Genomic DNA, 57,311 nt, shown 5'->3' on the forward strand with positions numbered 1-57,311 from the left:
CAGCTGGCGAGCCTGCGCGTGACCCCGAACATGAGCACCTGGCGCCCGTGTGACCAGGTGGAATCGGCGGTGGCGTGGCAGTACGGCATCGAGCGCAACGACGGCCCGACCACGCTGGTGTTCTCGCGCCAGAACCTGACCCAGCAGCCGCGCACCGCAGAGCAGCTGGCGAACGTGTACCGCGGCGGCTACGTGCTGAAAGACTGCGCGGGCACGCCGGACGTCATCCTGATTGCCACCGGCTCCGAAGTGGGCATCACGGTGGAAGCGGCGGACAAGCTGACCGCAGCGGGCCGCAAGGTGCGCGTGGTGTCGATGCCGTCGACCGACGCGTTCGACAAGCAGGATGCGGCGTACCGCGAGTCGGTGCTGCCGGCGGCGGTAACGGCGCGCGTGGCGGTGGAAGCGGGTATCGCGGACTACTGGTACAAGTACGTGGGCCTGAACGGCGCCATCGTGGGCATGACCACCTTCGGTGAGTCGGCGCCGGCGGAGCAGCTGTTCGCCGAGTTCGGCTTCACCGTGGACAACGTGGTGGCCAAGGCGCAGGCGCTGCTGAAGTAAGCGGCCTGGCGCAAGCCGATAAAAAAGCCGGTCATCGTGACCTAATGCCGATCGTTTAAGAACACTTGAACGATCCACTCAGTAAGAGACAATCCGGATTCAGCCCTCTGATTCCGGATTTTTTATGTCTGAACACGATATGGATTTCGTTGTTGATGTTTGCCCTTCTGAGCTTGATGCCTTTTCTCGTTCGCTCGATTCTGCCTAGATACATCAGGCCCTTACCGCATGCAACAAGGCCAGTATCCGCCGACGTCGCCTTCCCGCTGAGCAGGCTGTCTGGCTCATTCTGATGATGGGCGTGCTGCGCGATTTGTCCATTAAAGATGTTTGCCACCATCTCGACATTGTTCTTCAACCCGATGACGGCTACCAGGCCCCGCCCCCAGTGTCCTTACGGCGGCGCGTCAGCGCCTAGGGGAAGCTCCCCTCCGGTATCTTTTTCATGCCTGTAATGAAGCATGGTTGCCTGCAGCACTGGGTAAGGAGGCGTTTCATGGATTACATGTGTTGAGCGTCGACGGAACGCTGTTTCGTGCTTCAGACTCTCCGGAGAACGCCGCGGCTACGATCGCTACGACCGCGGTGAGCATGTCGACGGTGGACGAATAGCGGCTGAGGTTGAGGAAGGTGAGGTGATCCACCTGACCGACGCCGACAAGGATTCTATTCCCATGTCACCGAATGCAGCAGCCGGCTATCACCGTTTTTTGCTGAAGCACTAACCTATGGCCACCGGTATGCCGGTGGCTTTTTTTCCCGTGGGGGGATCCCGCCCCGGTCCGCGACAGGGTAGCAAAAGCGCCGTACCAGGCACAGGAGCGCGGCCGCTAACGTGCCCGTGCGGTCAGTTTTCGCGCGTTTCGGTAGAATGGACGTTTTACCGAAGAGTCTGGAGTGTTGCGGTAAACTTTACTTCTTTGCGCTATAAAACGATAATGATAATCACTTGTATTACAGTTGGAGCAAGGTAACAATGACTTGGGGATATTACCTAAAAAAAATGGTTTGGGGTGTAATCCCCATATTGCTCGTTTATTTAGATTGGCAAATCAACCAAGAAAACCAAAAATTAACATACATGTTAATTTTCTCTATCACAAGTGGATTATTGTATCCATTTTCTAATAAAATAATGACGAAAATTGGTTTATTATTTGCCAGGAAGGAATTTTGGGAAAAAGATTTTTTTACAAGTGCCACAGGTGGAAGTTTACAGGCCATACTCTTTATATTTTGTTTCGTGTTCGCAATTCCAATGGTTTTGGGATTTTCAGCATATAAATTAGCAAAACACCTAGCCCGAATTGGCTAGGTGTTTGTTTATTCAGATTTTAAGTGCACTATTTATCTTCTCCACAAATTTTTCATCAACGAAGACACTGACCAGTGTCATCATGATGGCAAAACCGAAGATACCTAATGGTGTGCCAAGAATAATACTATATGCAAATGCAGTAATGGCAGTGGCGGCACGTCCAGCGGCTAAGGATTCCAATTTAACAAAAAATGGCCGCCAGTTATCTGTTTCTACAGCCTTTTTTAATTCCATGGCTGTATCATATACATCGATTGTATTTCCAATATATTTAAATGCTTTGCTGAACTTGGCGAAATTCCTCGCCATTTCATCACGTTTAAGCGACTCTAGCGCATGAGAGATAGCTTCTCGATCTTTAACACTGAATTTTTTATTCAACACATCCTTGTACTTCTCAAATGCTTTTAATGCTTCATCCGCGTTTTTGATGGTTTTGCCCTTTGCGGCATCAGCCAGTTCTTTGGCTACCTTGGCAGATTGTTCACCAAATTTTTCCGTTGTCTCTTTATAGAAATCAGCGGTGGCTTTTAATGCATCCTTAACCCGATCCTCTTCGGCTTTAGCTTCGGCATCTTTTTTAGCCTTTGCATTAGCCTCTTTTTTAGCCTGAACATCTGCAAGCGTTTTCCGCGCATTGTTAAGCGCATTCTCCGCATTGATCTTATCTCGCTCGGCCTGTTCAAGACGGCTGGCAGCCTTATTTGCTGAGTCTCTTGCCGCATTCATCGCATTTGTTGCTGTATTTCTTTCATTTTCCAAACTGGAGATCAGGTCACTTGCGCCATTAAATTCTTTCCACCATGCTTCTTTACCATAATCAACTTCTGTGTTCCATTTTACGAATTCATCAAGAAGATCTTGATGCTTTTTTCTCTTTGCTTCAGCTTGTGCCGCTTTGTTTTCGTTATCTCGTGCTACACTCTCCGCTGTTACCCTATCGTTGTTGGCCTGATTAATACGATTTTGCGCATCATTAATCGCTTGTTGTGCGTTACTTTCGTTTTGATGAGCTTCACTCTCAGCATGATTTAAACCGACTTCGGTAGACAAGTCTAAATCTTTAAGTCTATTTACCTCACTTTCCTTTTCACGCTGCTCATTTTCCAAACGTTCAACATTTTGTTTGGCCGTGTCAATTTCTGATTGGATTTTCTTCACTTCTTCCTGTTTTTTACCCATTTCATTTCTATTTAATGATTGTTGTTCCCTAACCCAGGACGTGGGTTTTTCTCTGGAGAAGAACCAATCTTCATTATTCAGCTTTAAATATTCTTGCTGCACTTTTCTTTTATTAGCTTCATTTCGCAGAACAGTGAGACGTTCTTTACTTACCTTTAACTTACTAATAATAGCATTGAGGTTTGCTTTTTCGAATTCAGTCTGTTGATTATTTTCGGATTTCTTGCTTAATGTATCAATATCCTTTTGCATTTCCTTGATTTGGTTATCAAGGTCATTTTCTTTTTTAGCAGAAAAATCGATGGCTTTATCTGAATCTTCACGAAAACTATTTTTGGCTTCATTACTGAATGGCGTGACATCATCATCTTCAGGATCAAAAGCACTTATCGGTTTATTAATATCGGAAATTTTTTGATCCCAAATATGGGTAATATTACTCAATTCCTTCTGTCTATCAGGCAAACCGTCACCAACCCATCCTTCAACAACCATGTTGCCATCTGAGAGATCAAAACCTCGCTGCCATCCATGCCCATTCCAATAGTACCCCATTGAAGTCATTACATCGCGTTCATATTGAGTTGTATCTTCATATCGAGCCACAGTACAGTTCCCCTTTAAATGATAGTTGAAATCAAAATAACTGTATATGCATACAGCTAGGCGTACTTTATGGTGTCCCTGCTTGCTCGTCAAGATAATGATTATCACTCTCATTTGTGTAAGGCATCACACACAACAAGCTATTGATGGTTATTTTCGTCTGTCTTTACTAAGGAAACGAGGCAAGCTAAATGAAGGCAACTCTTCCAACATAAGCACAACGTATTGTTTATACTGTGCTTTAATAGAAAATTCGGTGGAACGCTGATACTGGTTGGCTGATCAGCGTTTCTATGTTTACAGGCAGAGAGCTTGATTGGTTGACAAACGAGGCAAAATATTAATTGGTTCTCATTTCCCCCTGGATGGTGTCATCTCTAAGCGGCAATTCGGTAAAAAGGGATCCTGTACACCATTCTGTGTAAATGCCTTTGCTTAGAAGTGACCGTCCAGGCGGTCACCGAACTCGATAATAAAGCGGCTCATTGCCATACGCCAGTCCTTCAACGGCATGGTCCATTTTTGCGAGGCTGCCTGGATCGCCAGCCACACCACCTTTTTGACAGCGTCATCCGTCGGGAATACTTTGCGCTTTTTCAGCGCGTGTCTGATTACGCTATTTAGCGACTTGATGGCGTTCGTTGTGTATATAATCTTAATGATATCAGCTGGATATGTGAAAAGCGTGGCAAGGTTGGCCCAGTTTGCCTGCCAACTGCGGCTTATTTGTGGGTAACGGCTGTCCCAGGCGCTGGGGAACGCTTCCAACGCCTGCAAGCCAGCTTCTTCTGTCGCAGCCTGGTAGATGGCTTTCAGGTCGCGGGTGACGGCCTTATAGTCCTTGCAGGAGACGAACCGCAAGCTGTTGCGTACCATATGCACGATGCACAGCTGAATGCGTGTCTGCGGATACACCGCGTTGATGGCGTCCGGGAAGCCTTTCAGCCCATCAACACAGGCACTGAGAATGTCGTTCAGACCACGGTTTTTCAGCTCTGTCAGCACATTCAGCCAAAACTTTGCCCCCACGTTTTCAGCCAACCACATACCCAGAAACTCTTTATGGCCATCAATATTGATACCCAACGCCAGGAACACGGATTTGTTGATGACGCGACTATCTTGCTGAACTTTCAGAACGATACAATCAAGATAAACAGTGGGATAGACAGCATCCAGTGGCCGATTTTGCCATTCGACAACCTGCTCAATGACGGCATCCGTCACCTTTGAGATCAGAGCCGGCGAGACATCAGCATCATACAGCTCTTTAAACATGGCGGCGATCTCGCGGGTGGTCATTCCTTTGGCATATAAGGATAAAATCTGGTTATCCATCCCCGTGATCCGGGTCTGGTTCTTTTTAACCAGTTGAGGTTCGAAGGAGCTATCACGATCGCGTGGCGTACGTAGAGCTCCAGCGGACTATCGCCAGTGATAACGGTCTTTTGGGTATAGCCGTTGCGGGCGTTGGTCGCTGGTTTAGGCTGATTTTTATCGTAGCCGAGGTGATGGGTCATTCCGGCATTGAGCGCCGCCTCGACGCTGATTTTCTTCAGCAGGCGATCGAACTGGTTGAGATCCTCAGGGGTTTTAAGGTTTTTGGCCAGTTCGTTAGCCAGAGCCTGCAACTGTTTTCGTCCATAAATCAACCTTCTTTTGATGTTGAGTTGAACATATCAAAATCAGGCAATTACACAAATTATGTACAGGCTCAAGTTTAGGGTGTGTTTTGGCGAATACAAATCTAAACGTTCTGACTGCGGTTTTCTATTGGTTCACGCTAAAGCGCGATGAACCTTTTTTTATGGGCGCAACCTGCGCTTACGACGCGGCGTTGGCGCTTTCGACGCTGCGCAACCGGTCGTAAGCCGCCGCCAGCAACAGCACCAGCAGCGTAGGCTGCAGCCAGACCAGACCCTGTTCGGCCAGCGGCAGCTTATCGAACCAGGCGGGCAGCAGGCCGCTGAAGCTGGAGGCCTTCAGGCCGTCGGCGAGGCCAAACACCAGGCTGGTGGCGATCACCGGCGCGAAGACGCGCTTGGCGCTGCGCCAGCGGTTCTGGCTGAAGCTGAGCAACACCAGCGCGATGCAAGGTGGATAGATCGCCGTCAGCACCGGCAGCGAGACGCGGATCAGGTTGGCCAGCCCCATGTTGGAGACCAGCATGGCGAAGAGGGCGAGGATAACCACCAGCGTGCGGTAAGAGAGCGGCAGGTAGCGAGAGAAGAAGTCCGCGCAGGCGCAGGTCATGCCGACCGCCGTCACCAGACAGGCGATGAACATCAGCACCGCCATAAAGACGCTGCCCAGATCGCCGAAGGTGTGTTGCACATAAGCGTGCAGGATTGCCGCGCCATCCTGAGCGCCACTCTCGACCAGGCTGCCGCTGCCGGCGCCGAGTTTGAACATGCAGATATAGACCAGCGTCAGGCCGACGCCGGCGATCAGGCTGGCCCACAGGGTGTAGCGCAGCAGCAGGCCGCTGTCGCTGACGCCGCGCGAGCGGGCGGCGGTGACGATAATCGAGCCGAACATCAGCGCCGACAGCGTGTCCATGGTTTGATAACCCTGCACGAAGCCGGTGGAAAACGCCGATGCCTGATAGCTGCCGATGGCGGAGACCGGTTCACCGGCGGGCCAAACCAGGGCGGCGATGCCGAGCGCGGCCAGCGCCAGGATTTTCAGCGGCGCCAGAATATGGCCGACGTTATCGAGCAACCGGCCGGGATACAGCGAGACGATCATCGCCAGGGTAAAGAACAGCAGGCTGTAGATGAACTGCGGCAGGGCGCCGTCGCCGGTGAAGGGCGCGATGCCGAGGGCGAAAGAGACATTGGCGGTTCGCGGCGTGGCGAACAGCGGGCCGAGCGCCAGATAGCAGACGGTCGCCAACAGCAGGCCGGCGGTGCGGCCGATAGGGCCGGTCAGCAGGCTGATGCTGCCGCCGACGCGCGCCAGCGCGATCACGGCGATCACCGGCAAGGCTACGGCGGTCACCATAAACCCGAGGGCGGCCGGCCACAGATGTTCGCCGGACTGCAGCCCCACCAGCGGGGGGAAAATGATGTTGCCGGCGCCGACAAACAGGGCGAAGGTCATAAAGCCCAGGGCGATAATGTCTTTCGGGGATAAATTCTTGGTCATAACGGTATGGCACTGCCTGTATTCATGAAATAAACGGCCTGCTGCGGAATGGATAACTGCAGAGGGCAGGCGCAGAGGGCAGCGAGCGCCCGCAAAATTTTCGTCCGGCAGGATATAATAATTCGGCGACAAAAACCTGATTAATCCAGCGCTGTTTATCCTGGCGTGAACCGGCCGCACAGAGGGATCATGGCGGCCGGCCCGGCTGCGCGTTAGCTCGCGCGCGCCACCATGTCTATCGACAGCGGGATTTCGATATGCGGTTTGAAAGAGTCATACGCGAAAGAGACGTGGCCGTCTTCGACCGGTTTGCGGGTGAAAAAGATCAGCATATCGCGGGTCGAATGCCGGCGTTTGTCCTGCGCTTCCACCGGTGAGAGGCTGTGTTTGCGTTCATGATCGACAATCAGCAGGGTATCGAGGAAATGCCGATGCTGTATTTCGCCCAAAATCCATTCCGGCCGGGCCCGATCAAATTTGATCCCGCTGGTTTCGCGCATATCGTGAATAAAGGTCTTGGCGCTGTCGTCGGTCATGTTGTCGCAGCCAAGGAAGGTCGTCATGGTGTGGTCGACGCCGTCGCTGTGCACGCCTTCCAGAGCCGGTTCGCCCAGCATCTGCGGCGTGGTGACGGTGCGCAGGTTGAACACCGTGCAGACGAACTTGTTGATCTCCTGATTAAGCCGGGCGCGCGGCGTCACGCTCACGCCATCGATCACGTAGGCTTTGAATTTCATCAGCGCCTGGAATGCCGTATTCAACTGCAGATCGTCGTTGATGCCGCGGAAGTGGCGCACCTTTCCCGAATCGTAACGGATGAAGTCTTCCTCGACCGAGAGCACGAAGGGCTGGAACTCCAGCCGCTCAATCTGGGCGCGATCGAAGTCGAAACAGAAGCGGCCGTTTCTGGACTTGCGGAAAGGCAGCGTGGGATCGTCCGCCAGATTGCCGCTGACCTGCTGCAGCTTGGCGAAATCTTCCGGCCGCGCGCCCAGCGCCAGCAGGATCGCTTGCATGGTGGCACCGGGGATAAAGGCTGAACGGTGTTCCTGATACGCCTTCTTAACTTCATCAAGCAGGGATAACTGTCGCATTTCTCGGTGGCCTCACGAATGATGTGGCGATTATAAAATCTTGCTGCCGATCTCCACGTCGAAATCGGTTTTCAGCAAGACGGTGCCTTGATCCCGGGTGACCGCGGCAAGTACCAGCACTTCGGATTTAAATCCAGCAACCCGCCTGGCGGGGAAATTAACGACGGAGATGACTTTTTTGCCGAGCAGATCATCTTCCTGATAGTTTTCGCATAATTGCGCCGAGCTGTTTTTAATGCCAATTTCTTCGCCGAAATCAATGCGCAGCTTATAGGCGGGCTTTAACGCCTTGTCGTTATATTCCACGGAAATAATTTCGCCAATACGCATATCCAGTTTCATAAAATCAGTGATTTCGGCCATGAGTCAGTCCAGTTAATTAAGTGGCTTCAGGAAGGCTAGCAAAGGGGAATTATTCCGACAACGCCGCCAATAGGGGAATAGTTATACCTGATGTAGCAATTAATTTACATTGTCGTAACGTGGTGGAATTAATTATAAGCTTAGTGAATTATATAAAATTGAAACTTCGTCATTTCCCGCCATTGTGTTCATCACGCAGGCGTGGGTGCCGGCGTCGATGCTGTTAAGCTGGTGTTAAATTGGGTAGTATTATGCTCCGCATTAATTCATCAATCGCATTCTTCAGGTAGTGATATGGAAATAACCCAGCGCGAAAAACGCGATCGGCGAAAGGCATTTATCGCGCCGTTTTTCCTGATATTAATTTGGTCGACCGGTTTTATTGCCGCGCGGGCGGTGGCGGATCATGCCGATCCCAACCTTTTCCTGACTTTTCGCTTTTTGATCGCCGCTGCGGTATTCGCCCTGCTGGCGCTGCATTGCGCCTGGCCCAAGGGGCGACAGTTCGTGATGCACCTGCTGACCGGCATGCTGATGAACGGCGTTTACCTCGCCGCAAGCTGGTGGGCGGTGGCGAACGGCCTGGCGGCCGGGGTGATGTCGCTCATTGGCGGATTGCAGCCGCTGTTCACCGCGCTGATTTTCGCGCTGGTGCTGCGCAAATCGATAGGGTTGCGTTCCTGGGCCGGGCTGGCGGTCGGTTTTATCGGCGTTGCGCTGGTGCTCTCCCCTCGGCTGACCGGTATCGACGTCGGCAATATGGCGCTGTTGCCGATCCTGATGGGCTTTGGCAGCATCGTCGCGCTGACGATCGGCATCATGGTGCAGAAGTCTTCGCTGGCGGCGGCCGATCTGCGGGCGGCAGGCGCCATTCAGCACCTCGGCGCCGCGATCGTGACCGGCGTGCTGGCGGCCGTGATGGGCTCCGCTGCCTGGGACAATTCGCCGACGCTGTGGTTCTCTCTGCTGTGGTCGGCCGGCGTGTTGTCGCTGGGCGGCACCGCGCTGTTTATCTGGATGGTGCGCCACGGCGACTTGACTCGGATTACCGCGCTGATGCTGCTGGTGCCGCCGGCGGCGGCGCTGCAGGCTTACGCGCTGTTTGGCGAGGCGCTGTCGCTGCTGCAGCTGGCGGGGTTTGTGCTGACGCTGCTGGGAGTCGCCATCGTACAGCGAATTCGCCTGCTGCGGCGCTCTCGCCTGGCCGAATAGTCTGCAACAGGAAGTGCCGTAAAGCCCGCGCTGCCGGGCTTTTTTATTGGCTGAAAAACGGCCAACCTCACAAAACCGAAAGATAACAAAGCAACGCCGTTGCCTCGTCACACTTATTAACTATATGTTAATTTTTGGTTTATTAAATGTGATCAGGGGATGGATGATGATGAGAAAAATCAGCGCTACCGTAGCTGCAATCACCTTACTGGGCTCCGTTTCCGCCTATGCGGCCTTCCCGGCGGGCTACCCCGCCGACTATCAGAAACTGGTCGACGGCGCGAAGAAAGAAGGCAAGGTGGTGATTTACTCGACCACCGACACCAAGGCGGCGGCGCCGCTGATCCAGGGGTTCGAGGCGTTGTATCCGGGCATTAAGGTGGAATACAACGACATGAACAGTACCGAACTGTATAACCGCTTCATCAGCGAGCAGGCGGCCGGCGGCACCAGCGGCGACGTGGTGTGGAGCTCGTCGATGGACACCATTTTGAAACTGGCGGGCGATTACGCACAGGAATACACCTCCCCCGAACAGGCCCAGCTGCCGAAATGGGCGGTATGGCAAGATAAGGTGTATGGCACCACCTATGAGCCGGTGGTGTTTATCTATAACAAACGCCTGATCCCGCAAGGTGATGTGCCGGATTCGCACGCGGCGCTGGCTAAACTGATCGCCGGCCAGACGGACAAATTCAAGAAGAAAGTCACTACGTACGACATCGAAAAATCCGGCGTCGGTTTCATGCTGTCGGTGCAGGACTTCAAGGCCGATCCTAACTACTTCAAAACGCTGGCCGACGTGGCCAAGGGCGGGCTGGCGGTACAATCCTCCACCGGCACCATGATGGAGCGCGTCTCCTCCGGTGAAAACCTGATCGGCTTCAATATCCTCGGTTCGTACGCCGAGGCCCGCGCCAAGAGCGATCCGTCGCTCGGCATCGTCTATCCGAAAGACTATACCCTGGTGTTGTCGCGCGTGAGCTTCATCAGCAAAGAGGCCGGCAATCCTAACGCCGCCAAGCTGTGGTTCGACTACGTGCTGTCGGAAAAAGGGCAAAATATTCTCGCCAATCAGGCGGATATCCCCTCGATCCGCAACGACATCGAAGGCAAGAACGACATTGACGGCATGACCAAGCTGCTGGGCAACGCGCTCAAGCCGATTCCGGTCGACGATAGCCTGCTGGAATACCTGCAGCCGGCCAAACGCCTCGACTACATCAAACAGTGGCGCGCCGCTGCGGCGAAATAACAGGGACTGCATTCGGACGCGCGCCTGCCTTAGAGGCGCGCGCCCTTTGGTCGGCGTTTACAACCATAGGGAGCATTTATGCAAGCATGGCGCAGAAAGTGGCAGAGCCTGCCGCGCGGCCTGGTGGTGTTGATAACCGCACTGGTTATCTATGTCCCCCTGTCGTTTATCATCATTCAAAGCTTCCTCTCGGCACCATTCTTCTCTCCCTCCAAGGTCTTCAGCCTGGAGGCCTTCGAGTTCATCTTTACCGATCCGGATTTCTACAAGGCGCTGAAGAGCGGCTTTATTCTGGCATTCGGGCTGGTGATCATCGCCATCCCACTCGGCGGCATTTTGGCCTTCCTGATGGTGCGCACCGATCTGCCGGGGCGGCGGATCATCGAGCCGCTGATTCTGGTGCCGATCTTCGTGTCGCCGATGGTGCTGGGCTTCGGCTATGTGGTAGCGGCGGGGCCGGTGGGCTTCTTCTCGCTGTGGGCGGAGGCGCTGCTGGGCTTCGTGCCGTGGAATATCTATTCGATGGCCAGCATCGTGGTGATTGCCGGATTGACGCACGTGCCCCACGCGTATCTGTATATCTCCTCGGCGCTGCGCAGCGTGGGCTCCGACGTTGAAGAAGCGGCGCGCACCGCCGGCGCCACGCCGCTGCAGGTCATGACCGCCGTCAGTCTGCCGATGGTGCGGCCGTCTATCCTGTATGCCGGAGTGCTGCTGTTCTTCCTCGGGCTGGAAGTGTTCGGCCTGATGCTGGTGCTGGGGGATCCGGAGGGCAACCTGGTGCTGGCGACCTACCTTTACCAGTTGACCAACAAGCTGGGCACGCCGTCTTACCACCTGATGGCGGCGGTGGCGGTGGTGCTGATCTGCATCACCATTCCGCTGGTGATGCTGCAGCGCCGGCTGATGCGTACCGCCAACCGTTTCGTCACCGTCAAGGGCAAAGCCTCGCAGGCCCGCGCGTTGCCGCTGGGCAAATGGCGCTGGGTGGCCGGCGCGGTGGTGGTGTTCTGGCTGACCGTCACCATCGGCGTGCCGCTGATCGGCGTGGTGCTGCGCGCCTTTATCTCCAACTGGGGCGTGGGCGTGTCTGTTTGGGACGAGCTGTCGATCAACACCTTCCGCACCATCTGGGCACAGCCCAACCTGCTGCGCGCCATCGTCAACTCAATGGCGATCGGGGTGATCGGCGGGGCGTTGGCGGTGGCGTGCTACCTGTTTATCGGCATCGCCATGCACCGCAAGCCGGATGGCGCCACGCGCTTCCTCGACTACAGCGTGCTGGTGCCGCGTGCGGTGCCGGGGCTGCTGGCCGGTCTGGCATTCCTGTGGGTGTTTCTGTTCCTGCCGATGTGGCTGGACAAATCGCTCAAGGAGGGCTGGCTGTCGGCGTTGCCGATGGCCGAGTGGCTGCGTGCTAACTGGATTGTCTGGCTGCGTTCGCTGCGCAGCACCATCTTCAGCGTCTGGCTGGCGTACACCGTGGTGTGGATGGCTTACGGCCTGCGGCTGATCTCTTCCACGCTGCTGCAGGTGGGGCCGGAGCTGGAGGAGGCGGCGCGCAGCGCCGGCGCCAGCCGCGGCCAGATCACTCGCCACGTCACCATTCCGCTGTCGCGCTACGGCCTGATCGGCTCTTGGCTGCTGATGTTCTTGATCTTTGAGCGCGAATATTCTACCGGGGTGTATCTGCTGTCTCCGGGCACGGAAACCATCGGCTCAATGCTGGTTTCCCTGTGGGCCGCGGGCGCTATCGATATCGTCGCCGCGCTGTCGTTCATCAATATCCTGCTGGTGGTGCTGGGGTTGGGGATCGCCTTGCGCTTTGGAGTGAAACTACATGATTGAACTTTCGGTAGAGAATCTGCATTTGACCTATGGCGACAACCCGGTGCTGAAAGGGGTGTCGATGGAGCTGAAACGGGGCGAAGTGGTCTCGCTGCTGGGCCCGTCGGGCAGCGGCAAAACCACGCTGCTGCGGGCGGTGGCCGGGCTGGAGAAACCGAGCCAGGGGCGAATCGTTATCGGCAACAGCGCAGTGTACAACGGCAGCGCGCGCAGCGAAATTCCCGCCGAAGAGCGCAACCTGGGGCTGGTGTTTCAGTCCTACGCGCTGTGGCCGCATAAAACGGTGTTTGAGAACGTCGCTTACCCGCTGAAGCTGCGTAAGATCGCCTCGGCGGAAATCACCCAGCGGGTGCAGGCGGTGCTGGATCAGCTCGGGTTGGGGCATCTGGCCAAGCGCCATCCGCACCAGCTTTCCGGTGGCCAGCAGCAGCGCGTGGCGATTGGGCGTGCGCTGGTCTACAACCCGCCGGTGATCCTGCTGGACGAGCCGCTGTCCAACCTTGACGCCAAGCTGCGCGAAGAGGCGCGGGTATTCCTGCGCGAGTTGATCATCAAGCTCGGCCTGTCGGCGCTGATGGTGACCCACGATCAGAACGAGGCGATGGCCATCTCCGATCGCATCCTGCTGCTCAATAACGGCAAAATCGAGCAGCAGGGTACGCCGCAGGAGATGTACGGTTCACCCACCACGCTGTTCACCGCCGAGTTCATGGGCAGCAACAACCGCTTGCCGGGCAAGATCGTGGCGCTGGAAGGCGACCGGGCGCGCATCGAAGGCAAGGACTGGGCGCTGTGGGGCAAAGCGGGCGAAGGCGTGCAGGTTGGCCAGGAGGGCTCGGCGGTGATCCGCGTGGAGCGCGTGCGGTTGGGCGAAGATCCGCAGGGCAACCAGCTTGAGCTGCCGCTGTTGACCAGCATGTATCTCGGCGATCGCTGGGAGTACCTGTTCCGCACCGTGGCCGAGGATTTTGTAGTGCGCGCCTATGGTCACGAGGCGCGCGATCAGGCGCTGTGCCGGCTCTCCCTGCCGGCTGAGCATCTGTGGATATTCCCGAAAGCCTAATCAGGACGCCCGCGGGTGCGGGCGCTCCGTTTACAGATCCAACACCAGCCGGTTGCCTTTGGCGCGCGAGCAGCAGATCAACAGGGTTTGCTGCGCCGCGCGCTCTTCGTCACTGAGATACTGATCGCGGTGATCGGCTTCCCCCTCGACGATGCGGGTTTCGCAGGTGCCGCAGATGCCTTCGCGGCACAGGCACTCGACCTTGGCCGCCTTGCTGTTTTCCAGCGCCTGCAGGATGGTCATGTCTTCCGCCACTTCAAGCTCAATACCTGAGCGGGCCAGCACCAGCGTAAAGGCGCCGCCCGCCGTGTCTTCGGCGGCGAAGGCTTCGCTGTGCAAGCGACCGGGGGCGATGCCCAGTTCGGCGGCGGTCCGGTAAACCGCTTCATTCAGCGCCGCCGGGCCGCAGACGTAGATATGGGCGCCGGGCTCCACGTCGGCCAGCGTGCGCGCCAGATCCAACCGGCCGTTAAGGCTGGTGACATGGCAACTGACGTTGTCGGTGAACGGCGCTTGCGTCAGCTGCTGCTGGAAGGCGTTGTGTTCCTCGCTGTGGAAGCAGTAGTGCAGATGATAGCGTTGCCCGCTGCGCTGCAGCTCGTGCAGATGGGCCATAAACGGCGTGATGCCGATGCCGCCGGCGATCAGCACGTGATGCTGCGCCTCCGGCGCCAGTGCGAACAGGTTATTGGGGGGGCTGATGGTCAGCGTATCGCCGATTGCCAGCCGATCGTGCATGAAGTCGGAACCGCCTTTGGAAGGGGACTCACGGCGCACGGCGATCTGGTAACGGTCGAGCTCGAACGGTGAGCTCAGCAGCGAATAGGCGTTGCTGTAACGCTGCTCGCCGTCCTGCATTTGCACGATGATGTGGCTGCCGCCGCTGAAGGCGGGCAGCGGCCGGCCTTGCGGATCCGCCAGGGTAAAGCGCTTGACCTGTGCGGTGACGGGTTCGATGTCGACGACGCGAACATCAAGCATCTGATAGCTGGTCATTCATTGGCTCCAAAGCGCGGGCGTCCCCGCGCATGAAAAAGTTATACCGCCTGGCACAGGTATTTGAGCTCCAGATAGTCTTCGATGCCGTATTCGGAGCCTTCACGCCCCAGGCCCGACTGCTTCACCCCGCCGAATGGGGCTACCTCGTTGGAGATAAGGCCGGTATTGATGCCGACCATGCCGTACTCCAGCCGCTCCGAAACGCGCCAGATACGCGCCGCATCGCGGGTGTAGAAGTAGGCGGCCAAGCCGTAAATGGTGTCGTTGGCCTGGCGGATCGCCTCGGCTTCGTCATCGAACACCACCAGCGGCGCGACCGGGCCGAAGATCTCTTCTTCCAGCAGCAGCGAGCCGGGCTGCACGTCGCCCAGCACCGTCGGCGTGAAGAAATTGCCGCCCAGCGCGTGCGGCGTAGCGCCGGTCAGCACCTGAGCGCCTTTGCTCAGCGCGTCATCGAGCAGCTCCAGCACCTTGTCGCGCGCCTTGCGGTTGATCAGTGGGCCGATCTGTACGCCGGGTTCGAAGCCGTTGCCGACCTGCAGCGCCGCCACGCGGGCGACAAACTTCTCGGCGAACTGTGGGTAAACGCCGCGCTGCACGTAGAACCGATTGACGCAAACGCAGGTCTGCCCGGCGTTGCGGTATTTGGCGATCAGCGCGCCTTCTACTGCGGCATCGATGTCCGCATCGTCAAACACGATGAACGGCGCGTTGCCGCCCAGCTCCAGCGACACTTTCTTGATGGTGTCCGAGCTCTGGCGCATCAGCAGCCTGCCCACCGGCGTGGAGCCGGTAAAGCTCAGCTTGCGCACCTGCGGGTGGCGGGTTAGCTCGGCACCGATCGCCTGCGAGTTGCCGGTCACCACGTTGAACACCCCGGCGGGAATGCCGGCGCGCTCGGCCAACTCGGCCATCGCCAGCGCCGAGTAAGGGGTTTCGTTGGCGGGTTTGACCACCAGCGTGCAGCCGGCCGCCAGCGCCGGCGCGGCCTTGCGGGTGATCATCGCCGCCGGGAAGTTCCAGGGCGTGATCGCCGCGCACACGCCGATGCCTTGCTTCAGCACCATCAGGCGTTTATCGCCGCTCGGCGAGGGAATGATGTCGCCGTTGGTGCGCTTGGCCTGTTCGGCGAACCATTCGATAAAGGAGGCGGCGTAACGGATCTCGCCCAGCGACTCCGCCAGCGGCTTGCCTTGCTCCAGCGTCATCAGGCTGGCCAGATCCTGCTGGTGTTCCAGCATCAGTTCGAACCAGCGGCGCAGCAGCTGCGCGCGTTGCTGTGCCGGCAGCGCGCGCCAGCCTTCCAGCGCCTGCTGGGCGGCGTCGATCGCCCGTTGGGTTTCGGCCGTCGCCATGTTGGGCACGCTGCCGATGAGTTGGCCGGTGGCGGGATCGCTCACCGGCAGGGTTTCCTGGTTGTCGGCATCGCGCCATTGCCCGTTGATGTAGGCTTGTTGGCGGAATAGCGCCCGATCGGAAATATTCACAAAGAACCTCACAAGTCAGGGGGAGGGGGCCCGTGGGCCCCGTCGCATCAGGGTTGATAAACCTGCGCCAGCAGGTTGTGGAAGTGGGCGATGCCGTGTTCGCTGACGCCGCTGCCGGCGCCGTCGGCCATGATGCGCCCCTGGCCGCGATAGCCGCGCGATTTGAGGCCTTTTTGCACGCTCTCCACCAGCCGCAAATCTTCCGGGCGGAACACGTCGCGGTACCAGTCGATCAGTTTGAGCTGCTCGTCGCTCAAATCGGCGTTGGTGAAGTAGATGTCGTAGTGCTGCAGGGTGGTTTCTGCATCGACCGGGAACTCATAGATCACCGTCATCATGCCTTCCAGCGGCGGCATGTTGAACATGGTGCACGGCCACAGCCAGATGCCGTGGAAGCTGGCTTCTTTACCCTCTTCAAACTTGAACGACTGCTCGGAAGGGCGGGCGTAGCCGAACTGCAACGTCCAGTTGCCGTGCAGGGTGTGCCAGTAGCGGTCGACCTGCACCGAGTCGGCGAAGCCGGGGTGCGCCGGGCCGCAGTGGTAGCACTCGAGGTAGTTGTCGACGATGTTCTTCCAGTTGGCCGGGGTACGGGTGACGAAGCGCGCCGCCAGCTTGAGATCGTCGACCTGTGGGCAGGCTTCGCGCACTTTGGCGCCGAGACCCGGCAGCTGGTCTTCCACCGCGCCGGCCTGCGAGTCCAGATTGACGTAAATAAACCCGGCGTACTCTTCGACCCGCACCGGCATCAGGTGCGAGTTTTCCTTATCGAAGTTCTGCACGTTTTCGCAGTTGCGCGCGTGTGCCAGTTCGCCGTCCAGCTTGAACGCCCAGGCGTGATAAGGGCAGGTGATGACGTTTTTCGCCCGGCCGTCGCCCGCCAGCAGCTGGTGGCCGCGGTGCGGGCAGACGTTGTAAAAGGCGCGCAGCACTTTGTCGCGGCCACGCACCACCAGAATGTTTTCACCGATGATCTCGCGGGTGATGTAGTCGTTCGGTTCGGCGAGCTCGCTGCGGTGCGCCACGCAAATCCAGCTGGTGGCGAACACCTGCTCTTTTTCGTGCTCGAACGCCGCCTGGTGGGTATAGAACCGGGCCGGAATGGTGTAAGCCTCGCGGGCGTCGGCGCAGAAATCTTTCGGTAAGGTAAATTCAGGGATCAGAGTGCTCATAAGTTAACCTTCCTCTTTTCTTATTGTCATTTCGCCATAGGGCGCGGTTGATACGACGATGGAGCGGAGAGTTCGGCGGCCGGCGGCGCCTCGGGCAGCGCCGGCGCGCTGCTTTCGATCAGGTGAGCCGGAATGGCCGCGTAGTCCTGCTTCAGCCAGCGGGCGAAGCCGTAGGTTTTCACCAGCAGCACCAGCAGGAACGGCAGCGCGGTCAGGATCACCGTGGTTTTCATGGTGTCCAGCGAGGCGCCGGTGAACAGGATCGACAGCGGGATCAGGGTGATCACCACGCACCAGAACAGGCGCAGCATCGGGCTGGGATCTTGCCCCTCCTGCAGGTTGCGGGTGCTGGTGGCGGCCATGGTGTAGGCCACCGCGTCCATGTGCGAGGCCAGGAAAATGATCATGATGAACAGATAGGCGGCCAGGAACAGCTTGCCGAGCGGCAGCGCCGTCAGCAGCATCTGCACGGCGGTTTCGCCGCCCTGGGTGCTGAGGATCTCCGGCACGTTGAGCTGCCCGCTGATGAACTGGTGCATGGCGTAGCTTTCCAGCGAGCCGAAGAAGAACCAGCAGCCGAGGGTGCTGCCGAGCAGCAGCGCCCAGATCACCTCTTTAATCTTGCGGCCGCGCGAGACGCGGGTGACGAACATCGCCACGCCCGGGGTATAGGAGATCCACCACAGCCAGTAGAACACCGTCCAGCTGCGGCTGAAGCTGCCGTCGCCCATCGGATCGGTGAACAGACTCATCTGCAGGAAATTTTGCGCCGTCAGACCGATGGCGTTGATGGTGTTGTTGATGGTGAACTCGGTGGGGCCGACCAGCAGCACCAGCCCGGCGAAGACGAAAGCGCCCCAGCCGACCATTTTGCTCAGGCGCTGCATGCCACCGTCGATGCCGATGTAGGAGCTGAGGCAGAAAATCACCGCCGCCAGCAGGATCACCGTCGCCTGCACCACGAAATTGTCGGGGATGCCGGTCAGCGCCGTCAGCCCCCGGGTAAAGGTGGAGGCGGTCAGCACCAGCGAAATGGTGAGGGCGCCGACGGTGGCGACCAGGAAAATCAGATCCACTATCCGCCCGATCGGGCCGTTGGCGCGCACGCCGGTGATGGCGGAAATGATCCCCGACAGGCTGAGCCCTTTGTTCTTACGCACGTGGAAGTGGTAGGCCATGATCAGCGAGGCGAGGGCGTAGGTCGCCCAGGCGCTCAGGCCCCAGTGGAAGAAGGAGTAGCTGATGCTGTATTCCAGCGCCTTTGGGGTGCGCGGCGCGATGTTCAGCCCCGGCGTCTGGTAGTAATACGCCCACTCCATTACCCCCCAGTACAGGGTGGACGAGCCGAGGCCGGCGCAGATGAACATGAACAGCCAGGCCAGCGTGGAGTATTGCGGTTTGCCTTCGCCGAGGCGGATGTTGCCGTATTTGCTCAACGCCAGATACAGCACCACCAGCAGGGCGATCAGCACCAGGATTTGAATGGTTGAACCGAACAGCCGGGTGACGCCGTTGAAAATGGTGTTGGCGATAAGCGCGGATTGAGCCGGAAAGAGCATCAGGCACATGGCGATCAGCGCAATACTGCACAGGCTGATGGCGATGAGCGTGACATCCTTTTTAGGGTTGCTCTGCATGGGAGTGAACTCCTGTTATCGGTGGTGGGCCGGTGCGCGAAGCGTAGGGTGCGCCCGGGCCTTATTGGTTTGAACCCTTTGTTTTGTTACACCGCGAGGAGCAAACGCCCCGGCAGAACGCCGCCGAGAATATTTACTCTTCATTAACATTTTCGAGTGTGCACAAATTACAGGAGGGCCACAATTGGGGTATCTGTAAAAGGATAAAACACAGTATGTAAACAATTTGTTGTGATCTTGACCGGGGTATTGGCGTGCTTTCTGCGGTGGTTTTCAGCGGATTTGCGGCGGCGATCGAAGCGGAAAAACGGACGTGGCAAAGCAGGGCGCGAAAACGCGCCCTGCGCAGGAAAATCGGTGATGCTTAGCGTTGCAGCAGGGCGGCGATCGCCTGGCCAACTTGCTGGGTGGAGGCATCGCCGCGCATGTCCGGCGTGCGCGGCCCGTCGGCGATGATGCGCTCGATCGCCTGCAGGATGCCGTCATGCGCCTGGCGGTAACGGGCATCGCCGTCGCCGAGGAAGTCCAGCATCATCGCGCCGCTCCAGATCATGGCGATCGGGTTGGCGATGTTCTTGCCGAAAATGTCCGGTGCCGAGCCATGCACCGGTTCGAACAGCGACGGGAAGTTGCGCTCCGGGTTCAGGTTGGCCGACGGAGCAATGCCGATGGTGCCGGTGCAGGCCGGGCCGAGATCCGACAAAATATCGCCGAACAGGTTGGAGGCCACCACCACGTCGAAGCGTTCGGGGTTCAGCACGAAGCGCGCGCACAGAATATCGATGTGCTGTTTGTCCCAGGCGATATCGGGGTACTGGCGCGCCATCTCCGCCACGCGCTCATCCCAGTACGGCATGCTGATGGCCATGCCGTTGGACTTGGTGGCGGCGGTCAGGCGTTTGCGCGGGCGCTGCTGCGCCAGCTCGAAGGCGTATTTCAGAATTCGGTCCACGCCCTGACGGGTGAAGACCGATTCCTGGATCACCATCTCGCGTTCGGTGCCTTCGAACATCCGCCCGCCGAGCGAGGAGTATTCCCCTTCGGTATTTTCGCGCACCACGTAGAAATCGATGTCGCCCGGCTGTTTGTTCGCCAGCGGGCAGGGCACGCCGGGAAACAGCCGCACCGGGCGCAGGTTGACGTACTGCTCGAAGTCGCGGCGGAATTTCAGCAGCGAACCCCACAGCGAAATGTGATCGGGCACCGTATCCGGCCAGCCGACGGCACCGAAATAGATGGCGTCGAAGCCTTTGAGCTGCTCAAACCAATCATCGGGCATCATCTGGCCGTGGTGCTGGTAGTAGTCGCAGCTGGCCCACTCGAAGGTGTCGAATTCCAGCGACAGATCCCAGCGCGCCGCCGCCGCCTGCAATACCCGTATGCCTTCCGGCAACACTTCCCGCCCGATACCGTCCCCGGGGATAGCGGCAATCTTGTAAGTTTTGCTCATACAGAGGTCTCATTTGTAGGTAGGGGAGATTGACAACACTGTTATCCTATAATTGACTAACTGTTAATCAATCTCGAAAACGGTGAAACATAAAACACGAATCATGAACAATATGCCGATCCTGAGTGACCTGCGGGTGTTCGTGCTGGTGGCGCGCCGCGCCGGGTTTGCCGCCGCCGCCGAAGAGCTGGGCGTGTCGCCGGCCTTTATCAGCAAACGCATCGCGTTGCTGGAAAAGGCGCTGGACGTGTCGCTGCTGCACCGCACCACGCGGCGGGTGGCGATCACCGAGGACGGCGAGCGCATCTACGAATGGGCGCAGCGCATTCTCAACGATGTCGATCAGATGATGGACGAACTGTCCGAGGTGCGTCAGGCGCCGCAGGGCATGCTGCGCGTGGTCAGCAGCTTCGGCTTCGGCCGGCGCTTCGTGGCTCCGGCGCTGTCGGCGCTGGCGCGGGAGTATCCGCAGCTGGAGCTGCGGCTTGACGTGTCAGATCGGTTGGTGGATCTGGTCAGCGAAGGGTTCGATCTGGATATCCGCATCGGCGACGATATCGCCCCTAATCTGATCGCGCGCAAGCTGGCGGACAACCAGCGCATCCTGTGCGCTTCGCCGGCGTATCTGCAGCGCCACGGCGTGCCGAAAAGCGTGGCGGAGCTGGCGGGCCGCGCTTGCCTGGTGATCAAGGAGCGCGATCACCCGTTCGGGCTGTGGCGGTTGCAGGGGCCAGGCGGCGAAGAGACGGTGAAGGTGACGGGGGCGCTGGCGTCGAACCACGGTGAAATCGTGCACCAGTGGTGCCTGGACGGGCAGGGCGTTGCGCTGCGTTCCGCCTGGGACGTGAAAGAGAACATCGACAGCGGCAGGTTGGTGCACATTCTGCCGGAGTATTTTCAGCCGGCCAACATCTGGGCGGTGTACGTTTCCCGGCTGGCAACGTCGGCGAAAGTGCGGGTGACGGTCGAATTTTTGCGCGACTATTTCCGTGAGCACTACGGCGAAACGGGGGCGGCGAGTGAAAATCCGCCGCGGCCTTGAGGCCAAAAATGTGCGCCAGATCATCTTATGCTCGTAAAACTCCCCTCCGTTACTTGTGGAACTGTTGCACCTGTTCCTTTTGCCAAAACTTTGGTTTATGCTCAGCTGAAGCGTTTCAGTTGAAGCACTCTTCGACAGAAATGCCGATGTGACGGCGGCGAAAAGCCGCTGAAGCGCGGGAATAATGCAAACGCGGCGATTCACAGCGGGCGGTGCGATCCACTACTCTATGCGGGTTAGTGAGACAACCAGTCAGCGCCGGCCCGGCGCCGGTGAGTCAACCCGGCGGGGACGGCCCTTTTTCAGGAGCAGCATGACCATCCGCATAGCGATAAACGGCTTTGGCCGCATCGGCCGCAGCGTATTGCGCGCACTGTACGAATCGGGACGACGGGCGGAAATCTCCGTGGTGGCGATCAACGAGCTGGCGAATGCCGAGGGCATGGCCCATCTGCTGAAGTACGATTCCAGCCACGGTCGCTTCGCCTGGGATGTGCGGCAAGAGTGCGACACGCTGAGCGTTGGAGACGACGCAATTCGCCTGTTGCATCAGCCGGCGGTGGAGCAGTTGCCCTGGGGCGAGCTGGGCGTCGACGTGGTGCTGGACTGCAGCGGCGTGTACGGCAGCCGGGCGGATGGCGAAGCCCATCTGGCGGCGGGGGCGAAGAAAGTGCTGTTCGCCCATCCGGGCGGCAACGATCTGGACGCAACCATCGTGTTTGGCGTCAACCATCAGACGCTGTTGGCGGAACATCGCATCGTGTCCAACGCCTCGTGCACCACCAACTGCATTATTCCGGTGATCAAGCTGCTGGACGACGCCTACAGCATCGAATCCGGCACCGTGACCACCATTCACTCGGCGATGAACGATCAGCCGGTGATCGACGCGTATCACGCGGATTTGCGGCGCACCCGCGCGGCGAGCCAGTCGATCATTCCGGTCGATACCAAGCTGGCCGCGGGCATCACCCGTATCTTCCCGCAGTTTTGCGATCGCTTCGAGGCTATCTCGGTGCGCGTGCCGACCATCAACGTGACGGCTATCGATCTTAGCGTCAGCGTGAGCGCCGCGGTGAAGGTGGCGGAGGTCAACCAGCTGTTGCAAAAGGCCGCACGGGAGTCATTTCGTGGTATAGTTGACTACACGGAATTACCATTGGTCTCGATCGATTTTAACCATGACCCGCACAGCGCTATCGTCGACGGTACGCAGACCCGGGTCAGCGGGCAGCACCTGATAAAGACCTTGGTCTGGTGCGACAATGAATGGGGCTTTGCCAATCGGATGTTGGATACCACCCGGGCAATGGCCGCCAGCGGTTTCTAGTACGGCGGCGCCGGCGTGACGGGCGCGCTGCTCAGGCAATTTTATAGAGATTCAATAAAGAGGGTTCACCATGTCTGTAATTAAGATGACCGATCTGGATCTGGCGGGTAAACGCGTACTGATCCGCTCCGATCTGAACGTGCCGGTAAAAGACGGTAAAGTGACTTCCGACGCGCGTATCCGCGCTTCCCTGCCGACTATCGAAGCTGCGCTGAAGCAAGGCGCCCGCGTGATGGTGACCTCCCACCTGGGTCGTCCTACCGAAGGCGAGTACAACGAAGAATTCTCCCTGCTGCCTGTGGTCAACTACCTGAAAGATCATCTGAAATCCCCAGTGCGTCTGGCGAAGGATTATCTGGATGGCGTCGACGTCGCCGAAGGCGAACTGGTGGTGCTGGAAAACGTCCGTTTCAACAAGGGCGAGAAGAAAGACGACGAAACCCTGTCCAAGAAATACGCGGCGCTGTGCGACGTGTACGTGATGGACGCGTTCGGCACCGCGCACCGCGCGCAGGCTTCCACCCACGGCGTGGGCAAGTTCGCGCCTGTCGCCTGTGCCGGCCCGCTGCTGTCCGCCGAGCTGGAAGCGCTGGGCAAGGCCCTGGGCAACCCGGCCCGTCCGATGGTCGCCATCGTGGGCGGTTCTAAAGTGTCCACCAAACTGACCGTGCTGGATTCCCTGTCCAAAATCGCCGATCAGCTGATCGTCGGCGGCGGCATCGCCAACACCTTCGTGGCGGCGCAGGGCAACAACGTGGGCCAGTCCCTGTACGAACCTGACCTGATCCCGAACGCGCAGAAACTGCTGGAAACCTGCGACATCCCGGTTCCGACCGACGTGCGCGTCGCGACCGAGTTCTCCGAAACCGCGACCGCAACCGTGAAGCAGGCCAACGAGATCCAGGACAACGAGCAAATTCTGGATATGGGCGACGTCTCTGCCGAGCGTCTGGCCGTGATCCTGAAGAACGCCAAGACCATTCTGTGGAATGGCCCGGTTGGCGTATTCGAGTTCCCTAACTTCCGTAAGGGCACCGAAATTGTCGCCCGCGCGATCGCCGATAGCGACGCTTTCTCTATCGCTGGCGGCGGCGACACTCTGGCAGCCATCGATCTGTTCGGTATCGCTGACAAAATTTCCTACATCTCCACCGGCGGTGGCGCATTCCTGGAGTTCGTTGAAGGGAAACCGCTGCCTGCAGTCGTGATGCTGGAAGAGCGCGCTAAGCAGTAATTCAGACAACGGGAGGCGAAAGCCGCCCGTTTGTTTTATACCGCGCGGCTCACGCTGCGCGGCGTGAAAACATCGATTTACATCCATCTACGGCCGACGAAACAGGACAAAGTAACATGTCTAAAATTTTTGATTTCGTAAAACCGGGTGTCATCACGGGTGATGACGTTCAGAAAGTCTTCGCAGTTGCTAAAGAGAACAACTTTGCGCTGCCAGCGGTAAACTGCGTGGGTACCGACTCCATCAACGCAGTGCTGGAAGCCGCGGCTAAAGTGCGCGCGCCGGTCATCGTTCAGTTCTCCAACGGCGGCGCCGCGTTCATCGCCGGCAAAGGCGTGAAGACCGATGTGCCTCAGGGCGCAGCGATTCTGGGCGCCATCTCTGGCGCACACCACGTTCACCAGATGGCTGAACACTACGGCGTGCCGGTGATCCTGCACACCGACCACTGCGCGAAGAAACTGCTGCCATGGCTGGACGGCCTGCTAGACGCTGGCGAGAAGCACTTCGCCGCTACCGGCAAACCGCTGTTCTCTTCCCACATGATCGATCTGTCTGAAGAATCTCTGGAAGAAAACATCGAGATCTGCAGCGCCTACCTGAAGCGCATGGCCAAAATCGGCATGACGCTGGAAATCGAACTGGGCTGCACCGGCGGTGAAGAAGATGGCGTGGACAACAGTCATATGGACGCATCCGCTCTGTACACCCAGCCGGAAGACGTGGCTTACGCGTACGAAAAACTGAACGCCATCAGCCCGCGCTTCACCATCGCTGCCTCCTTCGGTAACGTGCACGGCGTGTACAAGCCAGGCAACGTCAAGCTGACCCCGACCATCCTGCGTGATTCTCAGGACTACGTGTCCAAGAAATTCAACCTGCCGCACAACAGCCTGAACTTCGTGTTCCACGGCGGTTCCGGTTCTACCGACGCAGAGATCAAAGAGTCTGTGGGTTACGGTGTGATCAAGATGAACATCGACACCGACACCCAATGGGCGACCTGGGACGGCATCCTGCAGTACTACAAAGCGAACGAAGCTTACCTGCAGGGCCAGCTGGGCAACCCGAAAGGCGCCGATCAGCCGAACAAGAAATACTACGATCCACGCGTATGGCTGCGCGCAGCGCAGACCAGCATGGTGACGCGTCTGGAGCAGGCCTTCAAAGATCTGAACGCGGTAGACGTTCTGTAATCTTCGGCACCTGTTGCACGATGCAAAAGGCTCCCTGCGGGGAGCCTTTTTGTTTATGACAAGCCTGATGGCGTTGCCTGGCTTGCCGTTGGCAAAATATAAAAAATAAGGAAAATCAAGATATTGATTTTCGGTTGATGACCACAAAGGAGGAAAAACCACGTTTTTTCCTCCTTTGTTGGTGAGTTAAAGGCTCCCTGCGGGGAGCCTTTTTCGTTTTCAGCCCAGCAGGCCAGCGCCGACGTTGATAGACAGGCCCAGGATCAGCATGTTGAACGCGAAGGAGATCACCGACTGCAGCAGGGTGACCTTACGCACCTCCGCTGCTCCGACCGCCACATCGGCGGTTTGCGACGCCACCGCAATGGTGAAGGAGAAGTAGGCGAAATCCAGATAGGTCGGCTCGGTGAGGTTGCCGGGGAACAGCAGCGGCAAAGGATCCTGCTGTGCACCCTGGCGATAAAACTGGTGGGCATAGTGCATGGTGAAGGCGGTCGGCAGCAGCAGCCAGGAGACCACCAGCGTGGCACCGGTCAGCAGCAAATGCAGCGTCTTCAGAGAGCCGGCCACCTGTTTGGCGCTGCTCAGTTCAAACAGGATCGCGAGTAAACTGACCAGGCAACCGAGGCTGACCAGCGTCAGCACCATACTGGCGCTTTCATCCTGCCGCCGTGCGATCTGGCGAATGTGCTGCGGCGTGCTGATCAGCATCAGCCGCCAGAGAAACAGCAGGTAGAGCCAGGCCAGCGTATTCCAGCCGATCATCAGGCGCTGCAGCAGCGAAAGTTGGGCGGGCAGCAGCAGAAAGCACAGCAGCCCGGCGCCGACGGAAAACAGCAGCCTGGGCCGCACTTGCCAATAGTGTTTGAGCGAAGAGCGAATGTGCATGATTAACGGATCCCTTGTCGTGAAATGGCCAACGCGCTGTTCTCAGCATAGAAGAAGCGGCGGGCGGTTTCGGCTATTTTTAACGCTGACGGTTGGCATGAGCCTTTAATGTTGGTTACCCTTAGGCGGTGGTTTCCTACTGGTCGCCGAGGCCAGTGTATTTTTGCGAGTTTCTCCCGTTAGGGACTGAGTTAGGACGACACGAATGAAAGATTTGAATGTAGTAGACGGCATCAACGGTGCCGGCGACTGGTTGGTGAAGAACCAGGATCTGTTGATCCAGTACGCGGTGAATATCGTCGCCGCCATCGTTATCCTGATCATCGGTTCGATCGTGGCCCGCGTGGTCGGTAATGCGCTGAACCGCGTGATGAAGCTGCGCGGCATCGACGCCACGGTGGCAGACTTTCTGTCGGCGATCGTGCGCTACGGCGTGCTGGCGTTCACCTTCATCGCGGTGCTGGGGCGCGTTGGCGTGCAGACCACCTCGGTGATCGCCGTGCTGGGTGCCGCCGGTTTGGCCGTCGGTCTGGCGCTGCAAGGGTCGCTGTCCAACTTCGCCGCCGGCGTGCTGCTGGTGATCTTCCGCCCGCTGCGCGTGGGTGAATATGTCGATCTGGGCGGCGTGGCCGGTACCGTCGATCAGGTGCAGATTTTCTCCACCACCCTGCGTACCGCAGACAACAAAACCATCGTGGTGCCGAACGGTAAAATCATCGCCGGCAACATCATCAACTACTCCCGTGAACCGAACCGCCGCGTGGATATCGTGGTAGGCGTGGCCTACAATGCCGATATCGACGTGGTGAAAAAGGTGCTGGGCGACGTGATCGCCGCCGACAAGCGAATCATGCATGCCAAAGGCGTGACTGTGCGTCTGAACGAGATGGCGCCGTCTTCCCTGAACTTCGTCACCCGCTCCTGGACCACCAACGCGGAATACTGGAACGTGTACTTCGATTTGATGGAAAACTTCAAGCGCGCGCTGGATGCCCACAACATCGGCATTCCGTTCCCGCAGATGGACGTGCACCTGTATCGCACCGAAGACGCTTCCGCCAAGGCGGAATAACAGAGAAGGGGGCCTTGGCCCCTTTTTTCATTACAGGCCGAGACGCCATCGATGGCGTCTCGGCCTTTTCTTTTCCGCGAGGTCAGGCGCCAGCGGCCGGTTCCGCGAGCGGCGCGCGACGATGCAGGCTGAGGCGATAGAGCAGGAAGATAGCGACCGCGCCCAGCAGCGCCGGCAGCGCTAGCCAGAGGAAGAACACTTCCGCCGATCCGGCGGCGGTCATCATCCAGGCGCCGAGCATCGAGCCGACGATCGAACCGAAGCGGCCATTGGCCATGGCCCAGCTGACGCCGGTCACGCGGGCAGCGGTCGGGTAAAGGGTGGCGGAGACCAGGTTCAGGCCGTTTTGCGCACCGGCCACGCCGAAGCCAATCAGGAACACGACGGCGGCCAGCGTATAGACGTCGCCCATCAGATACCCGGTCGCGCCGATCACCAGCGCGGCGCCTAGGTAGGAGAGGGCCAGCACGCGGTAGGGCCCGACCCGGTCCATCAGCAGCGCCATCAGGATGGCGCCCAGGGTGCCGCCGAGCGGCACCATCGCCCCGATGCGCGAGGCGTGGGCGATATCGTAACCGGCGTCTTTGAGGATCGTCGGCAGCCAGCTGGTGAGCAGGTAGAACACGAACAGCGAACAGAAGAACGCCGCCCACAGCAACAGGGTGCGCACGGCGCGCCCTTCGATAAACAGGTGCGAGATCGGCGACTTGGCCTGTGCCGGGCGTTCGTCATCGACGATGGTGATCCCCGTCCAACGCCGGCCGGTGATACGCTCGACCACCCGGCGCAGCCGATCGGCATGTTTGGCGTTGGCGGCCATAAAGCGTACCGACTCGGGCATCTGCCAGGCCAGCAGCGGCAGCAGCGCCAATGGCGCAATGCCGCCGACCAGCAGCACGCCGCGCCAGCCGAACGCCGGAATGATCTGCCCGGCCAGCAGGCCGCCCAGGGCCAATCCGGCGGTAAAGCCGCTCCAGCTCAGGGTGACCATCAGCATGCGGCGGCGCGCTGGAGAGTACTCCGAGCTGAGGGTGATGCAGGTCGGTATCGCGCCCCCGAGGCCAATGCCGGTGATGAAGCGCAGCAAGGTCAGGGATTCGATCGATTGCGTATAGGCCGAAGCCAGGGTGCAGCCGCCAAACACCAGCACCGCGACGAGCAGCACGCGTTTGCGGCCGATGGCGTCGGCGATCGGCCCGAACAGCAGGCTGCCGATCAGCAGGCCGAACAGCCCCGCGCCGAAGGCGGGAGAGAGCTGCGAGGGCTGTAGGCCCCACTCTTCACGCAGCGCCGGGGCGATATAGCCGATGATGGCGGTATCGAAGCCGTCCAGCAGGGCGATCAGGAAACACAGGGTAAGGATGAGGATTTGATAAGGCGAGATCCTGGCGCGATCGATGATTTCGCTGATGCGAGCGGTATTTGGGCTCATGAGGGTTCCACTGTTATTAAGCTGTTGTGGGCTGGCTGAGGGGCCGTTCAGGCCGCTGTGGCTGGCATCGCGTAGAAACCCGAGTATACACCAGAGGGGGGACGTTGCGGGGAGAGGGAGTCGATGATCATCGCCCACCGCAGGAGGCTCCTGCGGCAGGCGCTGGCGAGGTTATTTGGCCAGCAGTTCCCGGCGCACGATCTCGGCGCCCGCACTCAAGGCATTCAGCTTGCCGCTGGCGACCTGACGAGGCAGGGGAGCCATGCCGCAGTTGGTCGACGGGTAGAGCTTGTCGGCATCGACAAACTGCAGCGCTTTGCGCAGCGTAGCGGCCACTTCCTCCGGCGTCTCAATGGTATGATTCGCCACATCAATGGCGCCAACCATCACTTTCTTACCGCGAATCAGTTCAAGCAGATCCATCGGGACGTGCGAGTTATGGCACTCGAGCGAGATGATATCGATAGTAGACGTTTGCAGCTTGGGGAACGCCTCTTCGTATTGCCGCCACTCAGAGCCTAGCGTCTTTTTCCAGTCGGTGTTGGCCTTAATGCCGTATCCATAGCAGATATGCACCGCCGTTTCACATTTAAGCCCCTCAACGGCCCTTTCCAGGGCGGCGATGCCCCAGTCATTCACTTCGTCAAAGAACACGTTAAATGCGGGCTCATCAAACTGAATAATGTCGACGCCGGCGGCCTCGAGCTCTTTGGCTTCCTGATTGAGGATCTTGGCGAATTCCCAGGCCAATTTTTCGCGGCTTTTATAGTGGTTGTCATAGAGCGTGTCGATCATGGTCATCGGCCCCGGCAGGGCCCATTTAATCGGCTGCTTGGTCAGCTGGCGTAAAAATTTGGCGTCTTCAACGAATACGGGCTTTTGGCGCGCGACCGCACCCACGACGGTTGGCACGCTCGCCTCATAGCGATTGCGAATTTTAACCACTTCGCGTTTCTCGAAATCGACGCCGCTGAGGTGCTCGATAAACGTCGTGACGAAGTGCTGGCGCGTTTGCTCGCCATCGCTGACGATATCGATGCCGGCCTGTTGTTGTTCAGCCAGCGACAAACGCAGAGCGTCCTGTTTCCCTTCGATTAATTCTTCATTCTGCAATTTCCAGGGCGACCACAGGGTTTCCGGCTGGGCCAGCCAGGAAGGTTTAGGCAAGCTGCCGGCGGTCGAGGTAGGGAGCAATATTTTCATAATAGATGACCTGTATTTAAGTGAGTCAAAGCGCGTAGTGAGCAGACCATTGCTCAAGAATGGGCTTGTAGGGCTTGATAAATTGCTCTTCCGTAAATTTCCCCTGCTCAATCGCTAACCGGCTACGCTCTTCGCGATCGTAAACAATCTTGGTTAATGAATGATCCTGGTTATTCAGGCTTGGCTGATAGCATTGCCCTGCCGCCGAGTTGGCATTGTAAATTTCAGGCCGATAGATTTTTTGGAAGGTCTCCATCGTGCTGATGGTGCCGATCAGTTCCAGATCGGTGTAATCGCTCAGCAAATCCCCGGGGAAATAAAACGCCAGGGGCGCAACGCTATTTTTCGGCATGAAGTAGCGCACCTGCAGGCCCATTTTTTTAAAATACCGGTCGGTCAGTGAAGCGCCGTCTTGCCGATACTCGTCGCCCAACACCGGATGTTGATTGCCCGTCCGATGATAGGTGTCTTTGCTGGACACGCTGAGGCAGATCACCGGCGGTTTGCTGAAATTCTCATGGTATGCGTTTGAATTGACGAAGTGCTTAAAGATATTGCCGTGCAAATCGCCGAAATCATCCGGAATGTTGAATTCCGCCGTGTTTTTATTGTGCGCCGGCAGCAGGACGCTAAAGTCGTAATCGCGCACGTAAGACGAGAAGTTATTCCCGACGATGCCCTCAAGACGCTTTTGCGTTTTTTTATCAATGATGTTGGTTTTCAGGATTTCAATTACCGGGAAGCTGGCCCCCTGATCTTCAACGCGCATCTCAACCGAAATGATTTCAAGCTCAACCGAATAGCGGTCGGCCTTGGGGTTATCCCAATGCGCCAACGAATTGAAGCGATTGTTAATCATCACCAGCGTGTTGCGCAGGTTCTCCCGGCGGTTTTCCCCTCTGGCCAAATTGGCGAAGTTGGTGGTGATACGCGTACTTTCAGAAGGGTTATAATCTTCATCGAAAGAACTGCTCTTAATCGTAAAGGCAAAGTCTCTATTCATCGTCTTATAGCATCCTGTTATATGATATGAGGGCTGGATTTATCCATTTATTTCAATGTGTTGTTTTTATCTTTTTTTTATTCAGCCGATTTCATATTGTCTGTCGTTAATGAGGTCTATTTTTGCCAGAGTCCCGAAGGGAGTGAAAGAGACTTAATTTCATTACTACATGAGCAGTATTCATGATCTGGCGTTCGTGCCGGTTTGCCGCCGTTGCCCTGCGGCGCAAACCGCCAACGTACCGGGTCGGCAACCTGGTGCAGCCTGAAAAATTACGGGTATAATCCCCCCATGACCCCACGGCTTCAGACACGAACATGACAAAACTCACCTTACAAGAGCAGATGCTCAAAGCGGGCTTGGTTACCAGCAAGAAAATGGCCAAAGTCCAAAGAACGGCTAAAAAATCACGCGTTCAGGCCCGTGAGGCCAGAGAGGCGGTGGAAGAGAATAAAAAGGCGCAGCTTGAGCGCGATAAGCAGCTGAGTGAGCAGCAAAAGCAGGCCGCGCTGTCCAAAGAATACAAGGCGCAGGTGAAGCAGCTGATCGAGATGAACCGCATCGTTCTGGCGAAAGGCGATATCGGTTTCAACTTCACCGACGGTAACCTGATCAAGAAAATCCTGGTGGATAAGGCGACGCAGACCCAGCTGATCAATGGCCGTCTCGCCATTGCCCGCTTGGTGGTCGAGAACCGCGAAGAGTGTGAATACGCGATTATCCCTGCGAGCGTCGCCGATAAAATCGCGCAGCGCGATGCGGCCAGCATTGTGCTGCACAGCGCGCTGAGTCAGGAAGAGCAGGATGAAGACGATCCGTACGCCGACTTCAAAGTGCCTGACGATTTGATGTGGTAAACCGCGTTCAGAACGGCGCGGCGTGACGAGCGGCGATCCGCGCTCCGCTGATGGGGTGCACAAAGTCCAGCTCGCTGGCGTGCAGCATCAGCCGCGGCGTCTGTTCGGTACCCTGCAGCAGACGCCCGCCGTACAGATCGCAGCCTAAAATAGGGTGGCCCAACTGCCGGCTGTGAATACGCAGCTGGTGGGTGCGCCCAGTCTCTGGGGTGAGCTGCACCCGCGTCAGCGGCAGCGAGATCCCGCTCTCCGCTTCACGATAAAAACGCTCGACGACCCGATAGCGGGAGCGGGCGGGTTTGCCGTGGAGGGCGCAAATTGACATCAGCGGGAACAGCGCCGGATCTTTGGCGATTGCCGCGTCTATGACCCCTTCGTTATCTGCCAGATGGCCGCAGAGCAGCGCGCTGTACACTTTGCTGACGGTGCGCTCGCTGAACTGCCGGCAGAGCGCGGCGTTGGCGGCTTTGTTGCGGGCCACCACCATCAACCCGGACGTGCCGAAATCCAGGCGGTGCACCAGGGCGCAGCCGGGGAAGATCTGTACCAGCCGATGGTGTACCGAATCGAGATTCTGCGGGTTCTTGCCCGACAGGCTGAGCAGCCCGGCCGGCTTATTGATCAGCGCCAGATGGTCGTCCTGATAGAGGATCTCTATTTGGTCATGGCATGGCGGGGCGATAAAGGTATCGGTGATCGTAGACATCGGGCGGCCGGCTGGAGGGTGGGTGCGGATGATAGCGAATTTCGCGTCGATGAGCGAATGCGGTTTTCGCTACACTGTGTCTCATGCCCGTTGGCACCCGATGCGGCAAAGCATCGGGTGCCACGGTTTTGGGGCCCCGGCGGCCCTACTGCCCGTAGTAGGCGTTTTGGCCGTGTTTGCGCAGGTAGTGTTTGTCCAACAGCTCGCGCTGCATGCTGTGAATGCCCGGCGTCAGCTGGCGCGAGAAAATGCCCATGTAGGCAATTTCTTCCAGCACCACCGCATTATGCACCGCGTTGTGGGCGTCTTTGCCCCAGGCGAAGGGGCCGTGGGCATTGACCAGTACCGCTGGGATAGCGTTGGGATTGATATCGCGCTGGCGGAAGGTTTCGATAATCACGTTGCCGGTTTCCAGTTCGTAATCGTGCTCAATTTCATCCTGGGTCATCAGGCGAGTGCAGGGGATAGCGCCATAAAAATAGTCGGCGTGGGTGGTTCCCCAGGCGGGGATGTCCAGCCCGGCCTGCGCCCAGATGGTAGCGTGGCGCGAATGGGTGTGGACGATGCCGCCGATATCGGCAAATTCGCGGTACAGCGCCAGATGGGTGGCGGTGTCCGACGACGGTTTTTTTGCCCCCTCGACGGTGCGGCCGCTGGCCAGATCGACCACCACCATATCCTCCGCCGTCATATGCTCGTATTCAACGCCTGACGGCTTGATCACCACCAGACCGCGTTCGCGATCCACCGCGCTGACGTTGCCCCAGGTAAAGGTCACCAGCTTATGGCGCGGCAGATCGAGATTGGCCTCCAGCACCTGTTGTTTTAACTGAGTCAGCATGTCATGCCCCCTTGTTGCATTTTCTGTTCGATCCAGCGGCGGGCCTGAACGATCTCGGCCACCGGCTCCTCGGCTTTTTCTGTCCACATCTCAATCAGGAATGCGCCACGGTAATTGAGGCGCTGCAGCGTGCGAAACACCTCGACGAAGTCGACGCAGCCTTCGCCAAACGGCACGTCACGGAATTGCCCCGGCGAAGTGGCGGTGACTGGGTAGGTGTCCTTCAGGTGAATGGCGGCGATGCGATCGATGCCCAGCTCCAGCTCGCGCGGCACGTCATTGCCCCAGGCGCTGAGGTTGCCGACGTCCGGATACACCGTGAACCACGGCGAGGCCAGCAGGGCATCCCAGGCTTTCCATTTACCGATCGAGTTCATAAAGGCGGTGTCCATAATTTCCACCGCCAGCATCACCTGGGCGGCGGCGGCACGCTCTACCGCCCACTGCATGCCTTCGCTAAAGCGCGCCAGCGTCCCCTCGTCCTGCTCTTCGTAATACACGTCGTAGCCGGCCAGCTGGATCGTCCTGATACCGACATCTTTGGCCAGTTGAATGGCCTGTTCCATCACGTCGAAGGCGCGCTGTCGCAGCGCCGGATCGTGGCTGCCAAAAGGAAAGCGCCGGTGGCCGGAGAGGCACATGGACGGAATGCGGATGCCGGTTTCCAGCATGGCGTCCACCAGCGCCAGGCGCTGCGCCTTGCTCCAGCTCAGGCGCGCCAGACGTTCATCGCTTTCGTCCACCGACATTTCGACGAAGTCGAAGCCGCAGGCCTTGGCCAGCGCCAGGCGTTCGGGCCAGCTCAGGTGTTTCGGCAGCGCTTTCTCGTAAATTCCCAACGGGTGCTGACGCATATCATGATCTCCAGATGTCATCGATGGCGGTGCGGAACTGCCTGGCGGCCGCCGGCGGATCGCCGGCCTCGGCCAGCGCGCGGCCGGCGATAAAGGCGGTGACGGCGATCTCTTTAAACAGCGGCAGGTCGACGGGCGTGATGCCGCCGGTCACCGACAGCTCGATGCCCAGATCGGACAGCGCCTTCATCCGATCCAAATCCTGCCGGCCCCAGGTTTGCCCGCTGGCCTGCGCGTCGCGGCCGCGGTGATAGATCGCCTGGCGAATGCCGAGGCCGCGCCATTGCCGCGCATCCTCCAATGTCCAGCGGCCGAACAGTTCGATCTGGATTTCACCGCCGTGACGCTCGGCGACCTCCCGCGCGCTGGCCATGGTGGCCAACGGCGCGGCGCAGATCACCGTCATCCAGTTCGCACCCTGGCCGAAGGCCTGCTCGGCCAGCGTCGCACCGGCGTCGGCCACCTTGAGATCGGCCACCAGCGTGTGCTGCGGACAGCGCTCGCGCAGCGCGCTAACCGCCTGAATGCCGGCGCTGATGCACAAAATGGTACCGGCCTCGATGATGTCCACATGGGGGCTGAGGGTCTCGGCGGTGCGCAGCGCCGTATCCAAACGGGTTTGATCGAGCGCCAGCTGCAGGCGCGGTTTCGTGCTCATGGAGCCTCCTTGTTGGCGGGCTGCAGATGTTGCAATGCAGCAATCAGCGCCTGATAACGTTGGTGTTTGTTGTCGTAAGCTTCGGCAGCGGCCGCATCAGGCAGCAGCCGCTCGATACGCGGCGCCAGCCGGTGCTGGGCGGCGGTGAAATCGTTGAAGACGCCGCTGCCGACCATGGCCGCCATCGCCGCGCCCAGACAGCCGGTTTCTTCCACCTGCGGCAGCTCAACCGGCAGGCCGCTGACGTCGGCGAACATTTGCATCCAGGGGAGGGATTTGGCGGGGCCTCCGGTCACGCGCAGCGCCTGCGCCTCAGGGAAACGCCGGCGCATGCGGTTAAGGTGCGTCATGTGGCAGAACACCACGCCTTCGTAGATCGCCTGCACCAGGTGCTCGCGCTGGTGGAAGGCCTGCAGACCATAGAAGCTGGCGCTCAGCCCCAGGCCGGCGTTGGAGCCATACAGGAAAGGGGCGAACAGCAGATCGCCTGCGGCTTTCGGCAGGGCGGCGACCCAGCGGTTAAGCTGGTCGTAGTCCTGCAGCCCCCATTGGTGACAGAACCACTCCAGGTTGGCGGCGGAAGTGGGGCTGGCTTCGTGCACGATGTATTGGCCGTTTTCGGCGTGGCGGCCATAGACAAAGGGATGATCGAAGCCCTCGACGATGGCGTCGGTGATGCCGCTGGTGACCGACCAGGTCCCCATCACCGCATTGAGGCGGGTTTCGTCCTGCAGGCCGGCGCACAGCGCGGTGGACACCACGTCGAACAACCCGCCGACCACCGGGGTGCCGGTTTGCAGGCCGGTGATGGCCGCGGCGTTTGCCGCGACGCGCCCGGCGATCTCGGCCGAACCGACAATCGTCGGCAGGGCGGGCATGATGTCGCCGATACCCAGCAGCTGCGCCAGCGCCGGGTCATAGCGTCCGCTGCGCATCTGATACAGGTTGGATTCGGAGATATTGGTTTCTTCGCAGGCCAGCTCGCCGGTCAGGCAATAGCGTAGGTAGTCGTGCGCCATCAGCACGCTGCCGATGCGGGCGTAACGTTCCGGCTGATGCCGCTTCAGCCAGCGCAGCAGCGAGACCGGGTGCCCGGTCCACAGCGTTTGGCGCGTTTGCGGATACAGCGCCTGCGGCACGCCCTGCCGCTGCCATTCCTGCACCAGCGCCAGCGCGCGCTGATCGGAAGAGAGCATGGCGTTGCCCAGCGGCTGCCCCTGCTTATCCAGCAGAAACGCCCCCTTACCCTGCGCCGAGATGCCGATGGCCTGGATGGCGCCGGCGGCGACACCGCTGGCGGACAGCACTTCACGGATCACGTCGGCGGCGGTGCGCCACAGCGATGCCATATCGCGCTCGGCCCAGCCGGGCTGCGGCGCGACGATCGCCAGATTGCGCCGCGCAACGCCGTGTTCATGGCCCCTGCGGTCGTATAATCCCGCCTTGATGAAGGTACCGCCGCAGTCCAGCCCCAGCCAATATTCCATCATTCGCTCCTCGCGCTGTGGTCGCATTTATTGGGCAGCATCAACGCCAGCACGGAGGCGATCGCCAACGAGGCCGCCAGGCTGTAGACGCCGATATCCTTGCTGAACAGGCTGATCAGGACGCCGACCATATACGGGCCGCAAAAGCCGCCGAGGTTGCCCAGCGCATTGATCACGCCGCGCGCGCCGCCGGCCACTTCGGCGTTGAACAATTTGGGCGGGATGGTCCAGAACACCCCGGCCGCCGCCTGAATAAACACGCCGCAGCCGACCAGCGCAGCGTAAGACCACCAGACGTGATCCTTCAGCAGCACCGACAGCGCCATGCAGGTGGCAAAGCAGGCCAGCGGCAGGGCGACGAAGACTTTGCGCTTGCCGGTGCGATCGGAGAGGGTGGAGATGATCAGCATGCCGAAGATGGCGCCGATATAGGGCAAGATAGCCAACATGCCCACTTGCTCCATATCGCCGTGGGTCAGCCCTTTCAAAATGGTCGGCAGCCACAGGGTGTAGCCGTAGATACCGGTCTGGTAGAAGAAATTCACCAGGATCAGCTGCCACATGATCCGGTCGCCCAGCACCCGGCGCAGCGAGGCGTTGCGCACCGTTTTTCCTTTGATCAGCAGCTGTTCGTCGTGCAGGGTCTTCACCAGATACTCTTTTTCCGCCTGCGAGATCCATTTGGCCTCTTGGGGGCGGTTGCTGATGGTGAAATACCACAGCGCCATCACCACCAGCGACAGAGCGCCCTCCACCAGGAACAGCATGCGCCAGTCCCAGGCGGTGATGATCCAACCCGACAGCGGGGCGGTGAGAATGCCGGCGATCGGTACGAACATGATGACGATGGCGTTGGCGCGGCCGCGCTCCTTATCCGGGAACCAGTTGCTGATCATGGTCAGCACCACCGGCAGCATGCCGCCTTCGGAAACGCCGAGGGCGAAGCGCAAGAACAGCAGCTGGTACTGGTTGGTGACCAGCCCGGTCAGCACCGAGATCACCGCCCAGGCCAACAATGACCAGCCGATGAATTTCTTGCCGTTGCCGTATACCGCCAGCTTGCCGCCGGGCACCTGCAGAAACAGGTAACCGATGAAGAAGATGCCGCCGGCCAGCCCGGCCATCGAGGCGGTGATGCCGAGTTCGTCATCCATGCCGCCGGGCATGGCGAAGGCGATGTTGACCCGGTCCATGTAAGAAATGATGCAGGTGATGAGGATCGGCGGCACGATCCTCAGCCAGCGGAGCTTGGGTATCGCCTGGCTTTGGCTGACGGAAACGGAGGCTGTATTCATAAGGACCTCTTTCGATATTCGCTTTTTGTAGGGTCGGGCGTTATTGTTTTGCTTGATTTGGGCGCAAGGGCGCCCGCACAGGCCTCATGGACCGGTGTTGTTATCGTTACGGGTGTTGCGTCTATCAGGCGCTAAACGACGCCAGCGGTATCTTCACCACCACCTTGCGTATCGTGCAGGGGCGTTGGTTAATGCAGGCCGGGCGATGCACGTCCTGCGGAAAAAATACCGCGAAGTTGCCGGGCCGCATCGTGAGCCAGGATTCGTCGGTCACGTTCTGATAAAACAGGATGTCGCGCTGCGCCAGCAGCTCCTGATGAATGACGTTGTCGCCGTTGTCCGCCGCTACGCCGATAAGCTCGGTACCGCTGACCAGAAACTGCACGTCGACGTTTTTCCGGTGTACTTCCGGGCGCAGCGCATCCGGTGGTTGGGTATGCAGATCCAGCACTTGCACCACGTAGCCGGTGGCGGGATCTTCATAGCGCCCTGCGGGCAAGACGCTGAAATCGGTGCGCTGCAAATAGGCGACGGCGTTGGCGACCGGCGTCGGGTACTGCTCGGGCGCTGTGTTGGCGATGTGGCCGAATATCATGATGATCCTCCCGTTACAGCGCCTGAATGCGCGCCCAAACCCGTTCGTCGACCGGAATGCCGTCGCGCAGGTTTTCTTCCAGAATGCGCGGGAACTTGTGGCCTGGCAGGCGAATGGCAACGTCGGGGTTGTCCTGTTCGGCGCTGGTGACGTAATCCATGATGCGCTGCAGTTTTTGATCGCGGCTGTCGCCGTCGATCAACCGGTCTACCTCAATCGCGATGAACACTTGCGAGACGCCGTATTCGTCGCGGTGATCTTCCGTCACTTCCGCCACCGAGGCGCCGCCGGACAGCAGGGTGGCGATCATGTCCAGCACGATCGACAGCGCCGATCCTTTCCAATACCCCATTGGCAAAATGCGTCGATTCTCCTCGATGGTGGCCGGATCGCGGGTCAGGCGGCCGTCGTTGTCGAAGCCGCCGTCCACCGGCAGAGTTTTGCCCGCCAGCCGGTTCAGCTCTAGCGCGCCGTAGGAAAACATCGACATCGACATGTCTACCATGGTGATCGGGTTACCGGGTACGGCGACGATCAGTGGGTTGGTGCCGATACGGCACGTTTTGGCGCCCCACGGCGGCATCACGGCGATCGAGTTGGTCCAGCAAATGCCGATATAGCCTTTCTCCGCCGCCTGCCAGCCGTAGCCGCCGCCGCGCATCCAGTGGTTGGCGTTGCGCAGCGCCACCAGGCCGATGCCATGAACGTCGGCTAACTGCATGGCGCGATCCATCATGCGGCGGGCGGTAAGGTTGCCGATGCCCTGGTGCGCATCCCATTGCTCGATCGCCCCCAGAGACAACAGTTTGCTGGGTTCGGCGTCCGGCACGATATCACCGGCGTCCAGCTGCTGAATAAAGCGCGGAAAGCGGTTAACGCCGTGGGAATAAACGCCGCTGGCGGTGGTGTCGGCGAACATGCCGGCGCAGTCATCGGCGGTGTGCTCCGCCACGCCGTGCGCCAGCAGCACGCGTTTGAATTGGTGTTTTAACTCGCTGTAACTCACTCTCATGCCGGTTCTCCACCTGTGCGAATCGCCTGTTTTTGGTTCGCTAAATTTCAATATACGAAATTGCATTTCAAATAAATGCTATCCCGGCGATTCAAGGAAGTCAAAGCAAGGGGGAGTAAAATTATTCATGAAAAACATGACGTTAAAATTGAGTGGTGGTTTTGTGATCGCCGCCACGTTTTGGTGGAGATGGCGTGCTTCAGACGTGACAAAGCAGGGCGGATCGAAACCCACCCTGCGTCTTGCGAGACCCCAGCTAACCGCGGGTGTTCAGCACCATGCGGTAGAGCGAGGTGGTGGCGGTGATATAGAGCTCATCGCCGTTCGGGCCGCCGAAGGTACAATTGGAGACGCGTTCCGGCACGCTGATTTTGTCGATCTGTCGCCCCTGTGGATCAAAGACCAGCACGCCGTCGGCGCAGCTGCAAAACAGATTGCCGGCTCGATCGACGCAGAAGCCGTCCGGGAATCCGGGCCCCACCGTTGCAAAACGGCGGCCGGCTTCCAGCTCGCGGCCGTTGACCGCATAGACGCGCAGCTCGCGGCGGCCCAGCGTCGGAAAATCCACGATCGACATGTCCGCAACGTACAGCCATTTTTCATCCGGTGAAAACGCCAGGCCGTTCGGGCGCTGTAGGTCGCAGGCGGCGATAGTCAGCGAACCGTCGCGTGGATCGAAGCTGTAGAGATAGCAGCCGATTACCTGGCTTTCCGATTTGTAACCCTCTTCGTCGCCGATGATGCCGTAGGGCGGATCGGTGAACCACAGGGTGCCGTCGGAACGCACCGCCACGTCGTTCGGCGAGTTAAAGCGCTTGCCGTCGACGCGATCGATCAACAGGCGCACCTCGCCATCGCTTTCGGTGCGGCTGATGCCGCGCCGCCCGTGTTCACAGCTGACCACGCGCCCTTCGCCGTCGCGCGCATTGCCGTTGGCGTAGTGCGACGGCGAGCGGTATAGGGTCAGCTCACCCCGGCGCGACCAGCGGAACATGCGATTGCCTTTCACGTCGCTGAACACCACCGCATCCTCCTGCGGCAGCCAGACCGGCCCCTCTGCCCAGATCGCCGGCGAACACAGGCGCTCGAGCCGGGCGTGCGTGCGCAATGAATTGCCGTTCACTTCACGCCCCAGATCGCTTTGTAATGGCCCTGATAATCGTTTTGCGGGTCATACAGGTTATTGGCGCCGCCGTCGGCGGCGATATTGTCGCGGGTCACCAGATGCGCTGGGGTGACGTAGCCGGAAGGCGGCTGCTTGGCGAAGGCGCGGTTGAATTCGTCCAGCAGTTGCCAACCGTGCAGCTTCAAGGGTTCCGGTACCGTCGCCGACTGGCTGTCGCCTGAGCGGATACGCTGATAAGCGGAGATCGAACCGTCGCCGGCCGATACGTTGTAAGGTGCGTTCTTGCCGCCTTTGCCGGCGGTTTTCAGCGCCGGCGCCATAAAGTCGAAGTACAGATCGTTGATCGCCAGCGCATATTGGAATTTGTCGCCGTACTTCTGCAGCAGGCTGAAGGTCATCGCCGGCATGCGGTTGGCGGTATCGGCCAGCGGCGTGTCGATGAATTCCAGCAGCGTACAGCCGCTGCATTTGGCGATCTCTTCTTTCATGACGTTGGCCTTGTCCAAGGCGATTTGGTACAGCGAGTCGGTGAAGATCAACACGCTCGCCTTGCCGCCGGATTGCACCACCGCGTATTGCGCGGCGATGCGCGCCACTTCGTTGGAATCCGACGTGACGTTATAGAACACGTTGTATTTGGCGATGGGGCCCGGTTCCGGCACCGCATGCCAGGCGGTCAGCACGATACCCTGCTGCACGGCCTTTTTCAGCGGGATCTTGGCGACGTTAGGGTTCCAGCCGCCGATCACGATGCCGTCCGGCTTTTGGGCGATGGCCTGATTGAGCGATGCCAGCTGATCTTTCACCGAGCCGCCGCCGTCGAGCGTTTCCAGCTTCCAGCCGGCGGCTTTCGCCGCTTCGCTCAACCCCTGTTGCACCCCTTGCACGCCGCCGTTCTTCATGTCGGAGGCGATAAAAATGATCTTCTTGTTGGCCTGCAGCTGCGGGCCGCTGGTGGGGCCGTCCCACTGGGTGGCGCTGGCGGTGGCCTTCGCGACGGCGGCGGTGGCCTGATCGAGATAGGCGTCGGCCCAGGCCGGCGATGCGGCGAGCAAGAATGTGGTGAACCCCGGTAACAGCCAAATGCGTTTCATGGTGTGCTCCTGGTTTAAGAATGGGTCGCTGTCTGATTGTTGTTGTCAGCCGGCGTCGCCTGGCTGCGTTGTACCGCTTTCTGATTGAGCAGCCGACGGCGTTGGGCATAGCCGGCCAGGGTGATCGACAGCAGCAGCGTCGCGCCGTTGAACAGCGGCTCGACCCAGAATTCGCCGCCGAACTGCTGAATGCCGGCGATGCCGATAGCCAGAATGGCGATGCCGACCACGGTGCCCCAGACGTTGACGCGCCCTGGGCGAATGGTGGTGCTGCCGAGGAAGGCGCCGACCAGCGCCGGTAGCAGATAGTCCATGCCGACGCTGGCCTGGCCGACGCCCTGTTCGGCGGCGATCAACACGCCGCTGAAACCGGTGAGCACGCTGGAGGCGATGAAGGCGCCGATGGTAAAGCGGTTGACCGAGATGCCATTCAGGCGCGCCGCCGCCGGGTTGCCGCCCACCGCATACATGCAGCGGCCGAGCGGGGTGTGTTCGGTGATGAGCCACAGCACCACCGCGACGATCAGCACGTAAAACGCCACGATCGGAATGCCGGCGATCTCGGTGTGGTGCAGCGCGATGAAGGCATCCGGCAAGTCGCCGACGATCTGCCGCCCGCCGGAGTGCCACAGGGCAATGGCGTACAGTACGGTGCCGGAGCCGAGGGTGGCGACGAAGCTGTCGATATCGGCCAGCGCCACCAGAATGCCGTTCAGTAGCCCGTACAGCGCCGAGATCGCCAGCACCGTCAGCACCGCCATCTGCCAGGAGAAGCCGTATTCCACCTGCAGCGTGATCGCCAGAATGTGCCACAGCACAATGCCGAAACCGACGTTAAGATCGATCTTGCCCACGATCATCGGGATGGTTGCCGCCAGCGCCAACAGGGCGATTTTGGCCTTGCTCGACAGGATCGCCTGCAGCGTCAGCATCGATGCGAAGGAGGGGGTGAGCAGTGAAAACAGCAAGACCAGCGCGATGCACAGCAGCAGCAGGCCATAGCGGGTGAGAACCTGCATCAGCCAGGGGCCGGCGCCGTCCTGCGCCAGACTGACGCGCTGCTCCAGCGCGGTTGATTTAACGGATGTTTTAGACATGGCCTACCTCGGATTCTGACGTGATTGCGACGCTTTCCCCGGTGCTGGCAGAGGCCAGCTCCAATAAATTGGCGAATGACACCTGCTGATTTTTCAGCTCGCCGACCACTTTCCCGCGGTTGAACACCAGTGCGCGGTTGCAAATATGGGCGATCTCCTCGAAATCGTTGGAGATAACCAGCACCGCCACGCCTTCCGCCAGGGATTTATTCAGCAGGTGGTAGATTTCCGCTCGCGCGCCGACGTCCACGCCGGCGGTGGGATCTTCGAGGATCAGCAGCGGCGCCCCCAGATGCATCCAGCGCGCCATCACCACCTTTTGCTGGTTGCCGCCGGACAGCGCGCTGATATCGATATTGACGTCCTTGGGGCGCACGTCGAACAGCTGCACCTTCCACCAACTGGCGCCGATCTCCGCTCGCCGCCCGTAGCGGGAGAGCAGCCGGTGGCCGCTGGCACAGGGGTTGATAAACAGGTTTTCACGCACGCTCATCGACATTACCAGGCTTTCGCCGGTGCGATCGCCCGCGACCAGCGAAACGCCGCAGGCCATCGCCTGCTGTGGGGAGCTCGCCTGATAGGGCCGATCGCGTAACCGAATCGCGCCGCCGTCGGCCTGGCGCAACCCGAACAGCAGCCGGCCAATCTCTTCTTGCCCGGCCCCGCGCAGGCCGGCCAGCGCCAGCATCTCGCCCGGCTGCAAATCGAAGCTCACCGGGCCGATGTCGCCCACCGTGACGCTATCGAGCTGCAACACCGGCGGACGATGTTCCGGCAGCGGTTCGCGCTGATCGTCCGCCATCGCTTCGCCGACGATGGTTTGCACCAGATCGCGCAGCGAGTAGTCGGCGGTGCGGCCGCCGGCGACATAGCGCCCGTCGCGCATTACGCAGACCCGATCGGCGATTTCGATCACTTCGTCCAGGCGGTGGGTGACGTAAATCATGCCGACCTTTTTGGCGCGCAGCCGGTTGATCACGGCGAACAGGTGACGCACGTCGTTGGCGGGCAGGGAGGCGGTCGGTTCATCCAGCACCAGCAGCTCGGCGTTGACCGCCACCGCGCGGGCGATCGCCAGCAGCGATTTTTCGGTGCGCGACAGTTCGAAGACGCGCGCATCGGGATCGAGCGCGATGCCGACGTCTTGCAGCGCCTGCGCCGCCCGGCGGCGAATGGCGCGCCAGTCGATCAACCCAAAGCGGCGGGGAAACCCCATTACCAGCGCCATGTTCTCCGCCACCGTCATCCATTCAATCAGGCCGAGATCCTGATGAATAAAGGCGATCGGCTGGCGGCTGGCGCTTTTTATCGCGGCGGCGGAGGTGATGCTTGCGCCCTGAAAGCGAATATCGCCGCCGTCGCGCGGGTAGACGCCCGCCAGCACTTTGATCAGCGTCGATTTGCCGGCGCCGTTTTCGCCCAGCAGCGCCAGAACCTCGCCCGGCATCACCTGCAGGCTGACGTCGTTGACCGCCACGTTGCCGCCAAATCGTTTGACGATGTGGCTGAGGGTAAGGATGGGTTGTGCCGCATTATCGATAGTCATGTGATGCGCCCCTGGTGTTGCGCCCGTGCGAAGATGCCGGGCAAATCAGCTAAACCGCTGGTGAGTATCTGGCCTTTAAATTTCAACATACGAAATTCAATTTCAAAAATAATATGACGTTCGTTGCGCTAAATCAAAGGCGATGAGGTTTTAATTGTTGATATTAAACAATGAGTTATTTTTTACTTTGCGGAAGTGTGACCGATGGCTCACTTCAATGAGGGGGAAATATTGCGGATTTTTGGCCCGCTGCGGACAATGAAACGGCGTTCCGTCTTCACCTGATGCAGGCCTTGGGGTAACATGCCCGGCAAAGAGCCTGCTGACTTCGCCGCAGCGCCGGTTGGCGGTTCGACACTGGAGAGATTTTCGCTATGAGCCTGAAAGCCGTCGACGAGAAAGATGACAAGAAAGACAAACCGCTGGGCAGCCAAAGCCTGTTCCGCGGTTTGCAGTTGATTGAGATCCTGAGCAATTTCCCCAACGGATGTCCGCTGGCGCATCTGTCCGAGCTGGCCGGCATGAACAAGAGCACGGTGCACCGCTTGCTTCAGGGGTTGCACACCAGCGGCTATGTGACCCAGGCGCCGTCGCCGGGCAGCTACCGCCTGACCACCAAGTTCATTTCCATCGGCCAGAAGGCGCTGTCGTCACTCAATATCATTCACGTGGCTGCGCCGCATTTGGAACAGCTGAACCTGGAAGTGGGGGAGACGGTCAACTTCTCCAGCCGCGAAGACGACCACGTTATCCTGATCTACAAGCTGGAGCCGACCACCGGCATGATGCGCACCCGCGCCTATATCGGCCAGCATATGCCGCTGTACTGTTCGGCGATGGGGAAAATCTTCATGGCCTACGGCAACGACGATTACCCGGCCCACTACTGGCAGACTCACCAGCAGGAGATTCAGACGCTGACGCGCAATACCATCACCGAGCTGCCGAAGATGCATGAGGAGTTGGCCGATATTCGCCAGCGCGGCATGGCGATGGATCGCGAGGAAAATGAGCTGGGGGTCTCCTGCGTGGCGGCGCCGGTGTTCGATATTCAACAGCGCGTGCCTTATGCGGTGTCGGTTTCTCTGCCGACCGCCAAGCTGCAGCAAATCGGCGTCAAAAGCCTGATTAAACCGGTGCTGGCCACCGCGCAACGCATCTCGCAGGAGCTGGGTTTCGTCACGCCGATTTGAGTATTAGCGTCTCTGATACTGGATTAGAAACATCAATTTCACCTAATGATCGCTTCCTCGTATGATGCGCGTGTTGACCGACACGCGCCCTCGTCCGGCGCCTTTTATCATTCGAGGAATCCCCATGTTAGCCGTCTTCCTGCAGGGCTTTGCCCTGAGCGCCGCCATGATCCTGCCGCTGGGCCCGCAGAACGTATTCGTGATGAATCAGGGCATTCGCCGCCAGTATCATTTGATGATTGCTTCGCTGTGCGCATTGAGCGATATCGTGCTGATCTGCGCCGGTATTTTCGGCGGCAGCGCCTTGCTGACCCGCTCGCCGCTGCTGCTGGCGCTGGTCACCTGGGGCGGGGTGGCGTTTCTGCTGTGGTACGGGTGGGGCGCGTTCCGTTCCGCCTTCAGCCCGCAACCGGCGCAGGCCGCGGCGCAGGAGCTGGCGCAGAGCCGCTGGCGCATCGTGGTCACCATGCTGGCGGTCACCTGGCTGAACCCGCACGTTTATCTGGATACCTTTGTGGTGCTCGGCAGTTTGGGCGGACAGCTGACGGCGGACGTGCGCTCCTGGTTCGCGCTCGGGGCGGTCAGCGCGTCGGCGGTGTGGTTCTTCGGGCTGGCGCTGCTGGCCTCCTGGCTGGCGCCGTGGCTGAACACGCAGCGGGCGCAGCGCATCATCAACGCGCTGGTCGGGCTGGTGATGTGGGGCATCGCGCTGCAGCTGGCCTGGCAGGGGGCAAATTTATAAGAATTTGTCACTAATCCGAATTCAAAACGCCGCGCGATATGCTACGTTTGATGCCAGGAATCCGGCGGTTCTCACAGGGAAAAGCCGGCGATCAGAGACAGCCTGTCATTAAGGAGACACTGTGAAGCTAAAAGCATTGGCTATGGCCGCAATGGTCGGATTAGGGACGTTACCGATGGCGCTGCAGGCGGCTGAAGTGCCTGAAGGGCCGCACGTCGTCACCTCCGGCACCGCCAGCGTGGACGCCACGCCGGATATCGCCACCTTGGCGATCGAGGTGAGCGTTTCCTCTAAAGACGCCGCCCAGGCGAAGAAGCAGGTGGACGAGCGCGTGGCGCAGTACTTTGATTTCCTTCAGAAAAACAACATCGAGAAGAAAGACATCAGCGCTGCCAACCTGCGCACCCAGCCGGAATATGACTACCTGAAAACCGGCGAGTCGGTGCTGAAGGGCTACCGGGCGGTGCGCCAGGTGCAGGTGACCCTGCGTCAGCTGGACAAGCTGAACGAGCTGCTGGACGGCGCGCTGAAATCCGGCCTGAACGAAATCCGCGCGGTGGAGCTGGGCGTCGCCAAGCCGGACGTGTATCGCGAGCAGGCGCGGCAAAAAGCGATCGAGAACGCGACTCAGCAGGCCGAATCCCTGGCCAAAGGCTTCCACGCCAAGCTGGGGCCGGTGTACAGCATTCGCTACCGGGTCGCCAACTACCAGCCGATGCCGGTGGCGCGGATGTATAAGGCGGCCGGTGCGGCGGCGGAAAGCGACGCGGCGCAAACCTATGAGCAGCAAAGCATTCACTTCGACGATCAGGTGGATGTGGTGTTTGAGCTACAGCGCAACGCCGCGCAGTAAGGTGTTCGTATTGAAGAAAAGGTTCGCTGCGGCGAACCTTTTTTCGTTTTAATCCTGGCGCAGCACCTGGTGGCCGTGTTCCAGCAGCGCGTCGGTCACTTTGCGCATCATGCGGCTTTCCGGCGCGAAGCGGTGCCAGTACAGCATTCGGCGCTGGTACAGCCCCGGCGTCAGATCGATCAGTTCACCGGATGCCAGCTCCTTTTCGATCTGCAGGTGAGGGATCATACAGCAGGTGGTGCCCTGGCGTGCCAGCTGCACGAAGGCTTCCGACGAGTTCACGATGTGGCAGGGCACGCTGCCCGGCGACAGATCGAAGTTCTGCTGCAGGAATGCCTGGTGCATGTCGTCGAGATGGTCGAAGGCCACCGCCGGCGCTTTCAGCAGCGCGGAGCGGGTGACGCCGCTCGGGAAGTAGCGCTCGGCGAAGCCGCTGGAGGCCACGAACAGGTAGTCCAGCGCCCCCAGCCGATCCACCAGGCAGCTCGGCAGCGGCTGCGGCTGAATACTCACCGCGCCCACCACCTCACCGCGGCGCAGCCGCTCCTGGGTGCGGGTTTCATCTTCCACCTGCAGATTCAGGCGAATGGGAGAGTCCGCCAGCACCGGCTTCAGCGCTGGCAGCAGCCAGGTTGCCAGACTGTCGGCGTTGACCGCCAGCGACAGCAGCAGCGGCGTGTCGACGCCGGTGTCGTTGCCCAGCCACTCTTCTTCCAGCAATTCCACCTGATGCAACAGCGCCAGCAGCTTTTGCCCTTGTTCGGTCGGGCGCGGCGGCACGGTACGAACCAGCAGCGGTTGGCCGAACAGGTTTTCCAGCTGTTTGATGCGTTGGGATACCGCCGATTGCGTGATACAGAGTTTTTGAGCAGCGCGCTCGAAGCCGCGCTCACGGATCACCGCGTCCAGCGCTTGCAGCGTACGATAGTCTGGGCGTTTCATCGGAAAGATATCCCTTAAATTAGAATGATACCGGCACTATGCCACATTTTGCGCACGGCGCAGGTGGAAAATCACGCCCCCACCTCGCCGCCAAGCGGGTAAAAATGCGGGCTGCGGTAGATAAGTGTGATCCTGCCGGCGTGAAAAACAGCGTTTTACCCTATAATACGCACACGTTTTCGTACAGAGGCAAGGGACATATTATGACGCAGGATGAACTGAAAAAAGCGGTGGGCTGGGCGGCGCTGGAATACGTGACGCCGGGCACCATCGTCGGGGTCGGCACCGGCTCTACCGCCGCCCACTTTATTGACGCGCTGGGCTCCATCAAGCACCAGATCGAAGGCGCGGTGTCCAGCTCCGACGCCTCCACCGCCAAGCTGAAAAGCCTCGGCATCCACGTGTTCGACAGCAACGAAGTGGACTCGCTCGATATCTATGTGGACGGTGCGGACGAAATCAACGGCCATATGCAGATGATCAAGGGCGGCGGCGCTGCGCTGACGCGCGAGAAGATCATCGCCGCCATCGCCAAGAAATTTATCTGCATCGTCGACGCCAGCAAGCAGGTGGACGTGCTGGGCAAGTTCCCGCTGCCGGTGGAAGTGATCCCGATGGCCCGCTCTTACGTGGCGCGCGAGCTGGTGAAACTCGGCGGCCTGCCGGAGTATCGCCAGAACGTGGTGACCGACAACGGCAACGTGATCCTCGATGTGCATAACCTGAGCATCACCGACGCCATCGCGCTGGAGAACAAGATCAACGGCATCGCCGGCGTGGTGACCGTGGGGCTGTTCGCCAACCGCGGCGCGGACGTGGCGCTGGTCGGCACACCGGAAGGCGTGAAAGTGGTCAAATAAGCCTCCGCCGTCTGTGGCCCGGTAGCGCCGGGCCGCATAATTCTTCGGTTAAAATATCTTTTCTGAAAAACGGCAAATTTGGTGACTTATGTCACATTGTGAAACCTGACTCCCCAAAGCTTCTGCCGAAAACTTTCCCTATGGCATTTTCTGCCGTAAACCGCCATCAACGCTGCGCCTTGTCCTGCCGGGCAGGCAATCGTTTGTATTGCCGCCCGCGTTATTTTTGTTATGTTGGATGGGAGCTGTGTCGTCACAGCCGCTTCTGAAGTCTGAACATAGGGTCGGGTAAATGGCAAAAGTATCATTGGAGAAAGACAGGATTAAATTCCTGTTGGTGGAAGGGGTTCATCAGAGCACGGTCGATAATTTACGTGCCGCCGGTTATACCAACATCGAATACCACAAGGGTGCGTTAGACACAGAATCGCTGAAGGCATCCATCCGCGATGCACACTTCGTCGGCATCCGATCGCGTACGCATCTGACCGAAGAGGTGTTTGCCGCCGCAGAAAAACTGGTGGCGGTGGGCTGCTTCTGCATCGGCACCAACCAGGTTGATCTGAAAGCGGCGACTAAACGCGGTATTCCGGTCTTCAACGCCCCCTTCTCCAATACCCGATCCGTGGCCGAAATGGTGCTGGGCGAGCTGCTGTTGATGCTGCGCGGCATTCCGGCCGCCAACGCCAAGGCGCACCGCGGCGTGTGGCACAAACTGGCCGTGGGCTCCTATGAGGCGCGCGGTAAAAAGCTGGGCATCATCGGCTACGGCCACATCGGCACCCAACTGGGCATTCTGGCCGAAGGGCTGGGCATGAAGGTGTTCTTCTACGATATCGAGAACAAGCTGCCGTTAGGTAATGCGCAGCAGGTGCGCCATCTGTCCGATCTGCTCAATATGAGCGACGTGGTGACGCTGCACGTGCCGGAAACGTTGGCCACCAAGAACATGATGGGAGCGGAAGAGCTGGCGCTGATGAAACCAGGCGCCATTCTGATCAACGCCTCGCGCGGCACCGTGGTGGATATTCCCGCGCTGTGCGATGCGCTGGCCAGCAATCACCTGGCGGGTGCGGCGATCGACGTCTTCCCGGAAGAGCCGGCAACCAACAGCGATCCGTTCAACTCGCCGCTGTGTGAGTTCGACAACGTGCTGCTGACGCCGCACATCGGCGGCTCCACTCAGGAAGCGCAGGAGAACATCGGCGACGAAGTGGCCGGCAAGCTGGCGAAATACTCCGACAACGGGTCGACCCTGTCCGCCGTCAACTTCCCGGAAGTGTCGCTGCCGGCGCATGGCCCGAATGCCAGCCGCCTACTGCACATCCACGAAAACCGCCCGGGCGTGCTGACGCAGATTAACCAGATCTTCGCTGAAGAGGGGGTTAACATCGCCGCGCAGTATCTGCAAACCGGCCCGGAAATCGGCTACGTGGTGATCGACATTGAAGCGGAAACCGCGCGCGCCGACGCTGCGCTGCAGCGCATGAAGGCCATCGACGGCACCATTCGCGCCCGTCTGCTGTTCTGATTAGGCGGCATGCCGCAACGAAAAAGGCCGGAGCGATCCGGCCTTTTGCTATTTAGGTTCGTGCCACGCCCAGCTGCAGAGCGGGGTGAGGATTTCCGGTAGCGGGATATCCCAGTGCTCGGTCGGCAGGTGCTCCACCTGCTGGCAATCATGGGCCAGCCCGATGGGATAGGGGCCGTCGCTCTGCCAGTTTTGCAGGGTGCGATCGTAAAAGCCGCCCCCCATACCCAGACGCTGCCCGGTATGATCGAATGCCACCAGCGGCGTCAGCACGACGTCCAGCTCGCCCAGCGGCAACACCTGGCGCACATCGAGGCGCGGTTCAAGAATATTGAAGCGATTGCGCACCAGCGGCGTTTCCGGCGCATAGCGCAGGAACAGCAGATGGCCCGGGCTGAACGGGTGCAGCACCGGCAGGTAAACCCGTTTTCCGAGCGTCCACAGTTGCTCGATCAGCGGCCCGGTGTCGAGTTCACCGTCAAACGACAGGAATACCGCGATGCTGTGCGCTGCCTTAATGTGCGCATGCGCGACGACGCGCTCGGCTATTTTTTCTGCGGCAAAGCGTTGCTGGCCCGGCGTAAGTTCGCGCCGACGTTGGCGAATGAGTTGACGAATGGCTTGGCGCTGCTGCGCGAATTGGGGTTGAAAAGGCATCGTATCAGGCTTGCTCAGTGTGGCGTTCGGCACACATAAACCGCTGAGAAGGGGAATCTCCGAGATGCCGTCGCAGGCTGTAACCCTTGAACCCATGGTTCAAGGTGAACGTGCCGTCGCAATCTTAAGGCTTCTCGGCGCACCGAGCGTGCTCACCGATCGCGGAGCAACACATTCTGTTTGTACTAAATATCGGCTCAGGGGACTGGCCCGCTGGCGAACATCTCAGAGAAATTTTGTACTCGTTGCCGAAACTGTGATTTCAACAACTTAAGTTATTCGAATTGTGCATCCTGACGTTCAGAGATGCGACCTTGTTCAAGCAGCGCTTGTTCAATGGTCTGCTGCAGCATCCGTATGCGTTGTTCCATATTGGACGCATAGTCACGGGTTTTCAACCGTTCTTGAGCAAGTTCGTGACAGACGTTCAATGCCGCGATGAAAACCAGTTGCTCAGTATTGGAGACTCTAGTGCGAACTTTAAGATCTTGCAACCGTTGGTTAAGATCGTCCGCCGCCATATTCAACGCATCTTGTTGTTCTGGCGGGCAATTGACTCTTAACGAGCGGCCAAAAATTTGAATATCTACCGGTTGTGCAGACATGCCACCTTCCTGCCTAAATTTCGCGCCAGCCTTGTCCGCCCAGGCCGGGCCGTCAAAGCGGGCGCCACTATATATACCTCGGTACCAAGATACAACCCCTTTTTCAGTACCTGGTTGTAATCTACTGTGGCGCACATTGCCAGTCAAAAAAGGGTTTCAAAATGCGTATTTACCGCACTTTCGCCACCCGACGGCGCAGTGTGAAACCTGCCACATCGCGATTATAACTAGCCACTGAGGTGTCGCGCTTATCTGGTATAGCGACGGACCTTGGTGGTAGCATAACACGAACTTATCCTGCCAACGATGACGAATGCGCATGTCTATACAGAATACATTTCCAAGTTACCAATCTTTGACCGTGGCCCTCAACCAGCAGTCGGTGGCGCTGACCGCGGCAGAAATGCATGGCCTGATCAGCGGCCTGCTGTGCGGCGGCAGCCGTGATGCCGGCTGGCAGGCGCTGGTGCACGATCTGACCAACGAAGGCGTCGCCTTCCCGCAGGCGCTCAGCCAACCGCTGCAACAGCTGTATGAAGTGACACGCGAAACGCTCGAAGACGACGAATTCCTGTTCCAACTGATGCTGCCGGAAGGGGAGATCGTCAACGTGTTCGATCGCGCCGACGCGCTGGCCGGTTGGGTCAACCACTTCCTGCTCGGCCTGGGGATGATGCAGCCGAAGCTGGCCCAGGTGAAAGACGAAGTTGGGGAAGCGATCGACGATCTGCGCAACATCGCGCAGCTGGGCTACGACGAAGACGAAGATCAGGAAGAATTGGAACAGTCGCTGGAAGAAGTGGCGGAGTATGTGCGGGTTGCCGCCATCATGTGCCACGGTGAATTCACCCGTCACAAGCCAACGGCGCCGGAAAACATCAAACCGACGTTGCACTAAGCGTCTTATCGCCCCTCCGCCGGCGGTGCGGATGGCATGATTTCAGGAGAAGGTAATGACTCAGCAGGAATTCAACAACCGCCGTCAGGCGCTGTTGGCGAAAATGGCGCCGGCCAGCGCGGCGGTTATTTTCTCTGCGCCGGAAACGACGCGCAGTGCAGATTCAGACTATCCCTATCGGCAGAACAGCGACTTTTGGTACCTGACCGGCTTCAATGAGCCGGAAGCGGTGCTGGTGCTGATCAAAAGTGACGAAACGCACAACCACAGCGTGCTGTTCAACCGGGTGCGCGATCTGACGGCGGAAATCTGGTTTGGCCGCCGCCTGGGGCAAGACGCTGCGCCGGCGAAGCTTGGCGTGGATCGCGCGCTGCCGTTCGATGAAATCAATGACCAGCTGCACCTGCTGCTCAACGGCCTGGACGTGGTCTACCATGCGCAGGGCGAATATGCCTACGCCGATCAGATCCTGTTCGGCGCGCTGGACAAGCTGCGCAAGGGGTTCCGCCAGAACCTGCAGGCGCCGGCCACCGTGACCGACTGGCGGCCGTGGCTGCACGACATGCGCCTGTTCAAATCGCCGGAAGAGCTGGCGGTGATGCGCCGCGCCGGTGAGATCAGCGCGTTGGCGCATACCCGCGCGATGGAAAAATGCCGCCCGGGCATGTTCGAATACCAGCTGGAAGCGGAGATTCACCATGAATTCACCCGCCTCGGCGCCCGCTACCCGTCTTACAACACCATCGTCGGCAGCGGCGAAAACGGCTGCATCTTGCACTACACCGAGAACGAGAGCCAGATGCGCGACGGCGATTTGGTGCTGATCGACGCCGGCTGCGAGTATCAGGGGTATGCCGGCGACATTACCCGCACCTTCCCGGTCAACGGCAAGTTCAGCAAGCCGCAGCGCGCGGTGTACGACATTGTGCTGGCGTCGCTGCTGCGCGCTTTGGCATTGTTCAAACCCGGCACCAGCATCCGCGAAGTCAACGACGAAGTGGTGCGCATCATGGTGGTCGGGCTGGTGGAACTGGGCGTCTTGAAAGGTGAAGTCGACCAACTGATCGCCGAGCAGGCGCACCGGCAGTTCTTCATGCACGGGCTGAGCCACTGGCTGGGCCTCGACGTGCACGACGTCGGCCACTACGGCACGCCGAGCCGCGATCGGCTGCTGGAGCCGGGCATGGTGCTGACCGTGGAACCGGGGCTGTACATTGCGCCGGATGCGGACGTGCCGGCGGAATACCGCGGCATCGGCATCCGCATCGAGGACGACATCGTGATCACCGCCGACAGCAACGAAAACCTGACCGCCACCGTGGTGAAAGACGCCGATGCCATCGAGGCTTTGATGGCGGCGGCAAGGTAACGGAATGAGCGTAATTATCGTTGGTGGCGGTATGGCGGGCGCGACGCTGGCGCTGGCTATCTCGTCGCTTACTCAGGGAAGAATGGCCGTGGATCTGGTCGAGGCGACTCGGCCGGATGACCGCAGCCATCCGGGTTTTGACGCCCGCGCCATCGCATTGGCGCAGGGCACCTGCCAACAGCTGGCACGCATCGGCGTTTGGCCGGCGCTGCGCGACTGCGCCACGCCGATCACTCAGGTGCACGTCAGCGATCGCGGCCACGCCGGTTTCGTGAATTTGCAGGCGCAGGATTATCAGGTCGATGCGCTTGGCCAGGTGATCGAACTGCACGAAGCCGGGCATCGGCTGTTCGCGCTGCTGGCGAAGGCGCCGGGCGTTACGCTGCATTGCCCCGCGCGGGTGGTGGACGTGATTCGCACCGCAGAGCGGGCAGAGGTGCTGCTGGACAACGGTCAGCGCCTGTGCGGGCAGCTGCTGGTGGCGGCCGACGGTTCGCGTTCGGCGCTGGCACAGGCCTGCAACGTGCAGTGGCGGCAGGAGGAGTATCCGCAGTTCGCCACCATCGCCAACGTCACCACGGCGGAAGATCCGCAGGGGCGCGCCTTCGAGCGTTTTACCCGCTACGGGCCGCTGGCGCTGCTGCCGATGTCGCAGGGGCGCAGTTCGCTGGTGTGGTGCCACGCGCGCGAAGATCGCGCCCGGGTGGATGCCTGGGACGACGAGCGTTTTATCGCCGAGCTGCAACAGGCCTTCGGCTGGCGGCTGGGGCGTATCCTCAAGGCCGGTAAACGGCACAGTTATCCGCTCAGCCTGCTGACCGCCGATCGTCATGTCAGCCATCGTCTGGCGCTGGTGGGCAACGCGGCGCAGACGCTGCACCCGATCGCCGGGCAGGGGTTCAACCTCGGCCTGCGCGACGTGATGTCGCTGGCGGAAACGCTGGCGGAAGCGGTAGACAGCGGCGAAGACGCCGGCGGTTATGCGCTGCTGAGCCGCTATCAGCAGCGGCGGCAAAACGATCAGCAGGCGACGATCGGCGTGACCGACGGATTGATCCGCCTGTTCGCCAACCGTTATGCCCCGCTGGTGGTCGGCCGTAGTCTGGGGCTGATGGCGATGGAGCGTTTGCCGGCGGTGCGCGACGCCTTCGCTAAGCGCACGCTGGGCTGGGTGGAACGTTAGACACAGAGTCGGGCGCCCTGTGGCGCGCCCAAAACGCGGCGCGGCAAGGCGTCGCGCGTTATTTAAGGAAATCGAGCAGCATGCAATCATTTGACGTGATTATCGCCGGTGGCGGTATGGTGGGGCTGGCGTTGGCCTGCGGCCTGCAGGGCAGCGGGCTGCGCGTGGCGGTGCTGGAACAGCGCCAGCCGGACATGGCGCCGCCGTCGGAGCAGCCTGCGCTGCGCGTCTCCGCCATCAATGCCGCCAGCGAGCGTTTGCTGCAGCACATCGGCGTGTGGGACGACATTCTCCAGCTGCGCGCCAGCGCCTACAACGCGATGGAAGTGTGGGAGCGCGACAGCTTCGGCAAAATCGCCTTCCGCGGCGACGAGTGCGGCTTCAGCCATCTCGGCCACATTATCGAAAACTCGGTGATCCAGCAGGCGCTGTGGAAACGCGCCGAAAGCCTGTCGGACATCACGCTGATTACCCCGGCCGCGCTCAAGCAGGTGGCGTGGGGCGAGAACGATGCCTTCGTTACGCTGGAGGACGGGCGCATGCTGACCGCCCGTCTGGTGATCGGCGCCGACGGCGCCCAGTCGTGGCTGCGCCAGCACGCCGACATCCCGCTCACCTTCTGGGATTACCGCCACCATGCGCTGGTTGCCACCATTCGCACCGAAGAGCCGCATCAGGCGACGGCGCGGCAAATTTTCCACGGCGACGGCATTCTGGCGTTCCTGCCGTTCAGCGATCCGCATTTGAGTTCCATCGTCTGGTCGGTGACGCCGGAAGACGCCGAGCGGCTCAAACAGCTTGAGCCGGAGCAGTTCAACCGCGAACTGGCGATGGCCTTCGATATGCGTCTGGGCGCCTGCAGCCTGGAAAGCGAACGGTTGGCGTTCCCGCTGACCGGCCGCTATGCGCGCAGCTTCGCCGCGCACCGCCTGGCGCTGGTGGGCGATGCGGCGCATACCGTGCATCCGCTGGCTGGGCAGGGCGTGAACCTGGGCTTTATGGACGCCGCCGAGCTGATTGCCGAACTGCGCCGCCTGCAGCGGCAGGGCAAGGATATCGGCCAGCATCTCTATCTGCGCCGCTATGAGCGCCGCCGCAAACATGGCGCGGCGGTGATGCTGGCCAGCATGCAGGGTTTCCGCGAACTGTTCGACGGCAACCACCCGGCCAAAAAGCTGCTGCGCGACGTGGGGCTACGGCTGGCGGACAGCCTGCCGGGCGTCAAGCCAAAGCTGGTGCGTCAGGCAATGGGCCTGAACGATCTGCCCGAGTGGCTTGCCTGATACCTGCCTTCTGCGAGCCCCCAGCGGGCTCGTGCTTCTCGCCTTATGCCATCGTCTTTCCTTATATAACCCTTCATTTGAAATAATCTAATTTCAGCCGCTTTTTATCATTACTTTTTCTAATTCCATGTTCGGTTATCAAAAGTCGGAATCTCATGTGCGGCCGTCGGTTTGTTATATAACTTCGGAGTTTTGCCGCTTTAATTGTTAATTTTGTGCCTTAAAGCGCATTTTTCCAGTGAAAAACTCTGCACACTAGCCCGGCATTTTACCGCCCTGGAACGGCGATGAGCCTATTTTAACTTATGGTTAATGTGGTCGTTCGGTGATAAGTTCGAGGGAAAGGTATCGTTTGCGTCACGGCGGTTGCACGCAGTTTCCGCCCGTCCCGGCGCAGCATTTGTGTTGAGCAGTCAGTGCGCCATGGCGATCGGGCCGCGAGCCAAGCTCCGCCGCATTGCGTGGCAGCACCCTAACTTCTAGCGACGAGTGGAAAGAGGGAAAAGATGGCAAAGCAAACCCCACTGTACGACCAGCACGTGGCGTGCGGTGCGCGCATGGTAGACTTTCACGGCTGGATGATGCCGCTGCACTACGGCTCGCAGCTCGATGAGCACCACGCGGTGCGTCAGGATGCCGGTATGTTCGACGTGTCTCACATGACCATCGTGGATCTGCACGGCGCCCGCACCCGCGAGTTCCTGCGCTACCTGCTGGCGAACGACGTCGCCAAACTGACCCAACCCGGCAAGGCGCTGTACACCGGCATGCTGAATGCCTCCGGCGGCGTGATCGACGACCTGATCGTTTATTTCCTCACTGAAGACTATTTCCGCCTGGTGGTGAACTCCGCCACGCGCGACAAAGACCTGGCCTGGATTGAAGAGCACGCCGCGCCGTATGGCGTTGCGCTGACGGTGCGCGACGATTTGGCCCTGATCGCGGTACAGGGCCCGCAGGCCAAAGAGCGTGCCGGCACGCTGTTCACCCCGGAACAAAAAAGTGCGGTCGAAGGCATGAAGCCGTTCTTTGGCGTGCAGGCCGGTGAGCTGTTCATCGCCACCACCGGTTACACCGGCGAGGCCGGCTATGAGATCGCGCTGCCGAAAGAGCAGGCGGCGGATTTCTGGCAAAAATTGCTGGCCGCGGGCGTCAAGCCGGCCGGTCTGGGCGCGCGCGACACGCTGCGTCTGGAAGCGGGCATGAACCTCTACGGGCAAGAGATGGACG

The 57,311-nt window shown here is 59.5% G+C and carries 51 protein-coding genes, 1 other RNA gene and 1 pseudogene (1 of these 53 running past the window's edge); 23 read left to right on the forward strand and 30 right to left on the reverse strand.

The features are described from left to right. The 3 genes from ACJ8HT_RS18925 to ACJ8HT_RS18935 form a co-directional block, all read left to right on the forward strand. The coding region (locus tag ACJ8HT_RS18925) for a transketolase-like TK C-terminal-containing protein (RefSeq protein WP_442520134.1) at positions 1–564 on the forward strand (564 nt) is incomplete at its 5' end. 244 nt (positions 565–808) lie between these two features. After that, positions 809–982 carry a transposase domain-containing protein gene (locus ACJ8HT_RS18930; RefSeq protein ID WP_342144918.1) on the forward strand — a complete coding sequence of 58 codons (174 nt, stop codon included), beginning with the start codon at positions 809–811 and terminating at the stop codon, positions 980–982. A gap of 531 nt (positions 983–1,513) precedes the next feature. Then, positions 1,514–1,879 (forward strand): colicin E1 family microcin immunity protein, encoded by a 366-nt coding sequence (locus ACJ8HT_RS18935; RefSeq protein ID WP_195873817.1) that lies wholly within the window; start codon positions 1,514–1,516, stop codon positions 1,877–1,879. A gap of 12 nt (positions 1,880–1,891) precedes the next feature. Here the strand turns inward: ACJ8HT_RS18935 and ACJ8HT_RS18940 are convergent, their stop codons facing one another. The 5 genes and pseudogenes from ACJ8HT_RS18940 to ACJ8HT_RS18960 all read right to left on the reverse strand — a co-directional run bounded on the left by ACJ8HT_RS18940 (position 1,892) and on the right by ACJ8HT_RS18960 (position 8,274). Then, a complete protein-coding gene (locus tag ACJ8HT_RS18940) occupies positions 1,892–3,670 on the reverse strand; it encodes a colicin-like pore-forming protein (RefSeq protein ID WP_341534891.1) in 1,779 nt (592 codons plus the stop codon). 435 nt (positions 3,671–4,105) lie between these two features. Then, positions 4,106–5,319: pseudogene (locus tag ACJ8HT_RS18945) on the reverse strand (IS256 family transposase). A gap of 175 nt (positions 5,320–5,494) precedes the next feature. Further along, positions 5,495–6,817 (reverse strand): branched-chain amino acid transport system II carrier protein, encoded by a 1,323-nt coding sequence (brnQ, locus tag ACJ8HT_RS18950; protein ID WP_194572521.1) that lies wholly within the window; start codon positions 6,815–6,817, stop codon positions 5,495–5,497. Positions 6,818–7,029: 212 nt separating this feature from the next. Beyond that, positions 7,030–7,911, reverse strand: coding sequence for a 2OG-Fe dioxygenase family protein (locus ACJ8HT_RS18955; protein WP_038871106.1), 882 nt, complete (start codon positions 7,909–7,911; stop codon positions 7,030–7,032). 30 nt (positions 7,912–7,941) lie between these two features. Continuing rightward, positions 7,942–8,274: a tRNA-binding protein gene (locus tag ACJ8HT_RS18960; RefSeq protein WP_048234649.1), complete on the reverse strand. Its 333-nt coding sequence runs from the start codon at positions 8,272–8,274 to the stop codon at positions 7,942–7,944. Between the two features lie 294 nt (positions 8,275–8,568). On the opposite strand from ACJ8HT_RS18960, the gene ACJ8HT_RS18965 reads away from it, so the two are divergent. The 4 genes from ACJ8HT_RS18965 (at position 8,569) to ACJ8HT_RS18980 (ending at position 13,652) form a co-directional block, all read left to right on the forward strand. Then, positions 8,569–9,486: a DMT family transporter gene (locus ACJ8HT_RS18965; protein WP_194572522.1), complete on the forward strand. Its 918-nt coding sequence runs from the start codon at positions 8,569–8,571 to the stop codon at positions 9,484–9,486. A gap of 166 nt (positions 9,487–9,652) precedes the next feature. Beyond that, positions 9,653–10,741, forward strand: a complete 1,089-nt coding sequence (locus ACJ8HT_RS18970) for an ABC transporter substrate-binding protein (protein ID WP_197653249.1) — start codon at positions 9,653–9,655, stop codon at positions 10,739–10,741. A 78-nt stretch (positions 10,742–10,819) separates the two neighbouring features. Continuing rightward, positions 10,820–12,589, forward strand: a complete 1,770-nt coding sequence (locus ACJ8HT_RS18975; protein WP_004931567.1) for an ABC transporter permease — start codon at positions 10,820–10,822, stop codon at positions 12,587–12,589. Next, positions 12,582–13,652, forward strand: a complete 1,071-nt coding sequence (locus ACJ8HT_RS18980; RefSeq protein ID WP_194572525.1) for an ABC transporter ATP-binding protein — start codon at positions 12,582–12,584, stop codon at positions 13,650–13,652. Before ACJ8HT_RS18975 ends, ACJ8HT_RS18980 begins: the two co-directional genes overlap by 8 nt. A gap of 30 nt (positions 13,653–13,682) precedes the next feature. On the opposite strand, the gene ACJ8HT_RS18985 is transcribed toward ACJ8HT_RS18980, so the two are convergent. The 5 genes from ACJ8HT_RS18985 to ACJ8HT_RS19005 all read right to left on the reverse strand — a co-directional run bounded on the left by ACJ8HT_RS18985 (position 13,683) and on the right by ACJ8HT_RS19005 (position 20,397). Next, positions 13,683–14,648: a 2Fe-2S iron-sulfur cluster-binding protein gene (locus tag ACJ8HT_RS18985; protein ID WP_197653248.1), complete on the reverse strand. Its 966-nt coding sequence runs from the start codon at positions 14,646–14,648 to the stop codon at positions 13,683–13,685. A gap of 41 nt (positions 14,649–14,689) precedes the next feature. Continuing rightward, positions 14,690–16,138 carry an NAD-dependent succinate-semialdehyde dehydrogenase gene (locus tag ACJ8HT_RS18990; RefSeq protein ID WP_049199308.1) on the reverse strand — a complete coding sequence of 483 codons (1,449 nt, stop codon included), beginning with the start codon at positions 16,136–16,138 and terminating at the stop codon, positions 14,690–14,692. A gap of 47 nt (positions 16,139–16,185) precedes the next feature. Further along, a complete protein-coding gene (locus tag ACJ8HT_RS18995) occupies positions 16,186–17,310 on the reverse strand; it encodes an aromatic ring-hydroxylating oxygenase subunit alpha (protein WP_194572527.1) in 1,125 nt (374 codons plus the stop codon). 26 nt (positions 17,311–17,336) lie between these two features. Further along, entirely contained in the window at positions 17,337–18,947 is a 1,611-nt protein-coding gene (locus ACJ8HT_RS19000) for a BCCT family transporter (protein WP_194572528.1), read from the reverse strand. 364 nt (positions 18,948–19,311) lie between these two features. Next, a complete protein-coding gene (locus ACJ8HT_RS19005; RefSeq protein ID WP_004931578.1) occupies positions 19,312–20,397 on the reverse strand; it encodes a tartrate dehydrogenase in 1,086 nt (361 codons plus the stop codon). An 82-nt stretch (positions 20,398–20,479) separates the two neighbouring features. Between ACJ8HT_RS19005 and ACJ8HT_RS19010 the strand changes: the two genes are divergently transcribed. From ACJ8HT_RS19010 to fbaA, 4 genes are all read left to right on the forward strand, one after another. Then, positions 20,480–21,439 (forward strand): LysR substrate-binding domain-containing protein, encoded by a 960-nt coding sequence (locus tag ACJ8HT_RS19010; RefSeq protein ID WP_274534220.1) that lies wholly within the window; start codon positions 20,480–20,482, stop codon positions 21,437–21,439. A gap of 313 nt (positions 21,440–21,752) precedes the next feature. Next, the gene (gene epd / locus ACJ8HT_RS19015) at positions 21,753–22,769 is read left to right on the forward strand and encodes an erythrose-4-phosphate dehydrogenase (protein WP_004931582.1); all 1,017 of its coding nucleotides are present in this window, start codon (positions 21,753–21,755) and stop codon (positions 22,767–22,769) included. A 70-nt stretch (positions 22,770–22,839) separates the two neighbouring features. After that, complete coding sequence (pgk, locus tag ACJ8HT_RS19020; protein WP_025160206.1) at positions 22,840–24,003, forward strand: phosphoglycerate kinase; 1,164 nt, start codon at positions 22,840–22,842, stop codon at positions 24,001–24,003. Positions 24,004–24,119: 116 nt separating this feature from the next. Continuing rightward, a complete protein-coding gene (gene fbaA / locus ACJ8HT_RS19025) occupies positions 24,120–25,199 on the forward strand; it encodes a class II fructose-bisphosphate aldolase (RefSeq protein WP_025304179.1) in 1,080 nt (359 codons plus the stop codon). 219 nt (positions 25,200–25,418) lie between these two features. Here the strand turns inward: fbaA and ACJ8HT_RS19030 are convergent, their stop codons facing one another. Then, a complete protein-coding gene (locus ACJ8HT_RS19030) occupies positions 25,419–26,087 on the reverse strand; it encodes a DUF1345 domain-containing protein (protein ID WP_048234646.1) in 669 nt (222 codons plus the stop codon). A 205-nt stretch (positions 26,088–26,292) separates the two neighbouring features. On the opposite strand from ACJ8HT_RS19030, the gene mscS reads away from it, so the two are divergent. Further along, positions 26,293–27,159: a small-conductance mechanosensitive channel MscS gene (gene mscS, locus ACJ8HT_RS19035; RefSeq protein ID WP_015378992.1), complete on the forward strand. Its 867-nt coding sequence runs from the start codon at positions 26,293–26,295 to the stop codon at positions 27,157–27,159. A gap of 82 nt (positions 27,160–27,241) precedes the next feature. On the opposite strand, the gene ACJ8HT_RS19040 is transcribed toward mscS, so the two are convergent. From ACJ8HT_RS19040 to ACJ8HT_RS19050, 3 genes are all read right to left on the reverse strand, one after another. Continuing rightward, positions 27,242–28,591: an MFS transporter gene (locus ACJ8HT_RS19040; protein ID WP_197653247.1), complete on the reverse strand. Its 1,350-nt coding sequence runs from the start codon at positions 28,589–28,591 to the stop codon at positions 27,242–27,244. A 171-nt stretch (positions 28,592–28,762) separates the two neighbouring features. Further along, complete coding sequence (locus ACJ8HT_RS19045) at positions 28,763–29,794, reverse strand: methionine synthase (protein ID WP_047729896.1); 1,032 nt, start codon at positions 29,792–29,794, stop codon at positions 28,763–28,765. Between the two features lie 25 nt (positions 29,795–29,819). After that, complete coding sequence (locus ACJ8HT_RS19050) at positions 29,820–30,797, reverse strand: DUF1852 domain-containing protein (RefSeq protein WP_047729897.1); 978 nt, start codon at positions 30,795–30,797, stop codon at positions 29,820–29,822. A gap of 317 nt (positions 30,798–31,114) precedes the next feature. Here ACJ8HT_RS19050 and ACJ8HT_RS19055 point away from each other — a divergent pair, with 317 nt between their 5' ends. Further along, a complete protein-coding gene (locus ACJ8HT_RS19055; RefSeq protein ID WP_025160208.1) occupies positions 31,115–31,654 on the forward strand; it encodes a DUF2058 domain-containing protein in 540 nt (179 codons plus the stop codon). A 7-nt stretch (positions 31,655–31,661) separates the two neighbouring features. Here ACJ8HT_RS19055 and ACJ8HT_RS19060 read toward each other — a convergent pair whose 3' ends face one another. The 12 genes from ACJ8HT_RS19060 to ACJ8HT_RS19115 form a co-directional block, all read right to left on the reverse strand. Beyond that, positions 31,662–32,360 (reverse strand): RluA family pseudouridine synthase, encoded by a 699-nt coding sequence (locus ACJ8HT_RS19060; protein WP_089186441.1) that lies wholly within the window; start codon positions 32,358–32,360, stop codon positions 31,662–31,664. A gap of 145 nt (positions 32,361–32,505) precedes the next feature. Beyond that, on the reverse strand, positions 32,506–33,201 hold the full coding sequence (araD, locus tag ACJ8HT_RS19065) for an L-ribulose-5-phosphate 4-epimerase (protein WP_025304171.1): 696 nt from the start codon (positions 33,199–33,201) through the stop codon (positions 32,506–32,508). Beyond that, positions 33,195–34,055, reverse strand: coding sequence for an L-ribulose-5-phosphate 3-epimerase (locus ACJ8HT_RS19070; protein WP_194572532.1), 861 nt, complete (start codon positions 34,053–34,055; stop codon positions 33,195–33,197). Before ACJ8HT_RS19070 ends, araD begins: the two co-directional genes overlap by 7 nt. A gap of 1 nt (position 34,056) precedes the next feature. After that, positions 34,057–34,713: a 3-keto-L-gulonate-6-phosphate decarboxylase UlaD gene (gene ulaD / locus ACJ8HT_RS19075; RefSeq protein ID WP_194572533.1), complete on the reverse strand. Its 657-nt coding sequence runs from the start codon at positions 34,711–34,713 to the stop codon at positions 34,057–34,059. Next, positions 34,710–36,200: an FGGY-family carbohydrate kinase gene (locus ACJ8HT_RS19080; RefSeq protein WP_169318901.1), complete on the reverse strand. Its 1,491-nt coding sequence runs from the start codon at positions 36,198–36,200 to the stop codon at positions 34,710–34,712. The genes ulaD and ACJ8HT_RS19080 overlap by 4 nt, the downstream gene beginning before the upstream one ends. Further along, positions 36,200–37,495, reverse strand: a complete 1,296-nt coding sequence (locus ACJ8HT_RS19085) for an MFS transporter (protein ID WP_194572535.1) — start codon at positions 37,493–37,495, stop codon at positions 36,200–36,202. Before ACJ8HT_RS19085 ends, ACJ8HT_RS19080 begins: the two co-directional genes overlap by 1 nt. Positions 37,496–37,619: 124 nt before the next feature. Continuing rightward, positions 37,620–38,090, reverse strand: a complete 471-nt coding sequence (locus ACJ8HT_RS19090) for a YhcH/YjgK/YiaL family protein (protein WP_194572536.1) — start codon at positions 38,088–38,090, stop codon at positions 37,620–37,622. 13 nt (positions 38,091–38,103) lie between these two features. After that, on the reverse strand, positions 38,104–39,102 hold the full coding sequence (gene yiaK / locus ACJ8HT_RS19095; RefSeq protein ID WP_194572537.1) for a 3-dehydro-L-gulonate 2-dehydrogenase: 999 nt from the start codon (positions 39,100–39,102) through the stop codon (positions 38,104–38,106). A gap of 256 nt (positions 39,103–39,358) precedes the next feature. Continuing rightward, the gene (locus tag ACJ8HT_RS19100) at positions 39,359–40,225 is read right to left on the reverse strand and encodes an SMP-30/gluconolactonase/LRE family protein (RefSeq protein ID WP_194572538.1); all 867 of its coding nucleotides are present in this window, start codon (positions 40,223–40,225) and stop codon (positions 39,359–39,361) included. Beyond that, a complete protein-coding gene (locus tag ACJ8HT_RS19105) occupies positions 40,222–41,322 on the reverse strand; it encodes an ABC transporter substrate-binding protein (protein WP_025304163.1) in 1,101 nt (366 codons plus the stop codon). Before ACJ8HT_RS19105 ends, ACJ8HT_RS19100 begins: the two co-directional genes overlap by 4 nt. A gap of 14 nt (positions 41,323–41,336) precedes the next feature. Continuing rightward, positions 41,337–42,419, reverse strand: coding sequence for an ABC transporter permease (locus ACJ8HT_RS19110; protein WP_197653245.1), 1,083 nt, complete (start codon positions 42,417–42,419; stop codon positions 41,337–41,339). Next, a complete protein-coding gene (locus ACJ8HT_RS19115; protein ID WP_194572539.1) occupies positions 42,412–43,965 on the reverse strand; it encodes a sugar ABC transporter ATP-binding protein in 1,554 nt (517 codons plus the stop codon). Before ACJ8HT_RS19115 ends, ACJ8HT_RS19110 begins: the two co-directional genes overlap by 8 nt. Positions 43,966–44,339: 374 nt before the next feature. On the opposite strand from ACJ8HT_RS19115, the gene ACJ8HT_RS19120 reads away from it, so the two are divergent. From ACJ8HT_RS19120 to ACJ8HT_RS19130, 3 genes are all read left to right on the forward strand, one after another. Next, a complete protein-coding gene (locus ACJ8HT_RS19120) occupies positions 44,340–45,158 on the forward strand; it encodes an IclR family transcriptional regulator (RefSeq protein WP_049199270.1) in 819 nt (272 codons plus the stop codon). Positions 45,159–45,282: 124 nt separating this feature from the next. Further along, the gene (argO, locus tag ACJ8HT_RS19125; protein WP_004931603.1) at positions 45,283–45,900 is read left to right on the forward strand and encodes an arginine exporter ArgO; all 618 of its coding nucleotides are present in this window, start codon (positions 45,283–45,285) and stop codon (positions 45,898–45,900) included. Between the two features lie 121 nt (positions 45,901–46,021). Then, on the forward strand, positions 46,022–46,753 hold the full coding sequence (locus ACJ8HT_RS19130; RefSeq protein ID WP_025160209.1) for an oxidative stress defense protein: 732 nt from the start codon (positions 46,022–46,024) through the stop codon (positions 46,751–46,753). Between the two features lie 48 nt (positions 46,754–46,801). Here ACJ8HT_RS19130 and ACJ8HT_RS19135 read toward each other — a convergent pair whose 3' ends face one another. Further along, on the reverse strand, positions 46,802–47,695 hold the full coding sequence (locus tag ACJ8HT_RS19135) for a LysR family transcriptional regulator ArgP (protein WP_038871151.1): 894 nt from the start codon (positions 47,693–47,695) through the stop codon (positions 46,802–46,804). Between the two features lie 203 nt (positions 47,696–47,898). Here ACJ8HT_RS19135 and rpiA point away from each other — a divergent pair, with 203 nt between their 5' ends. Together rpiA and serA are read left to right on the forward strand one after the other, a co-directional pair. Continuing rightward, positions 47,899–48,555 (forward strand): ribose-5-phosphate isomerase RpiA, encoded by a 657-nt coding sequence (rpiA, locus tag ACJ8HT_RS19140; RefSeq protein WP_025304157.1) that lies wholly within the window; start codon positions 47,899–47,901, stop codon positions 48,553–48,555. Positions 48,556–48,847: 292 nt separating this feature from the next. Then, positions 48,848–50,086 (forward strand): phosphoglycerate dehydrogenase, encoded by a 1,239-nt coding sequence (gene serA / locus ACJ8HT_RS19145; RefSeq protein ID WP_025304156.1) that lies wholly within the window; start codon positions 48,848–48,850, stop codon positions 50,084–50,086. Between the two features lie 48 nt (positions 50,087–50,134). On the opposite strand, the gene ACJ8HT_RS19150 is transcribed toward serA, so the two are convergent. From ACJ8HT_RS19150 to zapA, 3 genes are all read right to left on the reverse strand, one after another. Then, positions 50,135–50,743 carry a 5-formyltetrahydrofolate cyclo-ligase gene (locus ACJ8HT_RS19150; protein ID WP_194571511.1) on the reverse strand — a complete coding sequence of 203 codons (609 nt, stop codon included), beginning with the start codon at positions 50,741–50,743 and terminating at the stop codon, positions 50,135–50,137. A gap of 52 nt (positions 50,744–50,795) precedes the next feature. Further along, positions 50,796–50,978, reverse strand: a non-coding RNA gene (ssrS, locus tag ACJ8HT_RS19155) — 6S RNA. Between the two features lie 40 nt (positions 50,979–51,018). Then, the gene (zapA, locus tag ACJ8HT_RS19160) at positions 51,019–51,348 is read right to left on the reverse strand and encodes a cell division protein ZapA (protein WP_004931621.1); all 330 of its coding nucleotides are present in this window, start codon (positions 51,346–51,348) and stop codon (positions 51,019–51,021) included. A gap of 319 nt (positions 51,349–51,667) precedes the next feature. Between zapA and ACJ8HT_RS19165 the strand changes: the two genes are divergently transcribed. The 5 genes from ACJ8HT_RS19165 to gcvT form a co-directional block, all read left to right on the forward strand. Continuing rightward, positions 51,668–52,246 carry a YecA/YgfB family protein gene (locus ACJ8HT_RS19165; RefSeq protein WP_197653244.1) on the forward strand — a complete coding sequence of 193 codons (579 nt, stop codon included), beginning with the start codon at positions 51,668–51,670 and terminating at the stop codon, positions 52,244–52,246. A 55-nt stretch (positions 52,247–52,301) separates the two neighbouring features. Further along, positions 52,302–53,615 carry a Xaa-Pro aminopeptidase gene (pepP, locus tag ACJ8HT_RS19170; protein WP_197653243.1) on the forward strand — a complete coding sequence of 438 codons (1,314 nt, stop codon included), beginning with the start codon at positions 52,302–52,304 and terminating at the stop codon, positions 53,613–53,615. Positions 53,616–53,619: 4 nt separating this feature from the next. Next, positions 53,620–54,798 carry a 2-octaprenyl-6-methoxyphenyl hydroxylase gene (ubiH, locus tag ACJ8HT_RS19175; protein WP_197653242.1) on the forward strand — a complete coding sequence of 393 codons (1,179 nt, stop codon included), beginning with the start codon at positions 53,620–53,622 and terminating at the stop codon, positions 54,796–54,798. Between the two features lie 80 nt (positions 54,799–54,878). Next, complete coding sequence (ubiI, locus tag ACJ8HT_RS19180; protein ID WP_064290720.1) at positions 54,879–56,081, forward strand: FAD-dependent 2-octaprenylphenol hydroxylase; 1,203 nt, start codon at positions 54,879–54,881, stop codon at positions 56,079–56,081. Between the two features lie 506 nt (positions 56,082–56,587). After that, positions 56,588–57,311, forward strand: partial view of a glycine cleavage system aminomethyltransferase GcvT gene (gene gcvT, locus ACJ8HT_RS19185; RefSeq protein ID WP_004931631.1) — the 5' portion only. Its footprint extends 374 nt past the window's final position; the window shows 724 of its 1,098 coding nt (coding positions 1–724); the start codon lies at positions 56,588–56,590; the stop codon falls past the right edge of the window.

This window comes from Serratia sp. CY44782 (genome assembly GCF_052168715.1).
Classification (GTDB): Bacteria; Pseudomonadota; Gammaproteobacteria; order Enterobacterales; family Enterobacteriaceae; genus Serratia; species Serratia nevei.

Bases quoted from the DNA above. Each gene is read 5' to 3' on its own strand.
- ACJ8HT_RS19085 (WP_194572535.1), bottom strand. From the start codon at position 37,495: ATGAATACAGCCTCCGTTTCCGTCAGCCAAAGCCAGGCGATACCCAAG.
- ACJ8HT_RS18970 (WP_197653249.1), top strand. From the start codon at position 9,653: ATGATGAGAAAAATCAGCGCTACCGTAGCTGCAATCACCTTACTGGGC.
- ACJ8HT_RS19105 (WP_025304163.1), bottom strand. From the start codon at position 41,322: ATGAAACGCATTTGGCTGTTACCGGGGTTCACCACATTCTTGCTCGCC.
- ACJ8HT_RS18965 (WP_194572522.1), top strand. From the start codon at position 8,569: ATGGAAATAACCCAGCGCGAAAAACGCGATCGGCGAAAGGCATTTATC.
- ACJ8HT_RS19090 (WP_194572536.1), bottom strand. From the start codon at position 38,090: ATGATATTCGGCCACATCGCCAACACAGCGCCCGAGCAGTACCCGACG.
- fbaA (WP_025304179.1), top strand. From the start codon at position 24,120: ATGTCTAAAATTTTTGATTTCGTAAAACCGGGTGTCATCACGGGTGAT.
- ACJ8HT_RS18995 (WP_194572527.1), bottom strand. From the start codon at position 17,310: ATGAGCACTCTGATCCCTGAATTTACCTTACCGAAAGATTTCTGCGCC.
- ACJ8HT_RS19165 (WP_197653244.1), top strand. From the start codon at position 51,668: ATGTCTATACAGAATACATTTCCAAGTTACCAATCTTTGACCGTGGCC.
- ACJ8HT_RS19115 (WP_194572539.1), bottom strand. From the start codon at position 43,965: ATGACTATCGATAATGCGGCACAACCCATCCTTACCCTCAGCCACATC.
- argO (WP_004931603.1), top strand. From the start codon at position 45,283: ATGTTAGCCGTCTTCCTGCAGGGCTTTGCCCTGAGCGCCGCCATGATC.
- ACJ8HT_RS19045 (WP_047729896.1), bottom strand. From the start codon at position 29,794: ATGAAAATATTGCTCCCTACCTCGACCGCCGGCAGCTTGCCTAAACCT.
- ACJ8HT_RS19060 (WP_089186441.1), bottom strand. From the start codon at position 32,360: ATGTCTACGATCACCGATACCTTTATCGCCCCGCCATGCCATGACCAA.
- ACJ8HT_RS19150 (WP_194571511.1), bottom strand. From the start codon at position 50,743: ATGCCTTTTCAACCCCAATTCGCGCAGCAGCGCCAAGCCATTCGTCAA.
- ACJ8HT_RS18980 (WP_194572525.1), top strand. From the start codon at position 12,582: ATGATTGAACTTTCGGTAGAGAATCTGCATTTGACCTATGGCGACAAC.
- mscS (WP_015378992.1), top strand. From the start codon at position 26,293: ATGAAAGATTTGAATGTAGTAGACGGCATCAACGGTGCCGGCGACTGG.
- ulaD (WP_194572533.1), bottom strand. From the start codon at position 34,713: ATGAGCACGAAACCGCGCCTGCAGCTGGCGCTCGATCAAACCCGTTTG.
- zapA (WP_004931621.1), bottom strand. From the start codon at position 51,348: ATGTCTGCACAACCGGTAGATATTCAAATTTTTGGCCGCTCGTTAAGA.
- yiaK (WP_194572537.1), bottom strand. From the start codon at position 39,102: ATGAGAGTGAGTTACAGCGAGTTAAAACACCAATTCAAACGCGTGCTG.
- pepP (WP_197653243.1), top strand. From the start codon at position 52,302: ATGACTCAGCAGGAATTCAACAACCGCCGTCAGGCGCTGTTGGCGAAA.
- ACJ8HT_RS18960 (WP_048234649.1), bottom strand. From the start codon at position 8,274: ATGGCCGAAATCACTGATTTTATGAAACTGGATATGCGTATTGGCGAA.
- brnQ (WP_194572521.1), bottom strand. From the start codon at position 6,817: ATGACCAAGAATTTATCCCCGAAAGACATTATCGCCCTGGGCTTTATG.
- rpiA (WP_025304157.1), top strand. From the start codon at position 47,899: ATGACGCAGGATGAACTGAAAAAAGCGGTGGGCTGGGCGGCGCTGGAA.
- ACJ8HT_RS19000 (WP_194572528.1), bottom strand. From the start codon at position 18,947: ATGCAGAGCAACCCTAAAAAGGATGTCACGCTCATCGCCATCAGCCTG.
- serA (WP_025304156.1), top strand. From the start codon at position 48,848: ATGGCAAAAGTATCATTGGAGAAAGACAGGATTAAATTCCTGTTGGTG.
- araD (WP_025304171.1), bottom strand. From the start codon at position 33,201: ATGCTGACTCAGTTAAAACAACAGGTGCTGGAGGCCAATCTCGATCTG.
- ACJ8HT_RS19135 (WP_038871151.1), bottom strand. From the start codon at position 47,695: ATGAAACGCCCAGACTATCGTACGCTGCAAGCGCTGGACGCGGTGATC.
- ACJ8HT_RS19030 (WP_048234646.1), bottom strand. From the start codon at position 26,087: ATGCACATTCGCTCTTCGCTCAAACACTATTGGCAAGTGCGGCCCAGG.
- ACJ8HT_RS19040 (WP_197653247.1), bottom strand. From the start codon at position 28,591: ATGAGCCCAAATACCGCTCGCATCAGCGAAATCATCGATCGCGCCAGG.
- ACJ8HT_RS19050 (WP_047729897.1), bottom strand. From the start codon at position 30,797: ATGAATAGAGACTTTGCCTTTACGATTAAGAGCAGTTCTTTCGATGAA.
- ACJ8HT_RS18955 (WP_038871106.1), bottom strand. From the start codon at position 7,911: ATGCGACAGTTATCCCTGCTTGATGAAGTTAAGAAGGCGTATCAGGAA.
- ACJ8HT_RS19110 (WP_197653245.1), bottom strand. From the start codon at position 42,419: ATGTCTAAAACATCCGTTAAATCAACCGCGCTGGAGCAGCGCGTCAGT.
- ACJ8HT_RS19070 (WP_194572532.1), bottom strand. From the start codon at position 34,055: ATGCGTCAGCACCCGTTGGGAATTTACGAGAAAGCGCTGCCGAAACAC.
- ACJ8HT_RS18985 (WP_197653248.1), bottom strand. From the start codon at position 14,648: ATGACCAGCTATCAGATGCTTGATGTTCGCGTCGTCGACATCGAACCC.
- ACJ8HT_RS18975 (WP_004931567.1), top strand. From the start codon at position 10,820: ATGCAAGCATGGCGCAGAAAGTGGCAGAGCCTGCCGCGCGGCCTGGTG.
- ACJ8HT_RS19080 (WP_169318901.1), bottom strand. From the start codon at position 36,200: ATGGAATATTGGCTGGGGCTGGACTGCGGCGGTACCTTCATCAAGGCG.
- epd (WP_004931582.1), top strand. From the start codon at position 21,753: ATGACCATCCGCATAGCGATAAACGGCTTTGGCCGCATCGGCCGCAGC.
- ACJ8HT_RS19120 (WP_049199270.1), top strand. From the start codon at position 44,340: ATGAGCCTGAAAGCCGTCGACGAGAAAGATGACAAGAAAGACAAACCG.
- pgk (WP_025160206.1), top strand. From the start codon at position 22,840: ATGTCTGTAATTAAGATGACCGATCTGGATCTGGCGGGTAAACGCGTA.
- ubiI (WP_064290720.1), top strand. From the start codon at position 54,879: ATGCAATCATTTGACGTGATTATCGCCGGTGGCGGTATGGTGGGGCTG.
- ubiH (WP_197653242.1), top strand. From the start codon at position 53,620: ATGAGCGTAATTATCGTTGGTGGCGGTATGGCGGGCGCGACGCTGGCG.
- ACJ8HT_RS19055 (WP_025160208.1), top strand. From the start codon at position 31,115: ATGACAAAACTCACCTTACAAGAGCAGATGCTCAAAGCGGGCTTGGTT.
- ACJ8HT_RS19005 (WP_004931578.1), bottom strand. From the start codon at position 20,397: ATGAGCAAAACTTACAAGATTGCCGCTATCCCCGGGGACGGTATCGGG.